Source organism: uncultured Paracoccus sp. (assembly GCF_947487305.1).
Classification (GTDB): domain Bacteria; phylum Pseudomonadota; class Alphaproteobacteria; order Rhodobacterales; family Rhodobacteraceae; genus Paracoccus.
Genome location: NZ_CANKWH010000011.1, coordinates 56,351 through 111,542, shown reverse-complemented (window position 1 = coordinate 111,542; position 55,192 = coordinate 56,351). Strand labels below are relative to the sequence as shown.

The 55,192-nt window shown below is 67.0% G+C and carries 55 protein-coding genes and 1 tRNA gene (2 of these 56 cut by a window edge); 26 read left to right on the top strand and 30 right to left on the bottom strand.

Annotated elements, in window-relative coordinates:
* The 6 genes from Q1A36_RS14190 to Q1A36_RS14165 form a co-directional block, all read left to right on the top strand.
* A protein-coding gene (locus Q1A36_RS14190; RefSeq protein ID WP_299845314.1) for a sarcosine oxidase subunit beta family protein crosses the window boundary here: on the top strand, positions 1–1,135 show its 3' portion. The gene continues 131 nt to the left of window position 1, outside the view; the window shows 1,135 of its 1,266 coding nt (coding positions 132–1,266); its start codon lies beyond the left edge, outside the window; the stop codon is at positions 1,133–1,135.
* Between the two features lie 96 nt (positions 1,136–1,231).
* The gene (locus Q1A36_RS14185) at positions 1,232–1,630 is read left to right on the top strand and encodes a hypothetical protein (protein WP_299845312.1); all 399 of its coding nucleotides are present in this window, start codon (positions 1,232–1,234) and stop codon (positions 1,628–1,630) included.
* A gap of 104 nt (positions 1,631–1,734) precedes the next feature.
* Entirely contained in the window at positions 1,735–2,070 is a 336-nt protein-coding gene (locus Q1A36_RS14180; protein WP_299845309.1) for a TfoX/Sxy family protein, read from the top strand.
* Positions 2,071–2,074: 4 nt separating this feature from the next.
* Positions 2,075–2,398, top strand: a complete 324-nt coding sequence (locus Q1A36_RS14175; RefSeq protein ID WP_299845305.1) for a sarcosine oxidase subunit delta — start codon at positions 2,075–2,077, stop codon at positions 2,396–2,398.
* A complete protein-coding gene (locus Q1A36_RS14170) occupies positions 2,395–5,325 on the top strand; it encodes a sarcosine oxidase subunit alpha family protein (protein ID WP_299845302.1) in 2,931 nt (976 codons plus the stop codon). Before Q1A36_RS14175 ends, Q1A36_RS14170 begins: the two co-directional genes overlap by 4 nt.
* On the top strand, positions 5,318–5,836 hold the full coding sequence (locus Q1A36_RS14165; RefSeq protein WP_299845299.1) for a sarcosine oxidase subunit gamma family protein: 519 nt from the start codon (positions 5,318–5,320) through the stop codon (positions 5,834–5,836). Before Q1A36_RS14170 ends, Q1A36_RS14165 begins: the two co-directional genes overlap by 8 nt.
* Here Q1A36_RS14165 and Q1A36_RS14160 read toward each other — a convergent pair.
* Positions 5,833–6,216 (bottom strand): hypothetical protein, encoded by a 384-nt coding sequence (locus Q1A36_RS14160; RefSeq protein ID WP_299845296.1) that lies wholly within the window; start codon positions 6,214–6,216, stop codon positions 5,833–5,835. The genes Q1A36_RS14165 and Q1A36_RS14160 overlap by 4 nt on opposite strands.
* 75 nt (positions 6,217–6,291) lie before the next feature.
* On the opposite strand from Q1A36_RS14160, the gene Q1A36_RS14155 reads away from it, so the two are divergent.
* The 7 genes from Q1A36_RS14155 to der all read left to right on the top strand — a co-directional run bounded on the left by Q1A36_RS14155 (position 6,292) and on the right by der (position 13,655).
* Positions 6,292–6,843 carry a TetR/AcrR family transcriptional regulator gene (locus Q1A36_RS14155; RefSeq protein ID WP_299845293.1) on the top strand — a complete coding sequence of 184 codons (552 nt, stop codon included), beginning with the start codon at positions 6,292–6,294 and terminating at the stop codon, positions 6,841–6,843.
* Positions 6,844–6,895: 52 nt separating this feature from the next.
* Positions 6,896–8,050: an exo-alpha-sialidase gene (locus Q1A36_RS14150; RefSeq protein WP_299845290.1), complete on the top strand. Its 1,155-nt coding sequence runs from the start codon at positions 6,896–6,898 to the stop codon at positions 8,048–8,050.
* Between the two features lie 111 nt (positions 8,051–8,161).
* Positions 8,162–8,761: a superoxide dismutase gene (locus tag Q1A36_RS14145; RefSeq protein ID WP_299845287.1), complete on the top strand. Its 600-nt coding sequence runs from the start codon at positions 8,162–8,164 to the stop codon at positions 8,759–8,761.
* Positions 8,762–8,923: 162 nt separating this feature from the next.
* A complete protein-coding gene (locus tag Q1A36_RS14140) occupies positions 8,924–9,946 on the top strand; it encodes a metallophosphoesterase (protein WP_299845284.1) in 1,023 nt (340 codons plus the stop codon).
* 121 nt (positions 9,947–10,067) lie between these two features.
* Positions 10,068–10,745 carry a tetratricopeptide repeat protein gene (locus Q1A36_RS14135; RefSeq protein ID WP_299845281.1) on the top strand — a complete coding sequence of 226 codons (678 nt, stop codon included), beginning with the start codon at positions 10,068–10,070 and terminating at the stop codon, positions 10,743–10,745.
* A 91-nt stretch (positions 10,746–10,836) separates the two neighbouring features.
* Entirely contained in the window at positions 10,837–12,174 is a 1,338-nt protein-coding gene (locus tag Q1A36_RS14130) for a PQQ-binding-like beta-propeller repeat protein (RefSeq protein ID WP_299845278.1), read from the top strand.
* Positions 12,171–13,655: a ribosome biogenesis GTPase Der gene (gene der / locus Q1A36_RS14125; RefSeq protein ID WP_299845275.1), complete on the top strand. Its 1,485-nt coding sequence runs from the start codon at positions 12,171–12,173 to the stop codon at positions 13,653–13,655. The genes Q1A36_RS14130 and der overlap by 4 nt, the downstream gene beginning before the upstream one ends.
* Positions 13,656–13,661: 6 nt before the next feature.
* Here der and Q1A36_RS14120 read toward each other — a convergent pair whose 3' ends face one another.
* From Q1A36_RS14120 to Q1A36_RS14110, 3 genes are all read right to left on the bottom strand, one after another.
* Complete coding sequence (locus tag Q1A36_RS14120) at positions 13,662–14,570, bottom strand: hypothetical protein (RefSeq protein ID WP_299845272.1); 909 nt, start codon at positions 14,568–14,570, stop codon at positions 13,662–13,664.
* A 72-nt stretch (positions 14,571–14,642) separates the two neighbouring features.
* Positions 14,643–15,935, bottom strand: coding sequence for a serine--tRNA ligase (gene serS / locus Q1A36_RS14115; protein ID WP_299845269.1), 1,293 nt, complete (start codon positions 15,933–15,935; stop codon positions 14,643–14,645).
* Between the two features lie 94 nt (positions 15,936–16,029).
* Entirely contained in the window at positions 16,030–16,434 is a 405-nt protein-coding gene (locus Q1A36_RS14110) for a SoxS protein (protein WP_299845266.1), read from the bottom strand.
* A gap of 109 nt (positions 16,435–16,543) precedes the next feature.
* Here Q1A36_RS14110 and Q1A36_RS14105 point away from each other — a divergent pair, with 109 nt between their 5' ends.
* The 8 genes from Q1A36_RS14105 to Q1A36_RS14070 all read left to right on the top strand — a co-directional run bounded on the left by Q1A36_RS14105 (position 16,544) and on the right by Q1A36_RS14070 (position 21,662).
* A complete protein-coding gene (locus tag Q1A36_RS14105; protein ID WP_299845263.1) occupies positions 16,544–16,966 on the top strand; it encodes a thiosulfate oxidation carrier protein SoxY in 423 nt (140 codons plus the stop codon).
* Positions 16,967–16,969: 3 nt separating this feature from the next.
* Positions 16,970–17,299: a thiosulfate oxidation carrier complex protein SoxZ gene (soxZ, locus tag Q1A36_RS14100; protein ID WP_299845260.1), complete on the top strand. Its 330-nt coding sequence runs from the start codon at positions 16,970–16,972 to the stop codon at positions 17,297–17,299.
* Between the two features lie 99 nt (positions 17,300–17,398).
* Complete coding sequence (gene meaB / locus Q1A36_RS14095; RefSeq protein ID WP_299845257.1) at positions 17,399–18,361, top strand: methylmalonyl Co-A mutase-associated GTPase MeaB; 963 nt, start codon at positions 17,399–17,401, stop codon at positions 18,359–18,361.
* 78 nt (positions 18,362–18,439) lie between these two features.
* Positions 18,440–19,513: a trifunctional transcriptional activator/DNA repair protein Ada/methylated-DNA--[protein]-cysteine S-methyltransferase gene (locus tag Q1A36_RS14090; RefSeq protein WP_299845255.1), complete on the top strand. Its 1,074-nt coding sequence runs from the start codon at positions 18,440–18,442 to the stop codon at positions 19,511–19,513.
* Positions 19,510–20,244, top strand: a complete 735-nt coding sequence (locus Q1A36_RS14085; protein WP_299845252.1) for an isocitrate lyase/phosphoenolpyruvate mutase family protein — start codon at positions 19,510–19,512, stop codon at positions 20,242–20,244. The genes Q1A36_RS14090 and Q1A36_RS14085 overlap by 4 nt, the downstream gene beginning before the upstream one ends.
* A gap of 122 nt (positions 20,245–20,366) precedes the next feature.
* Positions 20,367–20,663 (top strand): 50S ribosomal protein L28, encoded by a 297-nt coding sequence (rpmB, locus tag Q1A36_RS14080; RefSeq protein ID WP_299845249.1) that lies wholly within the window; start codon positions 20,367–20,369, stop codon positions 20,661–20,663.
* A gap of 127 nt (positions 20,664–20,790) precedes the next feature.
* Positions 20,791–21,120, top strand: coding sequence for a hypothetical protein (locus tag Q1A36_RS14075; RefSeq protein WP_299845246.1), 330 nt, complete (start codon positions 20,791–20,793; stop codon positions 21,118–21,120).
* Positions 21,121–21,161: 41 nt separating this feature from the next.
* Complete coding sequence (locus Q1A36_RS14070) at positions 21,162–21,662, top strand: copper chaperone PCu(A)C (RefSeq protein WP_299845243.1); 501 nt, start codon at positions 21,162–21,164, stop codon at positions 21,660–21,662.
* Here Q1A36_RS14070 and Q1A36_RS14065 read toward each other — a convergent pair.
* Both Q1A36_RS14065 and Q1A36_RS14060 read right to left on the bottom strand, forming a co-directional pair.
* On the bottom strand, positions 21,659–22,312 hold the full coding sequence (locus Q1A36_RS14065; RefSeq protein WP_299845241.1) for an arylesterase: 654 nt from the start codon (positions 22,310–22,312) through the stop codon (positions 21,659–21,661). The genes Q1A36_RS14070 and Q1A36_RS14065 overlap by 4 nt on opposite strands.
* On the bottom strand, positions 22,309–24,588 hold the full coding sequence (locus Q1A36_RS14060; protein WP_299845236.1) for a heavy metal translocating P-type ATPase: 2,280 nt from the start codon (positions 24,586–24,588) through the stop codon (positions 22,309–22,311). The genes Q1A36_RS14065 and Q1A36_RS14060 overlap by 4 nt, the downstream gene beginning before the upstream one ends.
* 413 nt (positions 24,589–25,001) lie before the next feature.
* Between Q1A36_RS14060 and Q1A36_RS14055 the strand changes: the two genes are divergently transcribed.
* The 3 genes from Q1A36_RS14055 (at position 25,002) to yghX (ending at position 27,644) form a co-directional block, all read left to right on the top strand.
* Entirely contained in the window at positions 25,002–25,580 is a 579-nt protein-coding gene (locus Q1A36_RS14055) for a L,D-transpeptidase (RefSeq protein WP_299845233.1), read from the top strand.
* A gap of 1 nt (position 25,581) precedes the next feature.
* Positions 25,582–26,634, top strand: a complete 1,053-nt coding sequence (mnmH, locus tag Q1A36_RS14050) for a tRNA 2-selenouridine(34) synthase MnmH (protein WP_299845230.1) — start codon at positions 25,582–25,584, stop codon at positions 26,632–26,634.
* A 119-nt stretch (positions 26,635–26,753) separates the two neighbouring features.
* Positions 26,754–27,644, top strand: a complete 891-nt coding sequence (gene yghX / locus Q1A36_RS14045) for a YghX family hydrolase (RefSeq protein ID WP_299845227.1) — start codon at positions 26,754–26,756, stop codon at positions 27,642–27,644.
* Here yghX and Q1A36_RS14040 read toward each other — a convergent pair.
* From Q1A36_RS14040 to Q1A36_RS13995, 10 genes are all read right to left on the bottom strand, one after another.
* Positions 27,641–28,441: a purine-nucleoside phosphorylase gene (locus Q1A36_RS14040; RefSeq protein WP_299845224.1), complete on the bottom strand. Its 801-nt coding sequence runs from the start codon at positions 28,439–28,441 to the stop codon at positions 27,641–27,643. The two genes, yghX and Q1A36_RS14040, sit on opposite strands and share 4 nt — an antisense overlap.
* Positions 28,425–29,390: an ABC transporter permease gene (locus tag Q1A36_RS14035; protein WP_299845221.1), complete on the bottom strand. Its 966-nt coding sequence runs from the start codon at positions 29,388–29,390 to the stop codon at positions 28,425–28,427. Before Q1A36_RS14035 ends, Q1A36_RS14040 begins: the two co-directional genes overlap by 17 nt.
* Entirely contained in the window at positions 29,390–30,487 is a 1,098-nt protein-coding gene (locus Q1A36_RS14030; RefSeq protein ID WP_101753899.1) for an ABC transporter permease, read from the bottom strand. The genes Q1A36_RS14035 and Q1A36_RS14030 overlap by 1 nt, the downstream gene beginning before the upstream one ends.
* Entirely contained in the window at positions 30,487–30,987 is a 501-nt protein-coding gene (locus Q1A36_RS14025) for a hypothetical protein (RefSeq protein WP_299845216.1), read from the bottom strand. Before Q1A36_RS14025 ends, Q1A36_RS14030 begins: the two co-directional genes overlap by 1 nt.
* Positions 30,984–32,633 (bottom strand): ABC transporter ATP-binding protein, encoded by a 1,650-nt coding sequence (locus tag Q1A36_RS14020; protein ID WP_299845214.1) that lies wholly within the window; start codon positions 32,631–32,633, stop codon positions 30,984–30,986. Before Q1A36_RS14020 ends, Q1A36_RS14025 begins: the two co-directional genes overlap by 4 nt.
* Positions 32,634–33,623 (bottom strand): BMP family ABC transporter substrate-binding protein, encoded by a 990-nt coding sequence (locus Q1A36_RS14015; RefSeq protein ID WP_299845212.1) that lies wholly within the window; start codon positions 33,621–33,623, stop codon positions 32,634–32,636.
* Positions 33,624–33,727: 104 nt separating this feature from the next.
* A complete protein-coding gene (locus Q1A36_RS14010; RefSeq protein ID WP_299845210.1) occupies positions 33,728–34,111 on the bottom strand; it encodes a GNAT family N-acetyltransferase in 384 nt (127 codons plus the stop codon).
* 11 nt (positions 34,112–34,122) lie between these two features.
* Positions 34,123–34,719 carry a tRNA (adenosine(37)-N6)-threonylcarbamoyltransferase complex dimerization subunit type 1 TsaB gene (tsaB, locus tag Q1A36_RS14005; protein WP_299845411.1) on the bottom strand — a complete coding sequence of 199 codons (597 nt, stop codon included), beginning with the start codon at positions 34,717–34,719 and terminating at the stop codon, positions 34,123–34,125.
* Between the two features lie 4 nt (positions 34,720–34,723).
* Positions 34,724–35,284, bottom strand: a complete 561-nt coding sequence (locus Q1A36_RS14000; RefSeq protein ID WP_101753905.1) for a NifU family protein — start codon at positions 35,282–35,284, stop codon at positions 34,724–34,726.
* Positions 35,285–35,405: 121 nt separating this feature from the next.
* Positions 35,406–35,861, bottom strand: a complete 456-nt coding sequence (locus Q1A36_RS13995; protein WP_299845205.1) for a universal stress protein — start codon at positions 35,859–35,861, stop codon at positions 35,406–35,408.
* A gap of 282 nt (positions 35,862–36,143) precedes the next feature.
* Here Q1A36_RS13995 and Q1A36_RS13990 point away from each other — a divergent pair, with 282 nt between their 5' ends.
* On the top strand, positions 36,144–36,785 hold the full coding sequence (locus Q1A36_RS13990; protein ID WP_299845203.1) for a sugar transferase: 642 nt from the start codon (positions 36,144–36,146) through the stop codon (positions 36,783–36,785).
* Positions 36,786–36,788: 3 nt separating this feature from the next.
* Here the strand turns inward: Q1A36_RS13990 and truA are convergent, their stop codons facing one another.
* The 4 genes from truA to Q1A36_RS13970 form a co-directional block, all read right to left on the bottom strand.
* On the bottom strand, positions 36,789–37,571 hold the full coding sequence (gene truA / locus Q1A36_RS13985) for a tRNA pseudouridine(38-40) synthase TruA (protein ID WP_299845200.1): 783 nt from the start codon (positions 37,569–37,571) through the stop codon (positions 36,789–36,791).
* Between the two features lies 1 nt (position 37,572).
* Positions 37,573–38,553: a 5-bromo-4-chloroindolyl phosphate hydrolysis family protein gene (locus Q1A36_RS13980; protein WP_299845197.1), complete on the bottom strand. Its 981-nt coding sequence runs from the start codon at positions 38,551–38,553 to the stop codon at positions 37,573–37,575.
* Positions 38,554–38,741: 188 nt separating this feature from the next.
* Positions 38,742–38,815 (bottom strand) — tRNA-Gly (locus Q1A36_RS13975).
* 40 nt (positions 38,816–38,855) lie between these two features.
* On the bottom strand, positions 38,856–39,473 hold the full coding sequence (locus Q1A36_RS13970) for an HAD family phosphatase (protein ID WP_299845194.1): 618 nt from the start codon (positions 39,471–39,473) through the stop codon (positions 38,856–38,858).
* Positions 39,474–39,605: 132 nt separating this feature from the next.
* Between Q1A36_RS13970 and Q1A36_RS13965 the strand changes: the two genes are divergently transcribed.
* The gene (locus Q1A36_RS13965; protein WP_299845191.1) at positions 39,606–40,571 is read left to right on the top strand and encodes an XdhC family protein; all 966 of its coding nucleotides are present in this window, start codon (positions 39,606–39,608) and stop codon (positions 40,569–40,571) included.
* On the opposite strand, the gene Q1A36_RS13960 is transcribed toward Q1A36_RS13965, so the two are convergent.
* The 10 genes from Q1A36_RS13960 to Q1A36_RS13915 all read right to left on the bottom strand — a co-directional run.
* Entirely contained in the window at positions 40,572–43,175 is a 2,604-nt protein-coding gene (locus Q1A36_RS13960) for a nitrate reductase (RefSeq protein ID WP_299845188.1), read from the bottom strand.
* Between the two features lie 26 nt (positions 43,176–43,201).
* Entirely contained in the window at positions 43,202–43,546 is a 345-nt protein-coding gene (nirD, locus tag Q1A36_RS13955) for a nitrite reductase small subunit NirD (RefSeq protein WP_299845185.1), read from the bottom strand.
* Positions 43,546–45,978 (bottom strand): nitrite reductase large subunit NirB, encoded by a 2,433-nt coding sequence (gene nirB, locus Q1A36_RS13950; RefSeq protein WP_299845182.1) that lies wholly within the window; start codon positions 45,976–45,978, stop codon positions 43,546–43,548. Before nirB ends, nirD begins: the two co-directional genes overlap by 1 nt.
* Positions 45,975–47,618 carry a nitrate ABC transporter ATP-binding protein gene (locus Q1A36_RS13945; protein WP_299845179.1) on the bottom strand — a complete coding sequence of 548 codons (1,644 nt, stop codon included), beginning with the start codon at positions 47,616–47,618 and terminating at the stop codon, positions 45,975–45,977. The genes nirB and Q1A36_RS13945 overlap by 4 nt, the downstream gene beginning before the upstream one ends.
* Before the next feature lie 3 nt (positions 47,619–47,621).
* A complete protein-coding gene (locus Q1A36_RS13940) occupies positions 47,622–48,692 on the bottom strand; it encodes an ABC transporter permease (RefSeq protein ID WP_299845176.1) in 1,071 nt (356 codons plus the stop codon).
* 10 nt (positions 48,693–48,702) lie between these two features.
* On the bottom strand, positions 48,703–50,064 hold the full coding sequence (locus tag Q1A36_RS13935) for a CmpA/NrtA family ABC transporter substrate-binding protein (RefSeq protein WP_299845173.1): 1,362 nt from the start codon (positions 50,062–50,064) through the stop codon (positions 48,703–48,705).
* Between the two features lie 227 nt (positions 50,065–50,291).
* Positions 50,292–51,443 (bottom strand): CmpA/NrtA family ABC transporter substrate-binding protein, encoded by a 1,152-nt coding sequence (locus tag Q1A36_RS13930; RefSeq protein ID WP_299845170.1) that lies wholly within the window; start codon positions 51,441–51,443, stop codon positions 50,292–50,294.
* A complete protein-coding gene (locus tag Q1A36_RS13925) occupies positions 51,440–52,024 on the bottom strand; it encodes an ANTAR domain-containing protein (protein WP_299845167.1) in 585 nt (194 codons plus the stop codon). Before Q1A36_RS13925 ends, Q1A36_RS13930 begins: the two co-directional genes overlap by 4 nt.
* 150 nt (positions 52,025–52,174) lie before the next feature.
* Positions 52,175–55,006 carry a formate dehydrogenase subunit alpha gene (gene fdhF / locus Q1A36_RS13920; protein WP_299845164.1) on the bottom strand — a complete coding sequence of 944 codons (2,832 nt, stop codon included), beginning with the start codon at positions 55,004–55,006 and terminating at the stop codon, positions 52,175–52,177.
* Position 55,007: 1 nt separating this feature from the next.
* Positions 55,008–55,192 carry the 3' end of an NAD(P)H-dependent oxidoreductase subunit E gene (locus Q1A36_RS13915; protein ID WP_299845161.1) on the bottom strand. 1,501 nt of this gene lie beyond the right edge of the window, so 185 of the gene's 1,686 nt are visible here — the last part of the coding sequence; its start codon lies off the right edge, out of view; the stop codon is at positions 55,008–55,010.

Sequence of the window (55,192 nt, the reverse complement as noted above, 5' to 3'; positions counted from 1 at the left end):
CGGTGCCGGCGGGCATGGCCTCGCCACCGCCTATTACCTCGGCAAGAATTTCGGCATCACCGATGTGGCGGTGATCGAGAAGGGCTGGCTGGGCGGCGGCAATACCGGTCGCAACACCACCATCATCCGCTCGAACTACCTGCAGGATCCCTCGGCGGCGATCTATGACAAGGCGCTGAAGCTTTACGAGAACCTGTCGCAAGACCTGAACTATAACGTCATGTTCAGCCCGCGCGGCCTGATCATGCTGGCCCAGACCGAACATGAGGCCCGCGGCTACAAGCGCACCGTCCATGCCAACCTGCTGCAAGGGGTCTCGACCGAGTGGATCGACGCCAAGCGGGTGAAGGAACTGGTGCCGATCATGAACATCGACGGGCCGCGCTACCCGGTGCTGGGCGGGCTTTACCAGGCGCGTGGCGGCACGGCGCGGCATGACGCGGTGGCCTGGGGCTATGCCCGGGCCTGCAGCGACATGGGCATGGACATCATCCAGAATTGCGAGGTCACGGGCGTCGAGACCGAGGGCGGGCAGGTCCGCGCGGTGAATACCTCGAAGGGCCGGATCGGCTGCGACAAATTGGCGCTGGTCGTCGCCGGCCATTCCAGCCAGCTGGCCGAGATGGCCGGCTTCCGCCTGCCCATTGAAAGCATCGCTTTGCAGGCGCTGGTCAGCGAGCCGATCAAGCCCTGCATGGATGTCGTGGTCATGGCCAACACCGTTCACGGCTACCTGTCGCAATCCGACAAGGGCGAGATGGTGATCGGCGGCGGCACCGACGGATTCAACAATTACACGCAGCGTGGCAGCTGGCACCATGTCGAGGAAACCGTGCGTGCGCTGGTCGAAACCTTCCCGATGCTGTCGCGGCTGAAGATGCTGCGGCAATGGGGCGGCATCGTCGACATGACCGGGGACCGCTCGCCGATTCTCTCGACCACGCCGGTCGGCGGGGTCTTCGTCAACTGCGGCTGGGGCACCGGCGGGTTCAAGGCGATTCCGGGGTCGGGCTGGGCCATGGCCGAGCTGATCGCCAAGGGCCAACCCGGCCCGCTGTCGGCGGAATTCGGCCTGAACCGCTTCCGCGAGGGGCGGTTTATCGACGAATCCGTCGCCGCCGGCGTGGCGCATTGAGCGGGGACGGTTGATGATTGTCAGTTTTCAGGGAACCTTTGTGCCACCGCGCGAATTGAGCGGCCACAGACCTGCCAAAGCCACAAAGGGATTATCATGGCTGAACAAAAGAATAACTCGCTCTGGTTCATCGTTGGCGGCATCCTCGTCGCGGTGCTGGTCATCTTCTGGCTCATGGGTGGTGGCGAGGAAACCGCAGCGACCGACGCTGGCGACACCACGGTCACCGTTGAAACCACTGAAGCCCCGGCCGCTGACGCTGCTGCCGATGCGGCTGCCGGCGCTGCCGATGCCGCCGCTGGCGCGGCTGATGCCGCTGCCGACGCTGCCGGTGAAGCTGCCGATGCCGCGACCGACGCTGCGGCCGATGCTGCCGACGCGACCGCTGATGCGGCTGCCGATGCTGCCGATGCCAGCGCTGACGCTGCTGCCGACGCCGCGGATGCCGCTTCCGACGCTGCTGCGGAAACCACCGCTCCGGCTCCGTCGAACTGATCGGGCACTGAGCGCGAAAGCCTTCTTGCTTTCGCCTTGGTCCAACTATCCACGGGGGTCCGGGGGCAGTCAGCCCCCGGCCTTCGCGTGTCAGGGGGGCGGCGATGGCCATTGACCCCGGCGCCGCCGAGATGATGCGCGACGATCTTTCCGCGCTGGACGGCATTTCCGAAAAGAAGATGTTCGGCGGCCTCGGCTTCATGCGCGGCGGCCATATGCTGACCGGCGTCATGTCGACCGGGGCGCTGCTCTATCGCGTGGGCAAGACGCACGAGGCAGCGGCGCTGGCCCTGCCGGGCGTTGCCGTGATGGCGATGGCGGACCGGGTGATGGGCGGCTTCGTCATGTTGACCGGCGAGGCGCAGGCCGATGAGGAAAGCCGCGCCCGGCTGCTTGCCCTCGCCCTTGAAAACGCCTCAGAACTTCCGCCGAAGGAGTGACCGCATGTTGACGCTGACCTGCCCCTATTGCGGCATCCGCGCCGAGGAAACCGAACTGGCCCCCGGCGGCGAGGCGCATCTGAAGCGCATCGGTCCCGCCGGATCGGATGAGGATTTCGAGGCCTACATGTTCGCCCGCGCCAATCCCAAGGGCGTGCATTTCGAACGCTGGCGCCATGCCTATGGCTGCGGCAAGTGGTTCCTCGCCGCCCGCGACACCGCCACGCTGCAGGTCTATGCGACCTACAAGGCCCAGACCCCCGCGCCGACCGACGAGGTCATCGCCGCCATCACCGCTGCCCGCCCTGACTGGACGTTCCGCCCATGAGCCAATCCCGCCCCTTCCGGCTGCCAAAGGGCGGCCGCCTGATCGATCGCGCCTATCAACTGCCCTTCCGTTTTGACGGCCGCCATCTGCGCGGGCTCGAGGGCGATACGCTGGCCTCGGCGCTGCTGGCCAATGGCCAGCTGATGATGGGCCGCTCGTTCAAGTACCACCGCCCGCGCGGCCCGGTCGCCTCGGGCGCCGAGGAACCCAATGCCCTTTTCGGGTTGGGGCAGGGCGGCCGGTTCGAGCCGAACCAGCGCGCCACCACCACGGCCTTGGTGCAGGGCATGATCCTGCGCAGCCAGAATTGCTGGCCATCGCTGGATGCCGATGTGGGCGAGATCAACAACTGGCTGTCGCCGATGCTGCCGGCCGGGTTCTATTACAAGACCTTCATCCATCCGCGCCCGTTCTGGAAACATCTCTTCGAGCCGATCATCCGTCGCAGCGCCGGCCTTGGCCGCGCGCCGACCGATCCCGACCCGGATCGTTACGAACAGGCCTATGACTTCGCCGATGTCGTGGTGGTGGGCGGCGGCATCGCCGGCCTCAAGGCGGCGTTGGCGGCGGCCAAGGGGCGCAGGCGCGTTCTGGTGCTGGAACAGTCGCCGAACTGGGGCGGCCGCACGCCGGTCGATCACAAGGGCGGCGAGGCCGAGATCGAGGCGCTGCTCGCAGAGTTGCGGGCCAAGAAGACCGTGACCCTACGCCGCAACACCATGGCGACCGGGCTCTACGATCACGGCTATCTCTTGGCGCGTGAGGCGCTGGCCGATCACGACCCGAACGCCGGTATCCCGCGCCAGCGTCTGTGGCGCATCCGCGCCGGGCAGGTCATCACCGCGACCGGCGCGCTGGAACGCCCGCTGGCCTTCTCTGGCAATGACGTTCCCGGCGTCATGCTGGCATCGGCTGTGCGCGATTTCATCGTGGATTACGGGGTTGCGCTCGGCCAGCGCGTCGTCGTCGTCACCAACAACGACGACGCCTATCGCACCGCACTGGTCGCCGCCGATGCGGGACTCGAGGTCGCCGCCGTGCTGGATGCAAGGGTGCAGGCCGAGGGCGAGCTGGTGCAGGCCGTCCGCGCCCGGAATATTCCGGTCCTGACCAATACCGCCATCGCCAAGGTCAAGGGCAGCCGTCAGGTCGAGGGCGTGTCGATCTGCGACCAGTCGGGTGATGGCCATGTCACCGGCGGCATCGATTGCGACGTGGTCGCCATGTCGGGCGGCTGGTCCCCGGTCGTGCATCTGTGGAGCCATTGCGGCGGCAAGCTGATCTGGGACGAGGCGCAGGCCATGTTTCGCCCCGACCCCGACCGCCCGCCTCTGGGTGCCGATGGCAAGGGCAATGTCACCGCCGTCGGCGCGGCTGCGGGCGATCTGCGCGCGGCCGGCGATCTGGAGCGTGACGAGGGCCAGACCCAGCCCGTCTGGGTCATGCCGGCGCAGGCGCCCTACAAGCTGCGCGCGAAGATGTGGCTCGACTATCAGAACGACGTGAAGGTCACTGATGTCGAACTGGCCGCGCGCGAGGGCTATGCCTCGGTCGAGCATACCAAGCGCTACACCACGCTTGGCATGGCGACGGACCAGGGCAAGGTCAGCAATATCAACGGCCTCGCCATTCTGTCCAAGGCGCTGGACCAGCCGATCCCGGCCACCGGCACCACCACCTTCCGCCCGCCCTATACGCCGCTGACCCTTGGCACCATCGCCGCCGATGCGCGGGGCGATGCCTTCCAGCCGCTGCGCAAGACGCCGATGCATGACTGGCACGCGCGCAATGGTGCGCATTGGGAGCCAGTGGGCCTCTGGCGCCGTGCCTATGCCTATCCCAAGGGCGGCGAGGATGTTCATGCCGCCGTCGCCCGCGAGGTTCTGGCGGTCAGGAACTCGGTCGGGCTGCTCGATGCCTCAACCCTCGGCAAGATTCTGGTCAAGGGTCCCGATGCCGGGCGCTTCCTCGACATGATCTATACCGGGATGATGTCGTCCCTGCCGGTCGGCAAGTGCCGCTATGGTCTCGTCTGCAGCGAAAACGGCTTCCTCAGCGATGATGGCGTGGTCGCAAGGCTTTCGGATGACACCTGGCTGTGCCACACCACCACCGGCGGCGCGGATCGCATCCACGCCCATATGGAGGACTGGCTGCAATGCGAATGGTGGGACTGGCAGGTCTATACCGCCAATGCCACCGAGCAATATGCACAGGTCGCCGTTGCCGGTCCCAAGGCGCGCGAGCTCTTGCAACGCCTGCCCGGCACCATCGACGTGTCGCCCGAAGCCCTGCCCTTCATGGCCTGGGCCGAGGGCGAACTGGCCGGCATCCCGGCCCGCATCTATCGCATCAGCTTTTCGGGCGAGCTCAGCTTCGAACTCGCCGTTCCCGCCGGGCGCGGGCTGGAACTGTGGGAGGCACTGCATCAGGCCGGGCGCGACCTGGGCGTGACCGCCTATGGCACCGAGGCGATGCATATCCTGCGCGCCGAGAAGGGCTATATCATGATCGGGGACGAATCCGACGGCACCGTGATCCCGCAGGATCTGGGGCTGGGCTGGGCGATCTCGAAGAAGAAGCCTGATTATATCGGCAAGCGCGCGCAGGCCCGCAGCCATATGATCGATGGCAATCGCTGGCGGCTGGTCGGGCTGGAAAGCCTCGACGGGCGGATGATCCCCGATGGCGCCTATGCCGTCGATGCGGGCGAGAACGCCAATGGCCAGAAGAAGATGCAGGGCCGCGTGACCTCGACCTATCATTCGCCGACGCTGAACCGCCCCATCGCCATGGGACTGGTGCGGCACGGGCCGGAACGCATGGGGCAAGTGATCGATTTCCCCACGCCCTCGGGCGAAACCATCCGGGCGCGCATCGTCGATCCGGTCTTCTATGACAAGGAAGGGGGGCGTCTGAATGGCTGAGGCGCTGGCAACCGTCGCCCGTGTGGACGGGCTTGGCATGATCCTGATCCGCGCCGATCTGGCGCGGGCCGGGGATGCCATCGCCGAGGCCGCAGGGCTGGCGATCCCCGAACCGACCCGCATCGTCTCCGATGGCAGCCGCAGCCTTGGCTGGATGTCGCCGGATGAACTGCTGCTGATCCTGCCCGCCGGCGAGGTTGCCGCCGCGCTGGCCGATCTGCAGCAGGCGCTGGTGGGAGAGCACGCGCTGGTGGCCGATGTCTCGGACCTGCGCGCGGTCTTTGACCTGACCGGCGCCAAACCCGATCAGGTTCTGTCAAAGCTCTGCCCGGTCGATTTCGGGGCCTTCCCCAAGGACGGGCTGCGCCGCACCCGCGCTGCCCAGACCGCCGTTGCCTTCTGGCGGCAGGGCAAGGGGTTCCGCGTCATCGGCATGCGTTCGACGGCGGATTACCTTGGCCTGATCCTGCAGAACGCGGCGATTCCGGGCAGCGATCTCGACCCGCGTTAGGCGGGGCGGGCGCTGCGTCGCTGCTCGGCCCAGAAGGCCAGCAGCGGGAAGGCCAGAAACAGCACCCATTGCCACAGGGTCCAGATCTCGCCGAGATTGGTCAGCCCATAGAACAGGAACAGCGCCACCCAGCCCAGCTGGATCAGCGATGTCATCCACAAGAGTGCCGGGTTCGGCCCGCGCGCCAGCAGCAGATAGCAGGCCGCGAAAGCGATCAACGCGACGGTCGCCGCGTGCCACAGCGCCAGTGCCATGGCGCGCAGCCGGTCCGACTCCAGCACCGCGCTGAACTGCTCGGGATAATCCGGCCCGCCCAGAACCACATGCCCGACCGCGGTGCCTGCCATCAGCAGCGCGAGTCCGATGAATTCCTTGTTCATGATGCCCTCCATACGGCTGCGTATGGCTAGACCTCTCGGCTTGCGTGAGTCAATACGCTACCGTATGGTTTAGCGATGACAAAACGCGCACTCTCACCCGAGGATTGGATCAAGGCGGGGCTCGATGCCCTTGCGCAGGGCGGCCCGGCTGCGCTCAGGGCCGAGGCGATCGCACGCGACATCGGCGCGACCAAGGGCTCGTTCTACTGGCATTTCAGGGATCTGCCGGCCTACAAGGCGGCGATCCTTGCCTGCTGGCAGCGTCATTGCACCGACGAGATCATCGCTTTGGCCGAGACCCATCCCGATCCGCCATCGCGGCTGGCCGCGCTGATCGCGCTGGCCACCGCGCTGCCCGACCCGGCCGATCCCGCGCCCGACCACGCCGCCGAGCAGGCCATCCGCGGCTGGTCGCGCCATGATCCGCTGGCCGCCGAGGCTGTCGCGCGGGTCGATCAGCAGCGGCTGGCCTATCTGCGCGATCAACTGGCCGGGATGGGCGGTGACGCCACGCGCAATGCGCGCCTCATCTATGCCGCGCATCTGGGGCTGGAACTGCTGGCGCCGGCCGACAGTGACAGCCGCGGCGCTGATCTCAGGGACCTGCTGGCCCTGCTGACCCGCTAGGTTGTCGCCCGACGCCGTGCTAGGGTTTCGGCGGCAAGACCGGAGCACGCAGATGGCCGACCTGACGATCCTCGTGGGCACCACCAAGGGCGCCTTTCTCATCAGCGGCGGTACGAACCGCGACGGCTGGACCGTCAGCGGTCCCTTCTGCGACGGCTGGCCGATCAACCATCTCGCCGGCGATCCGGCCAGCGGGACCATCTGGGCGGGCGGTGGCGGTGACTGGCATGGCGCCGGCGTCTGGCGGTCCGAGGATGGCGGAGAAAGCTGGAGCCTCACGCGCCTGACCAAGGGCCAGATGGATGACTGGGCGGCGAATGACCCCGATTTCGCCCAGATGATCGGCTGGACCGATGAGCCGCTGCCCTTCGCCGACCAGTTCCAGCAGATCTGGTCTTTGGGCTTTGCGGACGGCAAGCTCTATGCCGGCACCAAGCCCGCGAGCCTTTTGGTCAGCGAGGATAATGGAAAAACTTTCCAGCTACTCGACGGGCTCAGCGATCACCCCTCGGCGGAAAGCTGGAACGGTGGGGCGGCCGGGCTGGTCCTGAATTCCATCGTCGCCGATCCGACCGATCCCAAGCGCCTCTGGGTCGGCATATCGGCGGCGGGCGTGTTCCAGACCGAGGATGGCGGCTTCAGCTGGGAGCGGCGCAACCTCCTGTCCAACGCCGAAGCCTGCGGCCAGCACCACCACCCCGCCGCGCCGCGCGATGGCGAGGTCGGGCACTGCGTCCATAACCTCGTGCGCGCGCCGGGCGAGGGGCAGCTGCTTTATCAGCAGAACCATCACGGCGTCTGGCGATCCCCGGATGGCGGGCGCAGCTGGGAGGATATCACCGAGGGCCTGCCCTCGACCTTCGGCTTTCCGATCCATGTCCATCCGCGCGATGCCGCGACCCTCTGGACCCTGCCGCTGAACGGCGACAGCATCGGCCGCTTTCCCCCGGATGCCGCCGCCGCCGTCTGGCGCTCGCGCGATGGCGGGCAAAGCTGGCAGGCGCTGCGCGACGGGCTGCCGCAGACCGCCTGCTTCTTCACCGTGCTGCGTCAGGCGATGGCCGGCGATCGTCGCGAGCCGGCGGGGGTCTATTTCGGCACGAACAGCGGCTCGGTCTTTGCCAGCACCGATGAGGGCGACCACTGGCAGGAAATCGCCCGCCACCTGCCCACCATCCTTGCTGTCGAGGTGCTGGACCGCGCCTGATCCCCCGCTTGCAGCATCTGCAGCGGAACTGGTTTTCCGCCCTTGCGTTGACCTGCGTAATGCGGGACGTTGCGTCCCGAATCCGCGCCACCCCTCAGAAAGGACTGGAAAATGGCTTTCACGCTTCCCGATCTTCCCTACGCTCACGACGCCTTGGCTGGGGCCGGCATGTCCAAGGAGACGCTGGAATACCACCACGACATCCACCACAAGGCCTATGTCGACAACCTCAACAAGCTGATCGACGGCACCGAATGGGCCGGCAAGTCGCTTGAGGATATCGTCTCCGGCACATTCAAGGATGGTGCGGTCGCGCAGAACGGCATCTTCAACAATGCCAGCCAGCATTGGAACCACAGCCAGTTCTGGGAAATGATGGGTCCGAAATCGGGTGCCATTCCGGGCGCGCTGGAAAAGGCAATCACCGAAAGCTTCGGCTCGGTCGACAAGTTCAAGGAAGAATTCAGCGCTGCCGGTGCCGGCCAGTTCGGCTCTGGCTGGGCCTGGCTGGTGAAGGACAAGGATGGCAGCCTGAAGATCACCAAGACCGAGAACGGCGTGAACCCGCTCTGCTATGGCCAGACTGCGCTTCTGGGCTGCGACGTGTGGGAGCATTCCTACTACATCGACTTCCGCAACAAGCGCCCGGCCTATCTGACCAACTTCCTCGACAAGCTGGTGAACTGGGAAAACGTCGCCTCGCGCCTCTGATCGACGCGAGACCCGATGTCAGATCATCACGGCCCGCCCCGAAAGGCGGGCCGTTTTGATGTCGGAAGGACCGGAACCGGGACCCTCTCTCGCTGGTTGAGCGGCTGAACCCGGCTGGCCAAGCGGCACCGGACCGACCGCCGCAGTCGAAGGAGAGAAGGCATGTCCCAGCCCATAGTCCGCAAACGCCCGTCCGCCCTGCGCCGCAGCGGCATCGGCCTCGGTTCGGTCGCCCTGGCGGGGCTGGCAGGTCTTGCCGCCTATGCGCTCTGGTGGGAGCCGGCGATGATGCTGCGCGTGGTGCGCTGGCGGGTCGAACTGCCGGAATGGCGCGGTCGCAAGCCGGCCCGGTTGGTCATCATCAGCGACCTTCACGCCGGCCGGCCGCATATCGGCCTGAACCGCGTCAGCCGCATCGTCGCCCGCGCCAATGCGCTGCAGCCCGATGTGGCGATTCTGCTGGGCGATTTCAGCGCCGCCCATCCCTTCACCCTCGGCGGCACCGGCAAGCGCGAGATCATCGCCCGGCTCAAGGATTTCACCGCACCCGGCGGCACCTATTCCGTGGTCGGCAACCATGACTGGTGGCAGGACCCCGAGGCGCAGGAGCGCCGCTCGGGCCCGATCGAGGCCGAGCGGGAGCTCGAGCGTGCCGGCATCCCGGTTCTCGACAACAAGCATGTGCGCATCGGTGGCGCCGACGGCTTCTGGCTGGCCGGGGTGGGCGAGCAGCGGCCCTTTGATGAGGGGCCCGACGGTGTTGGCATGGATGATCTCGATGCCGCGCTGAAGGGCATCAGGGATAATGCGCCGATCGTGCTGATGGCGCATGAGCCCGACCTTTTCGATCATCTGGGCAAGGCCCGCAAACGCGTCTCCCTGACTCTGTCGGGCCATACCCATGGCGGGCAGATCCGGGTGGCCGGCAGCGCGCCGCTGATCATGGCCTCGGATAACGAGAAATGGTCCTGGGGGCGCTATGACGATGACGAGGGCCGGGTGCTGGTCGTCTCGGGCGGGATCGGCTGTTCGGTCCTGCCGATGCGCCTTGGCGTCCCGCCCGAGATCACCGTTGTCGATCTTGGTCCGCCGACCCCGGGGCGCGACGAAGAGGCCGAGGCGGCGCATGAGCGCTTTGACGATCTGCGCGACCAGGGCAAGATGGAGACCGGCCCCGAGAGCTGAGCGGGAGGCCGGGCGTGTGGGCCGGACGCGGGGCGACACCCCTCACGACAGCTTGCCATTGGCAATTCCGCCCCGCTGCGTGTAAGAGCGAAGCCGTCAAGAGAATGATGGAAGACGGCCCATGGCGAACCAGAATGACAGCTTCATCGACGAAGTGACCGAGGATCTTCGCCGTGACCGGCTGTTCGGCATGTTCCGCCGCTATGGCTGGATCGGTCTCGCGCTGATCCTGGCCGTCGTCGCCGGCGCCGCTTGGCGCGAATACAGCATCGCCAGCGCGCAGAAATCGGCCGAGGCTTTCGGTGACGCCATCCTTGCGGCGGAGAGCGCCGAGGACCCGGCCACAGCGCTGGCCGCGCTTGACGTCGCTCAGGACAGCGAACAGGCCGCGCTGGCCGGGATGATGCAAGGCAATGCGCTGATCGCCAAGGGTGATGCCGCCGCCGCTGGCGAGCGGTTCGAGGCGGTTGCGGGCTTTGCCGGCGAGGAAAACCGCGCCATGCGCGACCTTGCCCGGCTGAAGATGGTGCTGGCCGAGGGCGAGGCCATGGACCCGGCCGAACGCGACCAGATCCTGTCGCAACTGGCCCAGCCCGGCGCGCCCTTCGAGCTTCTGGCACTGGAACAGCAGGTTGTGGCGCTGATGGGCGCAGGCCGGAACGAGGATGCGGTGACGCTGATCCGGCAGATCCAGCAGAAGGACGGGCTCAGCGAAGGCTTGCGTCGCCGCCTTTCCGAGATGATGATCGCCATGGGCGTCGAGCCCGAGCCGACCGATATTACCCCGGCCGTCGAGTGATCCCAAGGGGTTGCCGGGCCTGCCGGGCCGGACCATGACAAACGCCGGACCGGCATCAACCCGGCCGAACAGGGAACGAGGGAAGTCCAGGATGAGCATCACGCCGCGCAAACATGCCGCCGCTTGGGCCCTGCCGCTTGCAGCGGTTCTGCTGCTGAGCGCCTGCAACCGCGAAACGATCCTGCCGGGTGAGCGGCTGGACCCGATGGCGGTGAACTCGCCCGACGGCCCGGCGGTGCTCGGCCCTACGGCGGTTGCGCCGACGGCTGTCGGCCTGCCCGCCGCGCGCAGCAATGCCGACTGGACCCACCGCGCCGGCAATGCCGCGCATATGCCCGGTCATGTTGCGCTGGCCGCCGGCACCAACCGCGTCTTCAGCGCGCCGATCGGGCAGGGCGATGACCGCCGTCACCGCATCACCGCCGATCCGATCGTGGCCGCCGGGATGATCTTCACGCTGGACAGCCGCGCTCGCGTCACCGCGACCGCAACCAGCGGTGGGCGGGTCTGGTCCACCGACATCACGCCCCCAAGCGAGAATGGCGACAGCGCCTCGGGCGGCGGCATCGCCTATGAGGGCGGGCGGATTTTCGTTACCACCGGCTATGGCGAACTGGTCGCCATGGACGCGGCTTCGGGCGGCGTCCTGTGGCGCCAGCGGGTCAATGTCGCGGTCAGCGGCGCCCCAGCGGTGCAGAACGGCGTGGTCTATGTCGCCGCGCGCGATTCGACCGGTTGGGCAGTCAGGGCCGAGGATGGCAAGGTGCTGTGGCAGACCTCGGGCAATACCTCGTCCTCGGGTGTCATGGGCGTCTCGGCCCCCGCCGTTTCGGGCAATACCGTCATTTTCCCCTTCCCTTCGGGCCAGCTGATGGCCGTCGATACCGCCAGCGGGCTGACCAACTGGTCGGCGCAGGTCGCCGGCATCCGCGTCGGCCGCGCCATCGCCTCGATCCGCGATGTGACCGGCGATCCGGTGATCGCGGGCAGCACGGTCTATTCCGGCACCTCCTCGGGCCGCATCGACGCCTTCGACATGGCAACCGGCGGGCAGTTGTGGTCGGCGCGAGAGGGCGCGAATTCGCCCGTGGTGCCGGCTGGCGGTTCGATCTTTGCCGTCAATGACGAAGCCAAGCTGGTGCGCCTCGATGCCGCCAGCGGTGGCGAGGTCTGGCAGGTGGCGCTGCCCTATTACACCGACAGCAAGGTGAAGAAGCAGGACAGCATCCACGCCCATTACGGCCCGGTTCTGGCCGGCGGGCGGCTGTTCGTCGCCTCCTCGGACGGGGTGCTTCGGGCCTTCGATCCCTCAACCGGGGCGCTGGTCGGTCAGGGCCAGATCCCGGGTGGCGCAGCTGCCGCGCCGGTCGTGGCCGGGCAAACCCTTTACGTCGTGTCCCGTTCGGGCCAACTGCACGCGTTCCGATGAGCTTTACCCTCGCCATCGTCGGCCGTCCGAATGTCGGCAAATCGACCCTGTTCAACCGTCTGGTTGGCAAGAAGCTGGCGCTGGTCGATGACCAGCCCGGCGTCACCCGCGACCTGCGCGAAGGGCAGGGGCGTTTGGGCGACCTGCGCTTCATCGTCATCGACAGCGCCGGTCTGGAGATTGCCGAGGATGACAGCCTGCAGGGCCGGATGCGCCGCCTGACCGAGCGGGCCGTGGACGAGGCCGATATCTGCCTTTTCGTCGTGGATGCCCGCGTGGGCGTGACCGCGGCGGATGAGTATTTCGCCGAGATCCTGCGCCGACGCGCCCGGCATGTCATCGTCGCCGCGAACAAGGCCGAAGGCCGGGCTGGCGAGAGCGGTGCGATGGAGGCCTATGCCCTTGGTCTGGGCGAGCCGCTTCGCATCTCGGCCGAGCATGGCGAGGGGATGGATGACCTCTATCGCGCGCTTCTGCCGCTGGCCGACCAGGTCGAGGCCGAGCGCCCGGCACCCATCGAACCCGAGTTCGACGTGGACCTGTCCGAGGAAGACGCCGAGTCGGGCGAGGGCGCCGAGGATTGGCGCCCCTCCGAGGCGCGTCCGCTGCAACTCGCGGTCATCGGTCGTCCGAATGCCGGGAAATCGACACTGATCAACAAGATCATCGGCGAGGACCGGCTGCTGACCGGACCCGAGGCCGGCATCACCCGCGATTCGATCTCGGTCACGACCGAGTTCATGGGCACGCCCATGCGCATCTTCGACACGGCGGGGATGCGCAAACGCGCCAAGGTCAATGACAAGCTGGAAAAGCTGTCGGTGGCCGATGGCTTGCGCGCCGTGCGCTTTGCCGAAGTGGTGGTGGTGCTTCTCGACGTGGCCATCCCCTTCGAACAGCAGGACCTGCGCATCGCGGACTATGCCGAGACCGAGGGTCGGGCGGTCGTGGTGGCGGCGAACAAGTGGGATCTCGAGGAGGACAAGCCCGAGAAGCTGAAAGAGCTGCGCGAAAGCTTCGAGCGCCTGTTGCCGCAGCTGAAGGGCGCGCCCTTGGTGACCGTCTCGGCCAAGACCGGAAAGGGGCTCGATCGGCTGCACAATGCCATCCTGATGGCGCACGAGGTGTGGAACCGCCGGGTCTCGACCGCCAAGCTGAACCAGTGGCTGGGCGCGATGACCGAGGCGCATCCGCCCCCCGCGCCGGGTGGCCGCCGCATCCGCCTGCGCTACATGACACAGGTGCGGACACGGCCACCTGCCTTCATCGTCAAGGCCACCCATACCGACAAGCTGCCTGACAGCTATCAGCGTTACCTGATCAACGGACTCAGGGCCGATTTCGACATGCCCGGTACGCCGATCCGGCTGATGTTCCGCGATCAGGGGGACAAGAACCCCTATCGGTTCAAGGCGACGAAGATCAATCAGTCCGGCGCGCTGTCGAAGCACAAGAACCGGCAGAAACCCAAGGGCACCTGACCCGGGCTAGCTGGCGGCCCGCACCAGCACGATGGCCATCGCGGCAATGCCGAGGATGGCCACCGTGGCAATCGTCGGGTCGCTGCTCATAGTGGCCATCGCCATCCCGACCAGCGACCAGATGATGGCGATGGAATAGCTGACGCTGCCGCCAAGCCGCAGTTGCACCACGATCCCGGCACCGGCGCAGAGCAGCATGGCGATGGCGGTGGCGGCGACCGGCGGAATGCCCAGATGGCCGTTCACCAGCGTCGCGAAGGCGGCATAGGTCACGGCCGTCGCCCAGCCCGCGAAGAGGCCGACGGTCGGCAGTCGCCGGATCGCCCCGCCCACCTGCTGACCGCGTAGCGCGGCGGTCAGCGACAGCGCGAACATGGCTGCGGCCAGCATGAAGCCGGTTACCGGATAGTCACGGCTGACCCAGGGCCAGGCCGCGCCGAGGATCAGCGCCAGCGTCAGCGCCGCGTGCTCGGCGGGCTTGTTCTCGCGCTCGACCTGCCGGGCGAACTCGCCCGGGGTCGGCGGTCCCTCGACCACGCTGGGGCGCGCGACCGGAGTTTGGGCAGGGGAAACCCCACTCGCCGCCGCCGCAGCCCGCCGCGCCCGCAATTCGCTGCCCAGAACCTGCCAGGCATGGATCATAAGCGCCCCCCAGACGCAGAGCAGCAGCAGCCACAGCATCCCGTGCTCTGGCCTGAGGAACAGCGAGGCCAGATCGACGCCGTAATCGGCAGGGCCGGGCACCGTCGGAAGGCCCGGCGCCGACAGGCTGGTCAGCGCCGCCATCTCTGCCGCTGCGGCGGTCTCGGGATAGCCCGCGACCGCCAGCGGCTCCGGCGTCAGCGCAAAGCCCAGCCCGCTGGCGATGAAGATCGCCACCGCCAGGATCACGGAAAAGGCAGTACCTCTGGACATGACCCGGAACGCCCGAGACAGGGCGCGGGTTTCGCCCCTCGCCTCGGGGTTGTGACGATTGTCCCGATCGGTTCAGACCAGCTTGCCATCCGCGCCAAGACGCGTCCGCCCGCCCAGATAGGGATGCAGCGCCGCAGGCAGGTCGACCGAGCCGTCGGCCTGCTGGCCGTTCTCCAGCACCGCGATCAGCGCCCGGCCCACGGCAAGGCCCGAGCCGTTCAGCGTATGGACGAATTCCGGCTTGCCACCGCCGGCAGGACGATAGCGGGCGTTCATCCGCCTTGCCTGAAAATCGCCGCAATAGCTGACCGAGGAGATCTCGCGATACTTGTCCTGGCCGGGCAGCCAGACCTCGAGGTCATGGGTGATGCGCGCGCCGAAGCCCATGTCGCCGGTCGACAGGACGACGGTGCGATAGGGCAGGTTCAGCGCCTCCAGTACCGCCTCGGCACAATGGGTCATGCGGGCATGTTCCGCCAGACCGGTCTCGGCATCGGTGATCGAGACCATCTCGACCTTCTCGAACTGGTGCTGGCGCAGCATCCCCGAGGTGTCACGCCCGGCACTGCCCGCTTCCGAGCGGAAGCACTGGCTGTGCGCGGTCATCCGGCGCGGCAGCTCGGACTGGTCCAGAAGATCGCCATGCACGGTATTGGTCAGCGTCACTTCCGAGGTCGGGATCAGCCAATAGCCCTCGCGGGTCTGATAGCTGTCTTCACCGAATTTCGGCAGCTGGTTGGTGCCATACATCATTTCTTCGGTGACCAGAACCGGGGTCCAGGTCTCTTCCAGCCCATGCGCGTTCACATGCAGGTCGATCATGAACTGCGCGAGCGCCCGGTGCAGGCGCGCCACGCCGCCCTTCAGCACGACGAAGCGGCTGCCCGACAGTTTGGCGGCGGTCTCGAAATCCATGCCGGGCTTCACGCCGGCAATGTCGAAATGCTCGACCGGGGTGAAGTCGAAATTGCGCGGGCTGCCCCAGCGGCGGATCTCGACATTGTCGTTCTCATCCTTGCCATCCGGCACGCCGTCCAGCGGCGCATTGGGAATGCCCATCAACAGGTCGCGCAGTTCCACGTCCAGCGCCGCGGCCTCAGCCTGCATCCGTGCCACATCGGCCTTCTTGTCGGCAACCAGAGCGCGCAACCGTTCGAACTCGGCCTCGTCGCCACGGCCCTTGGCGGCGCCGACTTCCTTGCTGGCCTTGTTCTGCTCGGCCTGCGCCGCCTCGGCCTCCGAGATCCGGGCGCGGCGGTCGGCATCCAGCTTCAGGATCGCGGGCGACAGCGCCGCCAGCCCACGCCGCGAGAGCGCCGCGTCAAAGGCTTCGGGATTGTCACGGATCGCGCGAATGTCATGCATGGGCTTGCCCTCGTCCTGAGAATGGCCCCGGACATAGCCCAAGCCCGCCCCCGGCAAAAGCCCGGGCCTTCTCTGTCCGGCGAAAAATCTCGGCCTACTGGCCTTGTCGGACCGGAACCCCGGCTTCCTGCATCATCTCGGCGAGCACCGGATAGAAATAGGTATCGCCGACATAGCCCTCGACTCGGCCCAGTTCGACGCCGCGCTTCAGCAGGATGAAGGTCGGCGTCATCGACGGACTGCGGTCAAGCACGATTCCGTCAGGCCATGGCCCGTCGATATCCACGCGTAGCAGCGGGGCAGTGCGGCCCTCGGCACTTTTACCGAAACCCGGCCCGATCTCGGCATCCCAGGCCGCGCAATAGACGCAGCCCTGCTGTTCAACCATCATCAGCCGGACCGGCGCGGCCTGCCAGTCGGGTGCGGTCTCGGCCAGCGCCGCCCCGCCCAAAAACGACAGCATCAGCGCCGCCAGCCATGATCCGATCCTGCCCGCCATTGCCGTCCGTCCCCCGCGCTTCATCGATGCCTTACTCCTATAGCAGAAATCCGGTTCCGTTTGCCTTGACGAGCCCCTTGGCCGTAACCTTCGCGTGAGAGGGGGAAGGATGATCGACAGACGCGATATCCTCGCTGCGGGCCTGACCGGGTTCGCGCTGACCGCGTTGCCCCGACCAGCGCGATCGGCAGAGCCGACGGCGGAGCAACTGATCGCCACCTTCACCGGCGGCGTGACGCCCGCCGGGAGCGGCGTGACCCTCGATCTGCCCGAGGTCGCCGAGAACGGCTTCAGTGTCCCGGTGAGTATCGATGCCCCCGGCGCGACCGAGATCCTTCTATTGGCCCCCGAGAACCCTTGGCCGCAGGTTGCGCGCTTCCGCCTTGGCCCGCTGTCGGGGCAGCAAGCCGTCTCGACCCGCATTCGCCTTGCGCGCACGCAAGAGGTCATCGCCCTCGCCCGGCTGGCGGATGGCAGCCTTGCCCGTGCCTCGGTCCGGGTCGAGGTGATCGTCGGCGGTTGCGGGGCCTGAGCCATGGCCCGCGACGTCACGCCCCGTCTGCGCCTTCCGAAAACCGCCGCCAAGGGCGAGGTGATCGAGGTCAGGACGCTGATCTCGCATCCGATGGAATCGGGGCTGCGCAAGGATGCCGAGGGCCGGACCATTCCGCGCGGCATCATCAACCGGCTCACTGTGACCTTCAACGACCAGCCGGTGATCGATGTCGATCTTGGACCGGGGATCAGCGCCAATCCCTATTTCGCCTTCCACGCCACGGTGCCGGAAGCGGGCGAGTTCCTGTTCCGCTGGCATGATGACGATGGCTCGATCTACGAGGAACGGCGGCAGATCGACGTCACCTGAACGCGTGACGCCACGGCACCCGCCCCCTTGGCATTTCACCTTGGTCCAAATATCCACGGGGGTGTGGGGGCGGTCAGCCCCCGCCTGACACGGGGCCGCATGACTGATCTGCTGACACCCTTGCTGAACGGCGACCGCCGGGCCCTGTCCCGCGCGATCACGCTGATCGAATCGACCCGCGCCGATCACCGTGCAGAGGCCATCGCGCTCTTGTCGCAACTGCCCGACCGGCAGGCGCTGCGGATCGGGCTGTCGGGAACGCCGGGAGTCGGCAAATCGACCTTCATCGAGGCCTTCGGCACGCTTCTGACCGAAAAGGGCCTCAAGGTCGCGGTGCTGGCGGTCGACCCCTCCTCGGCACGCTCGGGCGGCTCGATCCTCGGCGACAAGACCCGGATGGAGCAGCTGTCGCGCAACCCCAATGCCTTCATCCGACCCTCGCCGTCGCGCGCCGAACTGGGCGGCGTCGCCCGCCGCACCCGCGAGGCGATCCGGCTTTGCGAGGCGGCAGGCTTCGACGTGGTGCTGATCGAGACGGTGGGGGTGGGCCAGTCGGAAACGCTGGTGGCGGAAATGTCGGACCTCTTCATCCTGCTGCTCGCCCCCGCCGGCGGTGACGAATTGCAGGGGGTCAAGCGCGGCATCATGGAAATGGCCGACCTGATCCTGGTGAACAAGGCCGATGGCGACCTCTTGCCCACCGCCCGCCGCACGGTTGCGGACTATGCCGGCGCGCTGCGGCTTTTGCGCAAGCGCCTGCAGGACCCCGAGAATTTCCCGCTGGCCCACGCCGTTTCCGCCGCGACCGGGGACGGGCTGGAACAGGCTTGGGACGAGATGCGCCACCTGACCGGCTGGCGCCGCGCCCATGGCCATTTCGACGCCACCCGCGCGCGTCAGGCGCGCTACTGGTTCCAGGCCGAGGTGCGCGCCGGGCTGCTGTCGCGGCTCGACACGCCCGAGGCCCGCGCCCGTCTGGCGGAACTCGGCGAGGCCGTCGCCCATGGCAAGGCCGCGCCGGGCGTGGCGGCTGCCGAGATGCTGGATTGGCTGAACGGTTGAAGCTCCGGCTGCCTCTGGCAGAATAGACGCCCGATTTCGCGGCCCGCCGGCGGGCCGAATCACCTAGGGTGGAGGCAGATGAACAAGGACCGCACCATGTTTGACCTGCCCGAACCCGACGCGCTTTACGCTGCACTGTCCGCCCGCGACCCCGCCTTCGAGGGCCGCGCCTATGTCGGCGTCACCACCACCGGCATCTTCTGTCGCCTGACCTGCCCGGCGCGAAAGCCGCGCCTGGAGAACTGCCGCTGGTTCGCCAGCCCATCCGAAGCCGCATCCGCCGGCTTCCGCCCCTGCCTGCGCTGCCATCCGACCGGTCCCGAGGCCGAGGGTCATGCCGCCATCACCAGCCTGATCGCGGCGCTGAAGGCTGACCCGGAGCGCCGGTGGAGCGAGGCCGATCTGGTGGCGCTGGGGCATGACCCCTCGACCATCCGCCGTGCCTTCAAGCGCCATTTCGGCGAGACCTTCCTTGACCTCGCCCGCGCGGCGCGGCTGCGCAACGGGCTGAAAACCATGACGAAAGGCCATGCCATGATCGATGCGCAGCTGGATGCCGGCTTTGACTCGGCCAGCGGCTTCCGCGCCGCCTTTACCCGCCTCTTCGGCCATCCCCCGCACGAGATGCGCCAGCCCTCGGACCTGCGCGCCGACTGGATCGAAACGCCCTTGGGGGGGATGATCGCCATTGCCGATGATGACGCCCTGCATCTGCTGGAATTCACCGATCGCAAGGCGCTGCCGCAAGGATTGAAGCGCCTCTCGGCCCATGTCGGCGGTCGCATCGGCCTTGGCCGAACGGCAGTCACCGACCGGACCGAGGCGCAGCTGACCGAGTTCTTTGCCGGCAATCGCCCGCTTTTCGGGCTGGACCTGCAACTGCACGGGACCGACTTCCAGCAGCGCGTCTGGCAGGGCCTGCGCCGCATTCCGGCGGGCGAGACCCGCAGCTATGCCGAATTGGCCCATGCGATCGGCCAGCCCACAGCCACCCGCGCGGTTGCGAATGCCAATGCCAATAACCGCATCGCCATCGTCATCCCCTGCCACCGCGTCATCGGTGCCGATGGCACGCTGACCGGCTATGCCGGCGGGCTGTGGCGCAAGCAGCGGCTGATCGAGATCGAGCGCAGCTATGGGGTGGCGGCATGAGCTTTGCGTCCCTGCACCAGCCCGGCAAGCCGCTGATCCTGTTCAACATCTGGGATGCCGGATCGGCCCGTGCCGTCGAGGGGGCCGGGGCGGTGGCGCTGGCCACCGGCAGCGCCTCGGTCGCGGGGGCGAACGGTTATGCCGATGGCCAGCAGATGCCCTTTGGCGAGTTGCTGGCTGTGGCCGCCCGGATTCGCGCCGCCAGCGACCTGCCGCTGACCGTCGATTTCGAGGCCGGCTATGCCGATCATCCTGAGGATGTCGCCCGCAACGCCCTCCGGCTTCACGGGCTTGGGGTGGCGGGCATCAACCTGGAGGACGGGATGCCGCCCGAATCGGGGATTCGCCCGGCGGTCGAGATGGCGGGTCTGATCGTCGCCATCCGGCGGGCGACGGACCTGTTCATCAACGCCCGCACCGATCTGTTCCTGCAGAACCCGGCCACGGCCCATGCCGGGCTGATGGATCAGGCGCTTGACCGCGCAAGGCTTTATGCCGATGCCGGGGCGAGCGGCTTCTTCGCACCGGGGCTGGTTGATCCGGGCCTGATCGAGGCGCTGTGCAAGGCCAGCCCCTTGCCGGTAAACATCATGAAATCGCCCGCCGCGCCCGCGATTGCCGAACTGGCGGCCCTGGGCGTCGCGCGCATCAGCTTTGGCCCCTTCCCTTGGCGCGAGGCGATGGCGGCGCTGGCGGCCTCCTACCGGGATCAGGTGCTGAACGGGGGTTGACGCCCGCCGCGCAAGGGACTAATCACCCGCGAACGGAATTTCGGGCGCTGCCTAGCGGCGCCCTTTCACATTGGGGCGGCGCGCCGACCGGGCCGCCCGAGCTGCAACGAAGGAATACGACCATGTCGCGCGTCTGCGAACTGACCGGCAAAGGCCCGATGACCGGCAACAATGTCAGCCACGCCAACAACAAGACCCGGCGTCGGTTTCTGCCCAACCTGAACGATGTCTCGCTGACATCGGAGAAGATGGGCAAGACCTATTCTCTGCGGATCTCGGCTGCAGCCCTGCGCTCGGTTGACCACCGTGGCGGTCTGGACGCCTTCCTGGCGAAAGCCAAGGATATCGAGCTGTCGGATCGTGCGCGCAAGATCAAGCGCGAGATCGCCAAGAAAGAGGGTCCGGCCGAACTGGCCTGATCCCCGGTCAATGCCGCGCATTGCGCCCCGCCCGTGACGGCGGGGCTTTTGCGTTTGTGATCTCGGCATCGCCGCTGCGACAGGAAGCCTGCTGTAGCCTCGGTGCGAGGGCGCTAGGGTCCCGGCCATGCGCCTGATTTGCCTGATCCTGATCCTTTCGGTCCTGCTGACCGGCCATGCGCTGGCTGCGGCGCGGGGGCAGGCGCAGATCGGCGAGCGGCTGGTCCTCTGCACCGGTCATGCAGTGGTCGTGGTCTACGGTCCCGATGGCGCGCCGGTCGAAAGTCCCTATTTCTGCCCCGACATGGCGCTTGCGCTTCTGGCCGCGCTTTCCGATTCCGACCCCGCCGCCGATCCTGCGCCGCGCAACCTGTCGGCGCGTTTTGATCCTTTTGTCCTCCACGGCCAACCGGTCGCGCCAGTCTTGGCACAGGCGCGCGATCCGCCTTCGGTCTGATCTTCGCGACCAGAGACGAACTCACGACAAGGACTGATTGAATGAAGATCGCACTTCTCGCCGCTGCTGCGGCGCTGCTGCCGCTGGCGGCCATGGCGCAGGACGGGTTGATGGCCCATGACGCCTATGCCCGGGCCTCGAACCCGAAATCCGGCGCCGCCTTCATGGTGATCGAGAACCATGGCACCACCGCCTGCACTCTGCAGGGGGTCAGCTCGGATGCCGCCGCCAAGGTAGAGCTGCACAGTCATCAAGAGGCCGATGGTGTCATGAAGATGGGCCCGATCGAGGGCGGGATCGAGATCGCGCCGGGGGCCAGCCATGCGCTGGCGCGGGGCGGCGATCATGTCATGCTGATGGGGCTGACCGAGCCGCTGGAGAACGGCGCGGGTGTCAAACTGGCGCTGGATCTCGGGATTTGCGGCAGCCTCGATGTCGAGGTTCCGGTGGACAATGACCGCCAGCCCGAAGCGGCGGGTGGCATGGATCACAGCCAGATGGACCATGGTAAAATGGATCACGGCGCCCCTGCCGGCAACTAACTCGCGCTGACCCGCGCGATCAGGGCCTGCACCTGCGGGCCCAGATGGCCGACCAGCAACTCCACCCCTTTGGCCGATGGGTGGATGCCATCGTCCAGCAGGAAAGGCTTGCGCTCGCCTGCCGGGATCGCCGCCAGCGGGGCATAGAGATCGGGCAGCAGCAGGGCGTCATGGCGCGCAGCCAGTCGCGGCCAGATCCCGGCCCAGCCCCGGCGCCAGTCCTGCCGCCTGCCCGGCGCATGGATGCCGACCAGCAGCAGCGGGCGGTCCTTGGCCCCTGCGGTGGTCAGGATCGCGTCCAGATTGGCCTCGGCCTGCGCCGGGGACCAGCCCAGCAGCATGTCATTGCCGCCCAGTTGTACGATCACCGCATCGGCCCCGCCCCGCAGCGCCCAGTGGATGCGGACGCGACCGCCATAGGTGGTGTCACCCGACAGGCCGCGATTGACGATGCGGGCGGGCGTGCTGCGGGCGACCAGCCAGTCCTGCAGCATCGGCACCAGCCCCTTGCTGGCCGGCAGGCCATAGCCCGCCGTCAGGCTGTCCCCGAATGCGAGGATGCGCGGCCCGGTCTCGGCCCGTGCTGCTTGGGTCCATGCGGCAAGGGGCCAGAGAGCGGCCCCCGCCAGAAGTGCCCTTCGCCCGATCACGGCGCCCGCTTCAGCCGCAGGGCATTGCTGACCACGAAGACCGAGGACAGCGCCATCGCCCCCGCGCCCAGCATCGGAGACAGTTGCGGCCCGCCAAGGGGCACCAGCGCCCCCATCGCCACCGGGATCAGCGCGGCGTTATAGGCGAAGGCCCAGAACAGGTTCTGGCGGATATTGCGCATCACCGACCGGCTGAGCCGGATGGCGGTGACGACGCCCGCCGGATCGCCGCCGATCAGCACCGCATCGGCCGATTCGATGGCGACATCGGTGCCGGTGCCGATGGCAATGCCGGTATCGGCCGCCGCGAGCGCCGGCGCATCATTGATGCCGTCGCCGACGAAGACCGAGCCCTTGCCCATCTCGCGCACCGCCTTGAGCTTGCCATCTGGCAGCACGCCGCCGATCACCCGGTCGATCCCCAGCTGACGTCCCACCGCATCCGCCGTGGCCTGCGTATCGCCCGAGATCATCACCGTCTGGGTCCCCAGACCATGCAGCGCCGCGATGGTCGATACCGAGCCCTCACGGATCGGATCGGCCAGCGCGAAGGCCGCGACGTGACGGCCATCGACGGCCAGATGCACCGGGGTTGCACCGTTCGCGGACCATTCAGCGGCGCGGTCGATCAGCGCGGGGGCCAGATCGATCCCGGTCTCCTCGAGAGCGCGGCGATTGCCGATCAAAAGGCGCTTGCCCTCGACCTCTGCGGAAAGCCCGCGCCCGGCATTGGCGGTGACGCCATTGGCTTCTGGCAGGGTCAGGCCGCGCTCGCGCGCCGCATTGACCAGCGCCGCCGCCAGCGGATGTTCCGACCGCGACTCGGCAGCTGCGGTCAGGCGCAGCGCCTCGTCCTCGGTGATACCCTCGGTCGCCATCGTGGTCAGCGCCGGGGTGCCCTTGGTCAGCGTGCCGGTCTTGTCGAAGGCGACGATTCGGGCCTCGGCCAGCCGTTGCAGCGCATCGCCGCGACGGAAGAGCACGCCCAGTTCCGCGCCCCGCCCGGTGCCCACCATGATCGAGACCGGCACGGCCAGCCCCATCGCACAGGGACAGGCGATGATCAGGACGGCGACGGCGGCGACGAAGGCCGGGGCAAGTCCGGGGCCGAAGATCAGCCACAGGGCGAAAGTCAGGATCGCGAGGCCGATGACCACCGGGACAAAGACCCGGGTGATCTGGTCCACCAGCGCCTGCACCGGCAGCTTCGCCGCCTGCGCATCCTCGACCATACGGACGATCCGCGCCAGCGCGGTATCGGCCCCGGTCGCGGTGACGCGGTAGGTCAGCGCCGATGTGACATTGACCGTGCCGCCCGTCACCGGATCGCCAGTGGTCTTCGCCACCGGCACCGGCTCGCCGGTCAGCATGGATTCGTCGATCAGCCCGTGGCCCTCGGTGATCTGGCCATCCACTGCCACCCGCTCACCCGGTGCCAGCCGCACCAGATCGCCGGGGTGAAGATCGGACACGGCCACCCGCGCTTCGACCCCATCGCGCAAGACGATGGCATGATCGGGCGCCAGCTCCACCAGCCGCCGGATCGCCGCGCCGGCCTGACCCTTGGCCCGCGCCTCGAGCCAGCGGCCCAAGAGGATCAGCGTGACGATGACCGCTGCCGCCTCGAAATAGACATGACGGGCGCTTTCCGGCAGCAGGGCAGGGGCCAGCGTCACGACCGAGGAATAAAGGAACGCCGCCCCGGCCCCCAGCGCCACGAGGCTGTTCATCTCGGGCGCGGCCCGCAAAAGCGCGGGGATGCCGATGCGGAAGAACACCCGGCCCGGAAAGGCGAGCACGAGGGTGGTCAGCGCCATCTCGGCCAGCCATAGGGGCTGGGTGCCGATGGTCATGTAAAGCCAGTGATGCAGCGCCGGAACGATATGGCCGCCCATCTCGAGGATGAACACGGGCAGGGTCAGCGCCAGCGCGATGAGGAAGTTGCGGCGCAGCGTCGCCGCATCCTCGTCATGATGCAGGTGATCGGCATGGGGATCGGCATCGGCGGTGCGGGGCTGGGCTGGATAGCCCTTGGCGGTTACGGTCTGCGCCAAGGCCTCGGCCGAGACGGCGGCGCTGTGCGTCACCTCGGCGCGGCCGGTGGCAAGGTTCACCGAGGCCGCCTCGACGCCGGGCAGGGCGGTCAGGGCGCGCTCGACCCGGCCGGTGCAGGACGCACAGCTCATGCCTTCGATCTTCAGCGTGGTGTGGTTCGCGGTCAGGGACCGCTGCGGGTGGGTGCCGTGGTGACGGTGGGCGTCAGTTGCGGATGACATGGGGTTGTCCTGTTCTGAATCCGTTGAAAGGGGGTTCAGCGAACAGGATCGGGGGCGCCTGCGGGCGGCGCGGTGTCAGGACGGCGGCAGTCTCCAGGGGCTGCGGCAGGGACAGCCGCAGGGGCGGCAGGTCCGGATGCGCAGGCGCCGCGCGGAACAGCCGAGGCCGCGCCGCCATGTGACAACGACAACCCCGCCCGCCCCGGCCCCGGCAGAGATGCGCGGGGCGGGTTCTGGCTTTGCGCGGCGCGGGGCCGCGATGAGGGGCGAAGGCGCTGTCCATGACCAAGAGATGTGGCCTAGAGGTCGCTGCGTCAAGGTGATGCAAATGCCTCGCGTCGGATTGAATTGCCATTCTGGCCATGGAACATATAGAGAAAGGCCAAACCGAGCAGTTACAGGATTCCCATCTCATGAACCGCCGACAGATGATTTCGCTGGCCCTGCCGCTGATCGCCGCGCCCTCGCTGGTGCTGGCGCAGGCTGCGCCCGCTGCCCCGCAAGTGACCCAGACCGCCACCCGCGACCCCTATGCCCCGACCGAGGTCGCCATCCGCGACGGGTTCGAGGTGGGCAGTATCGTCGTGGTCAGCAAGGATTTCTTCCTCTATCACGTCATCGCCCCGGGCCGGGCGGTCCGTTATGGCGTGGCCGTCGGCAAGGACGAACTGGTCTGGAAGGGCCGCGCGACCGTCGGCCGGAAGACCGAATGGCCCAGCTGGAAGCCCACGCCCGACATGATCAAGCGCAACCCGGCCGCATACAAGAAATACGAGAACGGCATGCCCGGCGGCCCCAGCAACCCGCTGGGGGCCCGCGCGCTCTATCTCTACAACGCCAATGGTCAGGACACTGCGATCCGCATCCACGGCACGACCGAGCCCGGCTCGATCGGCCGCGCGGTCAGCAATGGCTGCCTCAGGATGCGCAACGAGGCGGTGATGAGCCTCTACGACCAGATCCCGATCGGCACCCCCGTCTACGTCTACTGACTTGGCCCTCCGGCTCAGCGATGTGTCGCACCCCGCCCGCGCGGGGTTCGACGACATCATCGACGTGCGATCCCCCGCCGAATTCGCCGAGGATCACCTGCCCGGCGCGATCAACCTGCCGGTGCTGGATGATGCCGAGCGGGCGCGGGTCGGCACCATCTACAAGCAGGTTTCTCCCTTCGACGCCCGCAAGCTGGGCGCCGCTCTGGTCGCCGCGAATGCCGCGCGCCATATTTCCGGACCACTGGCGGATCGTCCCGGCAGCTGGCGACCGCTGGTCTATTGCTGGCGGGGCGGGCAGCGGTCGGGGTCCTTCGCCTCGATCCTGTCGCAGATCGGCTGGCGGGTGGAACTGGTGGAGGGCGGCTATAAAAGCTGGCGGCGGCTGGTGGTCGAGCGGGTTCAGGAGAAGCTCGTGCCATCGCCGGTCATCGTGATCGACGGCAATACCGGCAGCGCCAAGACCGCCATTCTGGGCCGGCTGGCCGCGCTTGGCCATCAGGTGATCGATCTCGAGGGGCTGGCCCGGCATCGCGGCAGCCTGTTCGGCGCGATGGAAGGTGGCCAGCCCAGCCAGAAGGCTTTCGAGGGGCGGCTGGCCTTGGCGCTCGAGGCGCTGGACCCGGCCCGCCCGGTGCTGGTCGAGGCCGAAAGCAGCCGCATCGGCGAGATCACCGTGCCCAAGATGATGTGGCAGGCGCTTTGCGCTGCCCCGCGCATCCGGCTTGATGTGCCGGTGACTGCCCGCGCCGCCTATTCGGCCCGCGACTATGCCGATGTGGTGGCCGATCCGGCGCGTCTCGAAGCCATCCTTGCCGCGCTGGCACCGCTGCACCCGGCGGAACGGATCGAGTCGTGGCTGGCTCAGGCGCAGGCCGGAGCTTGGGCGGCGCTGGCCGAGGGGCTGATGCGCGACCATTACGACCCGCGCTACCTGAAGCATCGCAGCCGCTATGCCGAGCGGGAGAAGGCCGTGGTGGCGCTGGACAGCCTCGACGATCTGGAGGCGGCCGCCAGCCGCGTCGAGGCGGCGCTGGCCGGGACCGTGAGCTGACCTATTCGCCCTGGGTGGGTCATTTGTGAATATCCAAGGCCGAGGTCGCCCGATTGTGAACGGGTGCGGCGCGAAGCCGACATACACTTTCCACGGGAAAAGCGATGGAGGGTGCGGATATGAACCGGATGACGGCGAAGGATTTCGATCAGGAACTGCTCGAGCTTTACGACTATTACGCCCATGGGATGATTACCAAGCGCGAGTTTCTGGACCGGGCGGCGAAATTCGCCGTGGGTGGCGTGACGGCGGTGGGGCTGTTGCAGATGATGAGCCCGAACTACGCCATGGCCCAGCAGGTGAATTTCAACGACGAGACCATCCTGCCCGAATACATCACCTATGACAGCCCCAACGGAAATGGCACGGTGCGCGGCTACCTGGTGCGGCCTGCGGGGGCCGAGGGGCCGCTGCCGGCGGTGCTGGTGGTGCACGAGAATCGCGGACTGAACCCCTATATCGAGGATGTGGCGCGGCGGCTGGCCAAGGCCGGGTTCATGGCGCTGGCCCCGGACGGGCTGACCTCGGTCGGGGGCTATCCTGGCAATGATGCCGAGGGGCGCGAGTTGCAGCAGACGGTCGATCCGACGAAACTGATGAACGATTTCTTCGCCGGGGCCGAGCATCTGATGGGGCGCGAGGATTCGACCGGCAAGGTCGGCGCGGTGGGCTTTTGCTATGGCGGCGGCGTCTGCAACGCGCTGGCCGTCGCCTATCCCGAGCTTGCCGCCTCGGTCCCCTATTACGGGCGGCAGGCGGCCATCGAGGATGTGGCGAAGATCGAAGCGCCGTTGCTCCTGCACTATGCGGAACTCGACGAGCGCATCAACGAGGGCTGGCCGGCCTATGAGGAGGCGCTGAAGGCCGCCGGCAAGACCTATGAGGGCCATATCTATCCGGGGGTGAATCACGGTTTCCACAATGATTCGACGCCGCGTTTCGATCAGGCAGCGGCCGACCTGTCCTGGCAGCGGACGGTGGATTGGTTCAACAAATACCTGACCGCCTAGCCGTCCCTCAGAAACCGGCGCAGCACCTTTTCCAGCTTGGCGGCGCCGAAGGGGGCCATGGCCTTGGTATGTTCGTGGCTCAGCGATTCATCCGACATGCCGGCGCCCATATTGGTGATGACCGAGATGGCGGCGCAGCGAAGGCCGAAGAAGCGGCCAAGGATGATCTCGGGCACGGTCGACATGCCGACCGCGTCGCCGCCGATGATCCGGGTCATGCGGATCTCGGCCGGGGTCTCGAAGCTCGGCCCCGAGAACCAGCAATAGACCCCTTCGGGCAGGTCGATCCCCTCGGCCAAGGCGGCGGCCGCGAGGCGCTGGCGCAGGCCCTCATCATGCGCATCCGTCATCGGCTGGAACCGCGCATCTGTCCTTTCGCCGATCAGCGGGTTGGCCCCGGACAGATTGATATGGTCCGAGAGCATCATCAGCGAACCGGGCGGCATCTCATCGCGCACCGAACCGGCGGCATTGGTCAGCAGCAGGTTCTTGGTCCCCAGCCCGGCCAGCACCTCGAGCGGCAGGCGCATTGCGGCGGGGTTGCCGGATTCGTAGTAATGCGAGCGGCCGCCGAAGACGGCGACGCGCCGGCCCTCCAACTGGCCGATGACCAGTTGCGGCACATGGCCCGAGACCCCGGCATGGGGAAAGCCCGGCAGCTCGTCATAGGGGATGGCGACGCCGTCCACCGTGCCCGAGATATGACCAAGGCCCGAGCCGAGGATCAGACCGTATTCGGGGGCGTCCTCACCCGCGCGCTCGCGGATGAGGGCAACAAGTTCAGCGCTCTTTGACATAGGGTTCTCCGCCCGCGCGCGGCGGGATGGCGCGGCCGACAAAGCCCGCCAGAATGATGACGGTCAGGATATAGGGCAGCGCGTTCATGAACATGGACGGGATGGTGATGATCCCGAGATCCAGATTGGGATAGCGGTTGGCGATCGCCTCCAGGAGACCGAAGAGGAAGGTCGCGCCAAGCGCGCTCCACGGCCGCCACTTGGCAAAGATCAGCGCGGCAAGGGCGATGAAGCCGCGACCGGCGGTCATTTCCTTGACGAAACCGGCGGACAGCGCGGTGGCCAGATAGGCCCCGGCAATGCCGCAGAGGATGCCGCAAATGGCGATGGCGGCATAGCGCAGCCGCGTGACCGAGACGCCCGCCGTATCGACCGAGGCCGGGTTCTCGCCCACCGCGCGCAGGCGGAGGCCAAAGCGGGTGCGGTTCAGCACCCACCAGGTCAGCGGCACCATGGCGAAGGCGAGGTAGACCAGGATCGTATGGCCCGAGATCAACTCGGCATAGATCGGCCCGATGACCGGCACGTCGCGCAGCGCATCGGCGAAGGGCAGGGTGATCTCGCCGAAGCGGGCATTGCCTTCCAGCGCGGGTGTGCGACCCCCGAGGCCGAAGATCTTCTGGCCCAGCAGCACCGTCAGCCCCGAGGCGAGGAAGTTGATCGCCACGCCGGAGATCAACTGGTTGCCGCGGAAGGTGATCGAGGCGAGGCCGTGGATCAGCGACAGCGCCAACGACCCCGCGATCCCCGCCATCAGCCCCAGCCAGGCGCTGCCGGTCACATAGGCGACCGAGGCGGCGGTAAAGGCCGCCATCAGCATCTTGCCCTCCAGCCCGATGTCGAAGACGCCCGAGCGTTCGGAATAAAGCCCCGCCAGACAGGCCAGCAGCAAGGGCGTCATCAGCCGCACGGCCGAATCGAGGATCTGGATGATGGTCGCGAAATCCATCACGCACCTCCCCGCTTGCGCATCGACAGGAACAGCCGTTCCAGCGGCATCCGCACCATGTTGTCCAGCGCCCCGGTGAACAGGATCACCAACGCCTGGATGACCACGATCAGCTCGCGCGGGATCGAGGTCCACAGCGCCAGTTCACCGCCGCCCTGGTAGAGGAAACCGAAGAGAAGCGCGGCGAGGAACACGCCCAGGGGATGGTTGCGGCCCATCAGCGCCACCGCGATGCCGATGAAGCCCGCGCCTTCCACGGCGTTCAGCACCAGCCGCTCGGCCTCGCCCATGACGTTGTTGATGGCCATCAGCCCGGCCAGCCCGCCCGAGATCAGCATGGCGATGATGGTGATCCGCACGGGCGAGATGCCGGCATAGAGCGCGCCGGGCTCGGACTTGCCGAAGGCGCGGATCTCGTACCCCAGGCGGGTGCGCCAGATCAGCAGCCAGACCAGCAGGCAGGCGCCGATAGCGACGAAGAAGGTGACATTGACCGGGGTGTTCTTGCCCCATTCCATGCCAAAGGCCAGCGCCATGTCACTGAGCGAGGGCAAATGCGTGCTTTCGGGAAAGCGCGCCGAGGCCGGGTCCATGCTGCCCACCGGGCGCAGCACGTTCACCAGCACGTAGTTCAGAGCCGCCGCGGCGATGAAGTTGAACATGATGGTGGTGATGACGATATGGCTGCCGCGTTTCGCCTGCAGCCAGGCCGGGATGAAGGCCCAGGCCGCGCCAAAGGCCGCCGCGCCGATCATCGCCACCGGCAGGGCGATCAGCCAATGCGGCAGCGGCAGGTACAAAAGCACCAGCGCCACGCCAAGGCCACCCATGGCCGCCTGCCCCTCGCCGCCGATGTTGAACAGGCTGGCGTGATAGGCGACCATGACCGCGAGGCCGGTGAAGATGAAATTCGTGGTGTAATAAAGGGTGAAACCCCAACCATAGCTGGAGCCGAGCGAGCCCTCGATCATGGTCTTCAGCGCCAGCCAGGGGCTCTCCCCGATGGCGAGGATCACAAGCGCAGAGATCGCCGCGGCCAGCAGCAGCGAGATCAGCGGCGTCAGGATGACATCCGCCCATTTCGGCATCTTTTCCATCAGTCATATACCCATGTGGTCAGCGGGTCGCGCCGCAACAGCTGCTCGCAGAGCCGGGTGAAACCCGCCGGATCGGTCAACCGCGAGGTCACGTCAAGCGGGCTGCCGCTGTTCAGCAGGTAATAGAGGCGCTCGAACAGCGGCGCGCGCTGGCTGGGGAAGGCATTGCGATGCAGCGTGACTGTCGCGGCACTGGTGCCCGGGCCGCCGGACCAGCGGGCGAGGCAGCGCCCCTCGCGCGCGGTGGCGAGGTTGCGATTTGGCTGTGTCGCGTCGCCTTGCAGCAGGCAGGCCGAGCCCTTGTCGGTGGTGGCGCAAGCGGCGCCAGCGCCCTGCAACCCGGCCAGCGGCGCGGCGTCAGCCCAGGCTCCGCCGGGGTTGCGTGCCAGAAGCTGGTTCTCCGGGGCGGAGAGCGGCGGCATCGGCAGCAGCCCCCCCGGTTCGGATGAGGTGCAGGCCGACAGGCCGAGGGCGGCGATCAGGATGGCAAGAGGCTTCATGGCTGGCCTCCCGGCAAATCCTCGACATGCTTCAGATCCGGCGGAATGCCGGCGCTGTCGGGGGTGTTCTCGGTATCGGTGATCCCGGCCATCAGCAGGCCCAGTTCGCCGGTCGTCGTCTCGCCCGGCAGGCGTTCGCCCATGATGCGGCCGTCGAACATCACCGCGATGCGGTCCGACAGCGACAGGATCTCGTCCAACTCGACGCTGACCAGCAGAACCGCCTTGCCGGCATCGCGCAGCTCCACGATACGCTTGTGGATGAACTCGATGGCGCCGATATCCACCCCGCGCGTCGGCTGGCCGATCAGCAGCAGATCGGGGTTCCGCTCGATCTCGCGGGCGACAACGATCTTCTGCTGGTTGCCACCGGAAAAGTTGCGGGCGGCGAGATTGGCATTGGGCGGGCGCACGTCGAAACGCTTGATCTTGGCCTCGGCATCCTCGCGGATGGCGGCATTGTCCATCAGCCAGCCCTTGTTGAATTCTGGCGCATGGTGATAGCCAAAGGCGACGTTCTCCCAAGCGGTGAAATCCATGATCAGCCCCTCGACCTGCCGGTCCTCGGGAACATGGCCGATGCCCCGCGCGCGGCGGATGGCGGCGTCGGATCTGGTGCCGGTCAGATCCAGTTCCTCGCCATTCATGCGGACCGAGCCGCTGACCTTCGAGCCTTTCTCGGGATAGCCGCCCAGAAGCTCCAGAAGCTGCGTCTGGCCATTGCCGCTGACGCCGGCGATGCCGAGGATCTCCCCGGCGCGAATGTCAAAGCTGATGCCGCGCAGGCGCTCCACGCCCTCGTCATCGACCAGTTTCAGGTCACGCACTTCCAGAATGGCCGCGCCGGGCTGGGCCGGGGTCTTTTCCACGTTCAGCAGCACCTTGCGGCCGACCATCAGCTCGGCCAGCTCCTCGGGGCTGGTCTCGGCGGTCTTCACCGAGGCGACCATCTCGCCGCGCCGCATGACCGACACATTGTCGGTGATCTCCATGATCTCGCGCAGCTTGTGGGTGATCAGGATGATCGTCTTGCCCTCGGCCCTGAGGCCCTCGAGGATGCGGAACAGGTGATCGGCCTCGGCCGGGGTCAGCACGCCGGTCGGCTCGTCGAGGATCAGAATATCGGCCTGCCGGTAGAGCGCCTTGAGGATTTCCACGCGCTGCTGGTGGCCGACCGACAATTCCTCGATCGTCTCGTCGGGATCGACGTTCAGCTGGTATTCCTCGGCCAGTTGCTTCAGCACGCCGCGCGCCTTGGCGAGCGAGGGGCGCAGCAGCCGGCCATCCTCGACGCCGAGGATGATGTTCTCGAGCACGGTGAAATTCTGCACCAGCTTGAAATGCTGGAAGACCATGCCGATGCCGGCCTTGATGGCGGTCTGGCTGTCGGTGATGGTCAGTGGCAGGCCATTGACCAGGATCTCGCCGCTATCGGGCTTGTAGAAGCCGTAGAGGATCGACATCAGCGTCGATTTCCCGGCCCCGTTCTCGCCGATGATGCCGTGGATCGTGCCCTTCTCCACCCGCAGGTTGATGTTCTTGTTCGCCTGCACCGGGCCGAAGGCCTTCGAGATGCCGCGCAGTTCGATGGCAGCGGGGGCGGCCGTGCCGGACCGCCCCCCTGATTGTTGCGCTTGGGCGCTCATTTACATGACCGGGCAGGTATTGTCGGTCGCGTAGTCATGGACCGTGATCTCGCCCGAGGCGATCTTGGCCGTGGCATCGTCGATGGCGGCCTGCATCTCGGGCGTGACCAGCGCCTTATTGTTGTCGTCGATGGCGACGCCCACGCCGCCCGCCTTCAGGTCCATGACCTTCACGCCGGGTTCGAGATCGGTGCCGGCGGTGAAGGCGTCATAGACGGCATTGTCGACGCGCTTGACCATCGAGGTCAGCATGTTCGAGGGGTGAAGGTGATTCTGGTTGCTGTCGACGCCGACGCCCAGCTTGCCCGCATCGGCCACGGCCTGCAGCACACCGATGCCGGTGCCGCCCGCCGCCGCATAGACCACATCAGCGCCCTGGCTGATCTGCGCCTTGGCCAGCTCGCCGCCCTTCACCGGGTCGTTCCACGCGGCAGGGGTTGTGCCGGTATAATTGATCAGCACCTTGCCATCGGGTTTCGCCGCCTTGAAGCCCTGCGCGAAGCCGCATTCGAACTTGTGGATCAGCGGGATGTCCATGCCGCCGATGAAGCCCACCGTGCCCGACTGGCTGGCCATGGCCGCCATGACGCCGGCAAGATAGCTGCCCTGTTCCTCGGTGAAGACCACCGATTGCACGTTCGGCTGCTCCACGACCATGTCGATGATGCCGAACTTGGTGTCGGGATAGTCGCCGGCGACCTTGCCCAGCACGTCGCCGAAGGCAAAGCCGGTCATGATGATCGGGTTGGCGCCGGTTTCGGCCAGGCGACGCAGGGCCTGTTCGCGCTGCGCCTCGGACTGCATTTCCAGTTCCTTGTAGGTGCCGCCGGTCTCGTCGGCCCACCGCTTGGCGCCGTTATAGGCCGCCTCGTTGAAGGATTTGTCGAACTTGCCGCCGAGATCGAAGATCAGCGCCGGCTCGGCCGATGCGATCCCCGCGGTTAGCGCCAGCGTGGCCGCACCCGCGCAGAGGGTTTTCATCAGGGTCATTCTTCTACCTCATCCTGTTGTTTTCTTGCGCGGACGATTCTGCCCGCCAGATGCCCGATTAGGGCGCAAACACCCCGCGAGGGTCAACCGGATTCTTGGTGAATTCAAAGCCCAAGCCGCAAGGTCAGGCCATCGATGCCGGGCGCGTAATAGTTGCGCCGGCGCCCGGCCTCGACCCATCCCTGCCGCCGATAGAGCGCCTGCGCCGGGGCATTGTCCGAGGCAACCTCGAGGAAGGCCGTGACCGCGCCAAGCCGCTGTGCCTCTGCGGCGAAACCGGCCGTCAGCGCCGCGCCAAGCCCCTGCCTTCGGGCCTCGCGGGCGACGGCCAGCGTCAGCAATTCGGCCTCGTCGAGGATCACCCGCCCCAGAAGGAAGCCCTGCGGGCGGGACAGGGCAAAGACGCCCCGGCTGTCCAGCAGATCGCGGAACTCGGTCTCGGACCAGGGGCGCGGATGGGCAAAGCAGCGCGCGTGCAACGCCGCCATCTCGGCTGGCGTCACGGCAGCAGGACCGGCGGCTTGTCGCGTGCCGGCGCGGCATCGGCGGGGCGCATGTAAAGCGGTGCCGGGCGGGGGCCGGGATCGTTGCAGCGCGACAGCGCGATGCGGGCAATGGCGACGGCAAGCGGCATCAAGGGCGCGGAGGGCGCAGGGCCGGGTGGCAGCGACGCGGCCTCGGCCTGACGGGGCTGGCCGTCCCCGGCCTCGGCGCTGAAATCCTGCCAGATGACCAGATCGTTCCGCGCAGGGATGACCACCCGGCAGGGGCGGGGCAGGTCCAGCGCGGCGGCCTCGGTGACGCTGATGCCGACCGCCGGGATCTTGAGCGACAGGGCGAGGCCGCGCGCCGCCGCGACGGCGATGCGGATGCCGGTGAAATTGCCGGGGCCGATGCCGACGCCGATCACCGACAGGTCGCGCCACTCGATCCCGGCCTCGTTCAGCAGCTCTTCCAGCAGCGGGAACAGGCGTTCGGCCTGTCCCTTGGTCATCGGTTCGGCACGCTCGGCCAGAACCCGGTCGCCCGACAGCAAAGCGGCCGCGCAATGCGCGGCCGATGTGTCGAAGGCCAAAGCAACGGGGGCCAAGGCAATCGGGTCAGGCAACGGGCCGGACCTCGATTACCTCGGGGATGTAATGGCGCAGCAGGTTCTCGATCCCCATCTTCAGCGTCAGCGTGGATGACGGGCAGCCGGCGCAGGCACCCTGCATGTGCAGGTAGACGATCCCCCGATCAAAGCCGTGGAAGGTGATGTCGCCGCCATCCTGGGCCACGGCAGGGCGCACGCGCGTGTCCAGCAGTTCCTTGATCTGGCTGACGATTTCGCCATCCGGGCCGTCATGGCTCGCGTGGCCGCTGGCGGCGGGCTTGTCACCCTCCAGCGCCGGGGCGCCGGACTGGAAATGCTCCATGATCGCGCCGAGGACCGAGGGTTTCAGATGGTCCCACAGCGTCTCGTCGGATTTGGTGACGGTGACGAAGTCATTGCCCAAGAACACCCCGGTAACGCCGGGAACGGCAAAAACGCGGGACGCCAAGGGCGAGGTGCCCGCGGTGTCGCGGTCGGGGAAGTCAGCCGTGCCGCTGGCCAGCACGGTTTCGCCGGGCAGAAATTTCAGCGTGGCGGGGTTCGGCGTGGTTTCGGTCTGGATGAACATGGGGCGGCTCCTTTGTCGTGAGTGATATGGGCGCGGGACCGCCTTTGGTCAAGCGAAAGCCGGGGAATTCACGGGGGGATCGAGGCCGGAGCCAGGCCCTTTGTGGCGGCGCCTGGCGAGATCAGGTGATGGCTTCGAGCCGTTCCTTTGACATGTCGCCGGGAACCAGTGTGATCGGGCAACCAAGCGCGCCGGCATCCCGCATCAGCCGGGTAATGACAGGGTTCTTCGCGCCTTTCTCGGCCGAGATGCCCAAAACAATGACGCCGATAAGCGGATCCTCGCCGATCTGTGCCAAAAGTTCATCCGCCGGGTCGCCCTCGCGGATCACCAACTCGGGTTCGACCTTCGGACGGTCGCGCATCCATTTGGCAAAAACTTCGAAATGCGCCTCGATCCGTTCACGCAGTTCCGCGCGCATGACATCGGCAACCCCTAGACCATGCTGAATTTCTCCTGCGGGAATGACCGCAAGTACCACCACCGCCCCGCCCGTGTTGGCGGCCCGCATGGCGGCAAACCGCATCGCGTTCAGACATTCGCGGCTGTCGTCCAGGAGAACGAGAAATTTGCGCATTCCACAGGCTCCTGTGCGGTTCGTCGCGCATAGAGTGACCTATGCGACACCATGGCGCAAGTTCGAGCGGTCTGAACCGGTCTCGGCTGTTTCCTTAGCTCTTCCGGTGTGTTACGGCCAGAAAAAAGGTAAATGGCATCTGAAGGCAGTCGCCAAGTGACGATTCACCAGGATTGGGACAAGACCGAGGTGACGCATCTCACCGGTCTTAGCATGCCGAAAATGGCATGGTTTACGGCGGATTCTGCCCGTGGCATCAATCCGATGCCTCTGTCCAAGCGTATGTTCGACATTGCATTTGCCATTGCGCTGCTGATTCCCGTGCTTTTGCTTATGCTGCTGGTTGCTGGCGCGCTGCTGGTGATTCAGGGTCGGCCCATCATTTACAGCGCGCGACGCATGTCGGGACTGAACCAGTCCTTCACGCTGTGGAAGTTCCGCACCATGAGCATCCAGAACGGTGACTATGGCGTGACTGGGGCGCATAAGAACGGGCGCATCACGCCCTTCGGTCATTTCCTGCGCCGGACCCGCATCGACGAGTTGCCGCAGTTGTTCAACATCCTGCGCGGCGACATGAGCTTTGTCGGTCCGCGCCCGCCCAACCGCGAGCATGTCGAGCAGTTCCCGACGGTTTATGCACAAGTGCTGAAAAGCCGTCCCGGCGTGACCGGCATGGCCACGCTGATCTATCACCAGCACGAGGGTAAGATCCTCTCGGCCTGCACCAGTCCCGAGGCGACGGAAACCGTCTATCGCCGCCGTTGCCTGCCGGCCAAGCTGCGCCTGGACCTGATCTACCAGCGCCATCGCTCGATCCTGATGGATCTCTGGATCATGTGGCAGACGGTGCGAATCGTGACCGTCGGCATCGACCGTCGCAAGGGTCGCGCGCGCCGACCGAAGATCGGCGTTCAGGGCTGAGTTTCAGTCCACCGCGAAGGGATCGCGGGGATAACCCACACCTGTCAGATACAGACCCTGCGGCGGACAGACCGGCCCGCAGGCCGCGCGGTTTCGCGCCTCCAGAACCTCGGCCACCCGATCCGGCGTCCATGCGCCCGCGCCCACCCGCTCCAGCGTACCGACGATCGAGCGCACCTGGTTGTGGAGGAAGGACCGGGCGCGCAGGTGAAAGCGGTATTCCGCGCCCTGCGGCAGGGGGATTTCCTCGATGGTGATCTCGTCCAGCGTCTTCACCGGGCTCTGCGCCTGGCAGATGGACGAGCGGAAGGTGGTAAAGTCATGCCGCCCGATGAGATGGGCGGCGCCCGCGCGCATCGCCTCCGCATCCAGCGGGTTCAGCACCTGCCAGACCCGCCCGCGATCATGCGTCACCGGCGCACGCCGGGCGATCAGCCGGAAGGTATAACGCCGTTCCAGCGCCGAGAAGCGGGCATGGAAATCGTCATCGACCGGCACGGCGGCCAGCACCGCGACGGGCGCGGGCTTCAGGTGAAAATTCAGCGCCTCGGACAGGCGGAACGGGTCCCAGTGCTTTTCCAGGTCGGCATGGGCGACCTGTCCGGTGGCATGGACGCCGGCATCGGTGCGCCCCGCCGCCGCGATCCGCGCCCCTGCGGCAAAGCCCGCATCCAGCCGCGCCAGCGCAGCCTCGACCGCGCCCTGAACCGAGGGCTGGTCGGCCTGTGCCTGCCAGCCGGCGAAGGGCGTGCCGTCATAGTCGATCTTCAGCGCGTAACGGGGCAATTCAGCGTTTGGCCCTGGTCTGATCCGGCATCCGCAGCAGCTCGTCCATGCTGACCGCGTCCTGGCTTTCCAGCGCGGCAGTTGCGCGTTCGGGGCTGGCCACGCCCTCGCGCGCGAGCCGTTCGCGCAGGACCTGGATCTCGATGTCGAGATCCGAGCGCCCGCCCTCGATCAGCGCCTTGGTGCGGGCGGTGAAATTGCTTTCCAGATCGGTCAGCAGCGCCTCGTAATCGCCTCGCGCACGCGGGTCATGGGTCTGCGCATAAAGATCGGCAAAGCGCAGCGTCGCATCGCGCGCGCCCATCAGGTAGACGCCCAGATAGCGCCGCGCCGCCGACAGGTCGTTCGGGTTCTGCTCGACCTGGCGGAAAAGATCGTGGACGGTGGCCTCGAACATCGCCACCCGCGCCTCGAGCCGGCGTTCACCGGTCCGCAGGATCGCCGATTTCATCGCATCGAGATAGCGCTGCGCCTCGTCGACCATCTTCGCCACGCGGTCCTGCTGGAAGGTATCGATGCCCTCCATGCCCTTGTCGCGCATGGGATCGGGACCGAAGGCCAGCCAATGCAGCACCGCGCCCGCGACGCCGATCAGTCCCCCCCCGGCAAGGGCCGAGGGTTCGGCCGCGCCGACTGCAAGCCCCAGCCCGGTCAGGATGCCGCCGAAAAGCTTGCGCGGGAAAGCCGGGCGTTTGGCGACGCGGCGGGCGTCATAGGCGGCTTCGGCCTGCAACCCCTCGCGCGTCAGCCAGCCCGCCGCCGCCATCATGCCAAAGGCGGCAAGATCGGTGACCATGCCGGTCGGCGCCTGAAAGAAGGCGCCCAGCAGAAAGGGGGTCGCGGCGATGGTGATCCATTTCGGCCGCCCTTCCAGCGCGTGCCGCATCGGGCCGGTGCTTAGTGGCGCTTGCCTTGGGTCAGCGGCGCGATGATCGCGCCGGGTGCCATCCGGCGAAAACCGGCCGCCGAAACGCTGTGCCATGCCTTGCCCTCAAGCCGCGCCGGCCAGCGACGCGTAGAGCGTCAGCAGCACCAGCAAAGTGAAGGACAGCCGTTGCGTGGCCTTGCGGGACATCTAAACCCTTTCGCGGTTGCATTTTCACCCCGGAACATAGGCAATGCCACGCCCCGGTGAAAGGGCAAGGGGCGAGAAAGGCCGGGGAGGGAGGTTGGAGCGGGTGATGGGAATCGAACCCACGTATTCAGCTTGGAAGGCTGCTGCTCTACCATTGAGCTACACCCGCGTTCCGAGGGGTATATGCGGCCCCGCGCGGCAGTTCAAGCTTATCCGGGCAGCGTGATTCCGCGACTGGCAAGCTCGGCGGCCAGCGCCGGGGCGTCGGTGAAATGGATCGCGTCCATGCCGACCGCCCGCGCGCCCTCAACATTGGCCCGGCTGTCGTCGATGAAGAGGCAGTCTTCCGGCGCGATGCCATTGCGGTCGGTCAGGGCCAGGTAGATCTCGGCATCGGGCTTCAGCATCTTCTCGATTCCCGAGACGACGATATCCTCGAAGAGCGTGGTCAGCTGCGGATAGGTCGTGAGCGCGGCGGGCCAGTTGTCGGCGGACCAGTTGGTGATGGCGAACATCCGGTGCCCCGACGCTTTAAGCCCCTCGGCGATCTGCCATGTGCCGGGGATCGGCTCGCGGATGGTGACCGGAAAGCCTGCCGTGTACCCTTCCAGCGGTGCCGCAGCCGCATCGCCATGCGCGTCGCGGATCACAGCGAGCCCGTCGGCAATCGAGCGGCCGCCGTCCTGCGTCCGGTTCCAGTCGTGGAAATCGATCCGCTCCAGCCAGTCGCGAGCCTGTTGCAAATCGTCGAAATGCGCGGCGAAGGCCAATTCCGGCTGCCAGCCGATCAGCACATTGCCGAGGTCAAAGACGATATGCGGTGTCATGCGGGGGCCTCCGTCCGGTCGCTCGGGTCTTTCTGTCATGCGCGTCGGGCGGGGGGAAGGGGTTCGACCAAAGGTGCATTGCCCTTGAGCGGCCGGCATCCTACCTCAAGGGGAAGGGAGAAGGTGACGCGCATGGATATCCTGAACCAATCGGCCGCCGTCTCGCGGGACCCACTGGCCGAGGCCGCAGCCGCAACCGGCGATGTGGCGCTGGCGATCATCACCGGGGTGGAGGGGCCGTCCTATCGCCCGGTCGGCGCGGTCATGGCGGTGATCCCCGAGGGCGAGGATCACGGGCTTGTTGGCACGCTGTCCTCGGGCTGCGTCGAGGCCGACATTGCCCATCACGCAAGGCAGGCGCTGGCCGAGGGGCGGCCGCGATCCATCCGCTATGGCCGGGGTTCGCCCTTCATCGACATTCAACTTCCCTGCGGCGGCGGCTTGCAAATCCTTTTGCTGCCGCGCCCGGATCGCGAATTGCTGCACGAGATCACCCTCCGCCGGTCAGCGCGGCAGGTCTGCGTGTTGCGGATCGACACCGAAACCGGAGCGATCACCCTGCAGGACGACGGCCAGACCGGGTTCGACGGCGGCGATTTCATCCTGCGCATCGAGCCGGAACTGCGCTTTCTGGTCTTCGGCAAGGGGCCGGAGGCCTTTACCTTCGCCGCGCTGACGCAATCGGTCGGCTATCCCAGCCTGCTCTTGTCGCCCGATCCCGAAACGCTGGACAGCGCGGCGTCAGCAGGTTGCCCCACGCGGCAACTGGTGCGCCCCGGCTGGCCCGTCGATCTGGAGGTCGACGGCTGGACCGCGATCCTGCTGTTCTTCCACGACCATGACTGGGAGCCGCTGATCCTGAAAGGCGCGCTGGAGACGTCCGCCTTCTATATCGGCTCGCAGGGCAGCCAGCGCGCGGCGGCGACGCGGCGACTGGCGTTGGCGGAACTGGGCGTGTCCGAGGCGGCGATGGACCGGCTGCACGGCCCCGTGGGGCTGATCCGCTCGGCCCGGGATGCGCGGACGCTGGCGGTCTCGGTTCTGGCCGAGGTGCTGGACATGGCGCGTGCCGCCACGCCCTTGCGCGAGTTTGCCTGACTATTCCGCCGCGATGGCCGTTGGCCGTTCCTGCGCGATGATCCCGGCGATCTGCCCCCGGCAGGAGCCGCAATTTGTCCCCGCCCTGAGCGCCTGACCGATCTCGGCCACGGTCTGCGCCTTTCCCTCGCGGATGGCGGCGGTGATGGTGTTCACGCCCACATCGAAACAGGCACAGACCAGCGCGCCGGGATCGGGCATGTCGTCGCCGGGGCGTCCGGCCACCAGCGATGGCGCGTCGCTGCCGATGCGCCGGGCGACGAAATCGCGCGACAGGGCGACGGGTTCGGGCGCGATGAACAGGGCGGCGCGGGTGATGCCATCGACGACCAACGCAATGTGATGCCGACCCCGTGCCGGATCGCTGACCATCTGCACCTGCGCATCGGGCAGTCCGAACAGCGCGCGGGCATAGGCTTCCGGGTCGCCCAGTGCGGCGGCCCCGGCCAGTTCGGCGCGCAGCCCGGTCTCGGTTCGCGCCAGCGCCCAATAGTCGCAATCGGGGCAGAAGTCGTGGGCGGCGACGGCAAAGCCGAACCAGGCTGCGTGGAAAGGCGCGACATGGACCTGAGCCTCCTTCAGCGCGGGCTGGCCGGACAGGGGATCGGTTGGCCCGGTCACCAAGGCGTCGATGCGCCCGGCGGCGGCGTTGCGACCTGACCAGTGGATCGGCGCGAAGACCTGCCCCGGCGTGACCCGGTCGGTGACGAGCACGCGCAGGATGGCGCTGCCATGACCGTTCGAAAGTTGCGCCAGACCGGCGGGGTGCAACTCGATCCGCGCGGCGTCATCGGGATGCACCTCGAGGAACGGCTCGGCGATATGAGCCGAGAGGCGCGGCGACAAGCCGGTGCGGGTCATCGAATGCCAATGGTCGCGGATGCGCCCGGTATTCAGGCGCAGGGTGCCGGGGCGGTGATGGGCGGGGCCGGCGGGCGTCACCGGAATCATCCGCGCCTTGCCGTCCGGGGTGTGGAAGCGGCCATCGGCAAAGAAACGTCCGCCCCGCCGCTTGGGCGATTGCGGCCAAAGGGTCGGCTCCATCGTCTCGTAATCACCGGGACCGTCCGAGATGTCGAAATCCGAACCGAGCTGCCCTGCAACGCCCGACAGCGCCGCGTATTCGGCATGGATCTCGCCGGGGCTGCCCCAAGTGAAGCCCGCGCCCCAGCCCATGCGTTCGGCAACTTGTGAAATGATTTTCCAATCTGACCGCGCCTCGCCCGGCGGTGCCCGGAAGGCCCGCTGCCGGCTGATCCGGCGCTCGGAGTTGGTGACAGTTCCGTCCTTCTCGCCCCAGGCAGCAGCGGGCAGCAGCACATCGGCCAGAAGCGTGGTGTCGGTCTCGGCCATCACATCGCTGACCACAGTGAACTCGCAACAGGCAATGGCTCGGGCCACGCGTTCGGCCTGCGGCATCGACATGGCGGGATTGGTGGACATGATCCACAGCGCCTTGATCTTTCCGGCCTCCACCGCCTCGAACATCTCGACGGCCTTGAGGCCGGGGGCATCGGCCATGCGCGGGCTTTGCCAGAAGCCTTGGACGGCGTCCCGGTGGGCCGGGTTCTCCAGCGCCAGATGGCAGGCCAGCATGTTCGCCAGCCCGCCGACCTCGCGCCCGCCCATGGCATTGGGCTGGCCGGTGACGCTGAACGGCCCCATCCCGGGGCGACCGATGCGGCCCGTCGCCAGATGGCAGTTGATGATCGCGTTCACCTTGTCGGTGCCGGTGGCCGACTGGTTGATGCCCTGCGAATAGACCGTCACCACCTTCTCGGTCCGGCACCACAGATCAATGAACCGCGCCAGAAGCGCTGGGTCGAGTACGGTCAGCGCCGGGTCGCTTGCCGCCGCCGTGGCGATGGCGGTAGCTGCGCCGGTGACCTGCTGCAGGAAGCCCGCATCGGTCAGCCCGCGCTTGGCCAGCGCGGCCAGCACGAGGTTGAACAGCGCCGCGTCTGATCCCGGCGCGAGGGGCAGATGCAGGTCGGCGATCTCGCAGGTGGCGGTGCGGCGGGGGTCGATGACCACCACGCGCATCTCGGGACGCGCAGACCGGGCCGCCAGCAGGCGCTGGTAGAGGACCGGGTGACACCAGGCGAGATTGCTGCCGGTCAGCACCACCAGATCGGCCAGTTCCAGATCCTCGTAGAGGCCCGGCACGGTGTCGCTGCCAAAGGCGCGACGATGGCCGGCAACCGAGGAAGCCATGCAGAGCCGCGAATTGGTGTCGATATTGGCGCTGCCGATGAAACCCTTCATCAGCTTGTTGGCAGCATAGTAATCCTCGGTCAGCAGTTGCCCCGAGACATAGAAGGCCACGCTGTCCGGGCCGTGAAGGGCGATGGTTTCGGCAAAGCGGCGGGCGACGAGGTCCAGCGCTTCGTCCCATCCGGCCTCTTGCCCGGCGATGCGCGGGGCCAACAAGCGGCCCTCGAGCCCGATGGTTTCGGCCAGCGCCAAGCCCTTTGAGCAGAGCCGCCCGAAATTCGCCGGATGATCGGGGTCGCCGCTGACGGTAATCCCCTGATCGGTGCGGTTGACCAGCACCCCGCAGCCGACGCCGCAGTAGGGACAGGTGGTGCGGATGGTGCTGGTCATGGGGTTACTCCTTTTCAGCCGAGATTTCAGGCGGCACTGCGGCGGGTCAGCATCTCGGTGCTGACCAGCACGCGCCCGCCCTCGACCCTTGCGGCATAGCTGCGCACGGCGCCTTCGTCGGCGCCCTGCGCCTGACCGCTGTTCAGATCAAAGACCCAGTTGTGCAGCGGGCAGGTGATGGTGTGGCCGGCAACGATGCCCTCGGACAGCGGCCCGCCCTTGTGCGGGCAGCGGTCGTCCAGCGCGAAGACCCGGTCGTCATGGGTGCGAAAGATCGCCACGCAGCCCGCGCCGGTGCGCAAGAGACGCGCGCCCTGTTGGGGAATGTCACTCAGCGCGGCGATGTCCAGCCATTCGGTTGCTTGCGCCATCATTCGGCAGCCTCCAGTCGCAGATCGGTCAGCGGCGAAAATTCGTCGCGCGCGCCGGGTTTGGCATGTTCGGCCCAGGGGTCCTTGCGATAGACCGACTGGCTGAGGTCAAATCGCGCGACCAGCGCGCGGCGCTGATCGGGATCATCGACGACCTGCGCCTTGACCCAGTCGAGGCCGACCCTTGCGGTCCATTTCCACGCCCGGTCCAGATAGCGGGCGTTTTCGCGGTAAAGCTGGATGAAGGCGGTGATGACCTCGACGGCCTCGTCCTCGGTCGGGACCGTGACGAGAAGTTCGGTCTCTTTCACCTCCATCCCGGCCGCGCCCGAAACGCTGACCTGGTAGCCGCTGTCGACGCAGACGACGCCCACATCTTTGCAGGTCGCCTCGGCGCAGTTGCGCGGGCAGCCCGAGACGCCCAGCTTGACCTTGTGCGGGGTCCAACTGCCCCAGAGCAGCTTTTCCAGCCGGATGCCGAGGCCCGTCGAATCCTGCGTGCCGAAGCGGCAGAACTCGCTGCCAACGCAGGTCTTCACCGTGCGCAGCCCCTTGGCATAGGCGTGGCCCGAAACCATGCCCGCGTCATTGAGATCGGCCCACATGGCGGGCAGATCCTCTTTCTTCACGCCCAACAGGTCGATGCGCTGACCGCCCGTGACCTTGACCATCGGCACGTTGTATTTCTCGGCGGCATCGGCGATGGCGCGCAGCTCGGCGGGCGTGGTGACGCCGCCCCACATGCGCGGCACCACCGAATAGGTGCCGTCCTTCTGGATATTGGCGTGGTTGCGTTCATTGACGAAACGTGACTGGCGGTCGTCGTGATAGTCCAGCGGCCAGTCGGCCAGCAGGTAGAAATTCAGCGCCGGGCGGCACTTGGCGCAGCCATCGGGGGTGGTCCAGCCGCAGTCCTGCATGACGGCGGGCATGGATTTCAGCCCCTTGGCCTTGATCAGTCTGCGCACATCCTCATGCGCCAGATCGGTGCAGCCACACATGCCGACAGCGGCCTCGGCCACGTCGCCGCCAAGGGTCAGCGCCATGACCTGTTGCACCAGCCCGGTGCAGGTGCCGCAGGAGGCGCTGGCCTTGGTGGTGGCGCGCAGCTTGTCCAGCGTATCGGCACCGCCCAGCACGGCATCCACGATCCTGCCCTTGCAGACGCCGTTGCAGCCGCAGATCTCTGCGTCAGGCGGCAATGCTGCAACGGCCGCCATAGGGTCCACGGAGCCCCCGCCCTGAAAGGCCGGGCCGAAGATCAGCGTCTCGCGCATCTGGGAAATGTCGGTCTGGTCCTTGATGAGACCGAAGAACCAGCTGCCATCCGCCGTGTCGCCATACATGACCGCGCCGACCAGCCGGTCGCCCTCGATCACCAGCCGCTTGTAGATGCCGCGTCCGGGGTCGCGGAAGACGATATCCTCGCGCGTCGGACCATCGGCGAAATCACCGGCGCTGAACAGGTCGCATCCGGTCACTTTCAGCTTGGTCGCGGTCTGCACCGGCTGGAAGGCCGAAGCCTCGCCCATCAGTGTCGACGCCAGCACCTTCGCCTGATCGTAAAGCGGTGCGACGAGACCGAAAAGCTGCTGACGATGCTCGACGCATTCGCCAAGGGCAAAGACCGAGGGGTCCGAGGTCCGCAACTGGTCATCGACGGTAATCCCGCGCTCGACCTCGAGATGGGCATCGACGGCCAGCCGGGTTTCCGGGCGGATGCCCACGGCCATCACCACCAGATCGGCGCCATAGACGGTGCCATCTTCCAGCAGCACCGCCTCGGCATGGGTCTCGCCGAGAATGGCCTTGGTGGCGCCCTTGCAATGGACCCTGATGCCGCGTGCCTCCAGCGCCTTCTGCAGCAGGTAGCCGGCGGAAGGATCAAGCTGGCGTTCCATCAGGTGGCCCATCAGGTGAATGACGGTCACTTTCATGCCGCGCATCTGCAACCCGGCAGCGGCCTCGAGCCCCAAGAGCCCGCCACCGATCACCACGGCTTCCGCACCGGGCTGGGCGGCGGCGATCATGGCATTGGTGTCATCGAGATCGCGATAGGCGATGACGCCGGGCAAGTCGCGGCCCACCACCGGGATCATGAAGGGCGCCGAGCCCGTTGCGATGACCAGCTTGTCATAGGGCACCGCGCCGTTCTGGCCGTGGACGATCTTGCGCTTGCAGTCGATGCCGGTGACATGCTCGCCAAAGCGGGTGGTGATGCCGCGCGACTGGTACCAGTCCGCGTCATGGGTAACGATGTCCTCGTAGGTCTTTTCGCCCGACAGCACCGGCGACAGCATGATGCGGTTATAGTTGCCGCGTGGCTCGGCATTGAAGAGGGTGATCTGATAGGGCGCATTCGCATCGGTCAGATGCTCCAGCATCCGGCCCGAGGCCATGCCCGCGCCGATGACGACCAGCTTTTCCATCATGCGGCCTCCTTCTTGTGACCGTGTTCGTATTCCTCGAGGAAACCGATGATCTCCTCGCGATAGGCGTAGTAATCGGGGTGTTTCAGCAGCTCCTTGCGGCTGCGCGGGCGGGGCAGGCTCACCTCGGTGATCTTGCCGATGGTGGCCTCTGGCCCGTTGGTCATCATCACCACCCGGTCCGCCAGCAGGATCGCCTCGTCCACGTCATGGGTGACGCAGACGGCAGTGACCTTGGTCCGGTCCCAGACCTCCATCAGCACCTCCTGCAATTCCCAACGGGTCAGGCTGTCGAGCATGCCGAAGGGTTCATCGAGCAGCAGAAGCTTGGGCGAGAGGGCGAAGGCGCGGGCGATGCCGACGCGCTGGCGCATGCCGTTCGACATGTCCGATGCGGGCCGGTGCATCGCATCGCCCAGACCCACGCGCTCGAGGTAATACTCCACGACCTCCTGCCGCTCGGCGCGGCTGGCTGTCGGATAGACGCGATCGACGCCGATGGCGACGTTTTCCCGCGCGGTCAACCAGGGGAAGAGGCTGGGCGACTGGAAGACCACCGCACGCTCGGGGTCGGCGCCCTCGACATGGGTGCCGTCGAGGATGATCGCGCCCTTGCTGATCGGGTTCAGCCCCGCCGCCATGGTCAGCACGGTGGACTTGCCGCAGCCGGAATGACCGATCAGCGACACGAACTCGCCCTTTTTCAGCGTCAGGTTCACGTCCTCGACCACGGTCAGCTGGCCTTTGGGCGTCGGATAGATCTTGTGCAGTTTCGAGAATTGCAGATAACGCTCGTCCGCCCGCGCGGCGGCGGACTTGGCATAGGCGCGGGGCAGGGCGTGCAGCGGGGTGACATTGGGCAGGCTGCGGCGCTGCTCGGCGCTGACCTGCGCGCCGGCGCGGATCAGGTGGCTGGTGATCTCGGCGCGCAGGCTCTTGAAGGCCGGATCATGGTTCATCGCCGCCCGGTCGCGGGGACGGGGCAGGCTGGTGCGGAACTCGGCGCCGATGCGGCCATCGGGATCAAGGCAGAGGATGCGATCGGCCAGCACGATGGCCTCGTCCACGTCATTGGTGATCAGCACCACGGTCTTGCGGTCGGCCTGCCAGATCGCCTCGATCTCGTCGGCCAGATTGGCGCGGGTCAGCGCGTCCAGCGCCGAGAGGGGCTCATCGAGCAGCAGGATATCCGGGTCCATGGCCAGCGCGCGGGCGATGCCGACCCGCTGGCGCATCCCGCCCGACAGTTCCGCCGGGCGGCGGCTGGCGGCGTGGGACAGGCCAACCATGCCGATGTATTTCGCCACGCGTGCGTCGATCTCGGCCCTGGTCAGCCGGGGCAGGGCGGCGCGGGCGGCCAGCGCGATATTGCCGGCGACGGTCAGCCAGGGCATCAGCGAATAGCTTTGGAACACCACGCCGCGTTCCGGCCCCGGCCCGGTGACCGGCTTGCCGCGAAAGCTGACGCTGCCACTCGTGGGCAGTTCCAGCCCGGCCATCAGGCTGATCAGCGTGGTCTTGCCGGTGCCCGAGAAGCCGAGGATGGCGACGAATTCGCCCTCTGTCACGCTGAGGTTGATGTCGCTCAGCACCGGCTGCTCGCCATAGCTTTTGCCAAGGGCTTTGAGGTCAAGGACGGCCATGGCTTACCTCTTGTCCGAGAAGGTGATGAGTTGCTGGATGGCGAACATCATCCGGTCTAGCAGGAAGCCGATCAGGCCGATGGTCAGCACCGCGACCATGATCCGGGCGAGGCTGTCGGATGAGCCGTTCTGGAACTCGTCCCAGACAAACTTCCCAAGGCCGGGGTTCTGCGCCAGCATCTCGGCTGCGATCAACACCATCCAGCCCACGCCGAGCGACAGGCGCAGCCCGGTGAAGATCAGCGGCAGGGCCGAGGGCAGGACCAGCCGGCGCACCTTGGTCAGCGGCGACAGCTTCAGCACCCGCCCCACATTCACCAGATCGCGGTCGATCGAGGCCACGCCAAGCGAGGTATTGATCAGCGTCGGCCAGAGCGAGCAGAGCGTGACGGTGATGGCCGAGACGATGAAGCTTTTGGCGAACAGCCCGTCCGAGCCTGCTGACAGCGCGCTGACCACCATGGTCACGATCGGCAGCCAGGCCAGCGGGCTGACCGGCTTGAAGATCTGCACCAGCGGGTTGATCGCGGCATTGACCGTGGGCGAGAGACCGGCGGCGATGCCTAGCGGAACCGCGATCATCGTGCCGATCAGGAAGCCCATGAACACGGTTTTGATCGAGGTGCCGATCTGCTGGTAATAGGTCGGCTTGCCGGTATAGGCGCGTTCCTTGACCTTGGCGGCCTGCCCCTCAGCGACCAGCCGGGCATTGCGTTCGTCCTGCCGGTCGTAGAACGCGGCTTCCTTTTCGCCCTCGCGAAGGGCGTCCTGATGCAGGGTCACGGCCTGTTGCCAGACCTGAACCGGGCCGGGCACCGCGCCAAGCGAGGTCTGCACCTGCGGCGCCAGCGTTGCCCAGAGGATCAGGAAGGCGAGGATCGACAGGAACGGCACGAAGAGCGTGATCCAGAGCTGTTTCATCTGGGCGCGCGGGCTGTCGCCCATGATCGCGCGCAGAAGCGGCGTCATGAAGGGCAGGCCAAGCACCTTGAACCAGCCATCGGCCTTGCTGATGCGGCTCAGCGTGCGGGCGCGGCGGGGGCTGTCGAGGCGGGTGGGGTCGATGGCGGTCATGATATGCTCCTCAACCCTGAACGTCGCGGCCGATGACGCGCTGGTCGGCCTTCAGCCCGATGGGCAGGCTGTCCAGATAGGCGTTGGGCGTGCGGCCGTCATAGGGGATGCCGTCGATGAACTCGGCCGTGGCGGGCTTGTAGCCGTCGCTGTCCCAGGGGAAGTCGGCCGCGTCGGCCAGCCCCTCGTCGACCAGCATCCGCGCGGCTTCCAGGTAGATCGCGGGCTTGTAGACCGCTGCCGCCGTCTCGGCATACCAGCCATCGGGCTGGGCCGCCTCGATCTGCCCCCAGCGGCGCATCTGGGTCAGGGTCCAGATGGCGTCGGAATAGAAGGGATAGGTGGCGTTGTAGCGGAAGAAGACGTTGAAATCGGGCACCGCGCGCCTGTCGCCCGGCTCGTATTCAAAGCTGCCGGTCATCGAATTGGCGATGACCTCGGCATCGGCACCGACATATTCGGAGCGCGACAGGATCTCGACCGCTTCGGCGCGGTTGGCGTTGCCCTCGGCGTCCAGCCATTCGGCGGCGCGGATCAGCGCCTTGGTCAGCGCCAGCGTCGTGTTGGGGTTCGCCTCGACAAAGTCCGCCGTCAGACCGAAGACCTTCTCGGGATTGTTCTTCCAGATCTCGATATCGGTGATGACCGGGACGCCGATCCCCTTCAGCACCGCCTGCTGGTTCCACGGCTCGCCCACGGCATAGCCGTTGATCGTGCCGGCCTCGAGCGTGGCGGGCATCTGCGGCGGCGGTGTGACCGACAGGAAGGCATCGGCGCTGATCTGGCCCGAGACATCCTCGGGGCTGTAGAAACCCGGATTGATCCCGCCCGCCGCCAGCCAATAGCGCAGCTCGTAGTTATGGGTCGATACCGGGAAGACCATGCCCATGTTGAAGGTCTCTCCGCGCGCCCGGAACTCCTCGATCACCGGCTTCAGCGCGGCGGCTGAGACCGGATGTTCGGGCTTGCCGTCCGCGCCGACCGGGATCGCCGGCTTCATCGCCGCCCAGACCTCGTTGCTGACGGTGATGGCGTTGCCGTTCAGGTCCATCGAGAAGGGGGTGACGATATGTGCCTTGGTGCCATAGCCGATGGTCGCGGCTAGCGGCTGCCCGGCCAGCATATGCGCGCCGTCCAACTCGCCCGAGATCACCCGGTCCAGCAGCACCTTCCAGTTGGCCTGCGGCTCCAGCGTCACATAAAGCCCCTCGTCCTCGAAGAAATGCTTCTCATAGGCGATGGCGAGGGGGGCCATGTCGGTCAGCTTGATGAAGCCGAGGGTCAGTTCGTCCTTCTCGACATCCAGCATTTCGGCCAGCGCGGGGCTGGCAAGCGCGGTGCTGGCAAGAAGGATCGTGGCGAAGCGTGTCATGTCTGTTCCCATCCTGATGGGCCGAAAAAAAGAAGCCGCCGAACCTTTGGCCGCGCGAAAGGGGGAGGGACGCGGTCAGGGATCGGCGGCTTTGCCTATGGCCCCGGTCGATGGGGTCGGGCGGAACGGCGCTGTTCCGTTATCCTGACAGTGCGGGCGGCAGCGCGAATCGCCAAGCGGCGGGGAAGGGGTGAATGCTGCGGTGCAGCGATCTGCTCGAAATCTGGTCAGTTATCGGCGGAAGGATCAAAAATCAGGCCGTCGAAGAACCGGTTTTCCGACAGAATCAGCGAGGCGCGGGTGGCGCCGACGGCCTGCGGCATCGGGCAGGCGCCTTCCAGCTTGGACGAGGCGGCGGGCAGAATCGCCAGATCGGCGAGGTGCTGGCGGTAGAGATCGCTGCGCCAGATCGCCTGTGCCGCATGGGCCGCACGGCGCCGATCGAGGCCAAAGCGTCGGGCCATGCGTCCCGCGATCCATGCGGCCTGAGAGCGCCAGGGGAAATTTGCCGCGCCGTGATGAAACTCGAGCAGCGCGGGCGAGCGGATCAACTCGCCGCCGCGCCGGGTCAGCAATTGCCCGGTCAGCGCCCGGTCGATGATTTCGGGATCAACGCCGAGGCAATCGGGCGCGGACAGCAGTTCCGAGGCGAGATCGGTATTCTGCGGCAGCGACAGCCATTGCCCGGCCCGCCAGACTGCACGCATCAGTCGGCCCGCCAGATCGGCATTTTCCTCGGCCCAGCCCGCCCGGACGGCCAGCACCTTCTCGGGTGCCTGCGACCAGATGGCGGCGCCCGGCAAGATCAGTTCCGCCTCGCCCAACTCCACCGCCTGCGAACCCCAGGGCTCGCCCACGCAAAAGGCCTCGATATCGCCCGCGCCGATGGCGGCGGCCATGTCGGGGGGCGGAACGGTTGCCAGCGTCACCTGCCGGCCGAGCCAATAGTCCAGTAATTCGGCATGCATCGAGAAGGGGAAGGGCACCCCAAGGCGCAGACCGTCCGGCCGGGCAGCGCGCAGGGCCTGACGGGTCGTCCCCGCATCGCCGAAGCCGGCACCCGGCAGCACCGCCCGCATGTCGCGGGCGAGGTCGGGCGAGACGCCCACCACCTGCCCGTTCATGGACAGCACCATCAGTGTCTCGACTGCGGGTCCGGCCCCGCCAAGCCCCAATGAGCGGGCGACCGGCATCGGCGAGAGCATATGCGCCGCCTGCACCCGGCCCAAATCCAAGAGATCGCGCAGCATCGACCAGTTGCCGGCGCGGTGCAGCACCAGATCCAGCCGCTCCTGCGCGGCAAAGCCCATGTCGCGGGCGATGATCAGCGGCGCGGCATCGACCAGCGGCATGAAGCCGATCTCCAGCGCCGGGGTCACTGCAACAGTTCCGAGGCGGTGACGATGGCGGCGGCCACGTCGGCGATCTTGCGGCCCCGCTCCATCGCGGCGCGGCGCATCAGCGCATAGGCTTCGTCCTCGGAAATGCCGCGTGCCCGCATCAGCACGCCCTTGGCGCGGTCGATGATCTTGCGCTGCTCCAGCGCGGCGCGGGTGGCGTCAAGCTCGGTCCGCAGCTTCTGGAACATGTGGAACCGCGCCAGCGCGGCGTCCAGCACGGCGCGGATGCGGTCGGGCCGGATGCCGTCGACGACATAGGCCGAGACCCCGGCCTCGACCGCGGCGCGGGTCAGGGCCGGGTCGCTGCGATCAACGAACATGGCTACGGGTCGGTCGGCGGGCGAGGAGGCCAGCGTCAGTTCTTCCAGCGCATCGCGCGACGGGTTCGCCAGATCGATCAGCACCAGGTCCGGCCCAAGCTCCTTGATCCGGCTGGCGAGGCGGGAATCCGAGGGCAGGATCATCACCTCGGTCTCGCCGGCTTGGCGCAGGGCATCGGTCAGCATGTCGGCCCGGGCGGGGTCGTGCTGGATGACAAGAATGCGCAGCGGCTGGGTCATGGCGCCAGAACGGTCCCTTGCCGGGACGAGGTCAAGCATCACCACGGGGCAGGATGCGGCGGTGCAGCAAAATTATCCGCCTCCGGCTGCGTTTGCCGGGAAAACGGGCAGAGGTGAAACGGGCCGCGCCAATCTGGCGCGGCCCCGGGGCTATTCTGCCGTCGCCGGGTGCAGCGGCTCGACCCTGACCGCCGAGAACTTGAACTCGGGGATCTTGCCATAGGGATCGACCGCCGGGTTGGTCAGGATGTTCGCCGCCGCCTCGACATAGGCGAAGGGCACGAACACCATGTTCTCGGCCACGGCGCGGTCGGCGCGGGCCATGATGGTGATGCTGCCCCGGCGCGTGGTCAGGCGGATCATCTCGCCCGCCTCGACCCCCAGCCGGCGCAGGGTCTTCGGGTGCAGCGAGGCATTGGCCTCGGGTTCTACCCCGTCCAGCACCTTGGAGCGCCGGGTCATCGAGCCGGTATGCCAATGCTCGAGTTGCCGGCCCGTGGTCATGATCATCGGGAACTCGGCATCCGGCACCTCGTCCGGCGGCAGCACGGCGGCGGGGGTGAACTTCGCCCGGCCACCGGCACGCGGGAAGCCGTCGCCGAAGACCACTGCCTGACCCGGATCCTCGGGCGAGAGCGAGGGATAAGTGACGGTCTGCGTCTTCAGCCGGTCCCAGGTGATGTTGTCGAGCGACGGCATGGTTTCGGCCATCTCGTCATAGACCTGCGAGACATCGGCATAGTCCCAGTTCAGCCCCAATCGCTGCGCCAGTTCGACCGTCACGCGCCAATCCTCGCGCGCCTCGCCGGGCGGTGGCAGAACCGGACGCACGCGCTGGACCTGCCGGTTGGTGTTGCTGACCGTGCCATTCTTTTCATAGAGCGCCGAGGCCGGCAGGATCACATCGGCATAGTTCGCCGTCTCAGTCAGGAAGATGTCTTGCACCACCAGATGCTCCAGCCGCGCCAGCGCCGCGCGGGCGTGGTCGAGGTCGGGATCGGACATGGCGGGGTTCTCGCCCTGGATATACATGCCCTTGATATTGCCGTCATAGGCCTCGTCGATGATCTCGGTCACGGTCAGGCCACGCTTGTCGGACCATTCCTTGGCCCAGTCATTGGGCACATCGGCCTGCTTGCCGCCATCGCGCGACGGGGCAGGGCTGCGGTCCCAGATGCCGATGACATGGTCGCGAAAGGCGACATCCTCGACCGAACGGTAATCGGGCAGGAACATCGGGATCAGCCCTGCATCCGAGGCGCCCTGAACGTTGTTCTGGCCGCGCAGCGGGTGCAGCCCGGTCCCCGGCCGCCCGACCTGGCCGCACATCAGCGCAAGGCTGATGAGGCAGCGGGAATTGTCGGTGCCGTGGATATGCTGCGAAACCCCCATGCCCCAGAAGATCATCGCCGCCTTGGCGCCGGCGAAGGTGCGGGCCACGTCGCGCAGCACCTCGGGTTCGATGCCGCAGATCTCGGCCATGGCCTCGGGAGGGAAGTCCTTCAGGTGTTCCTTCTCGGCCTCCCAGTTCTCGGTATAGGCTTGGATATACTGCTCGTCATAAAGCCCCTCCTCGACGATCACATGCATGATCGCGTTCAGCATCGACACGTCGGCGCCCGGACGGAATTGCAGCATGTGGCTGGCATGGCGGCGCAGCCCGACACCGCGCGGGTCCATGACGATCAGCTTGCCGCCGCGCTTGGTGAACTGCTTGAAGAAGGTCGCGGCGACGGGATGGTTCTCGACCGGGTTGGCGCCGATGACGATGGCAACATCGGCATTCTCGATCTCGTTGAAGGTCGCCGTGACCGCGCCCGAACCGACATTCTCGATCAGCGCCGCGACCGAGGAGGCGTGACACAGCCGGGTGCAGTGATCGACATTGTTGTGTCGGAAGGCCTGCCGGATCAGCTTCTGGAAAAGATAGGCTTCCTCGTTGGTGCATTTGGCGCTGCCAAAGCCCGCAACCGCCCGCCCGCCATGGGCCTGACGCAGCTTCGCCAGCCCGCCGGCGGCAAAGGCCATGGCCTCGTCCCAGTCTGCCTCGCGGAAATGCGTCTGCCAGTTCATCGGATCGACGTTCAGCCCCTTTTCCGGCGCATCCGCGCGGCGGATCAGCGGCTTGGTCAAACGGTGGCCGTGATGGATGTAGTCATAGCCGAAGCGGCCCTTGACGCAGAGCCGGTTCTCGTTGGCCGGACCGTTCAGGCCCTGCACATATTTCACCTCGCCATCCTTGACCTTCAGGCTCAGCTTGCAGCCGACCCCGCAGAAGGGGCAGACGGTTTCGGTCTCGCTGTCGAAATCGGCGCGGTCGCCAACCTGTTCGGCGTTCAGCACGCTCGCCGGCATCAGCGCGCCCGTGGGGCAGGCCTGCACGCATTCGCCGCAGGCAACGCAGGTGCTGTCGCCCATCGGGTCGTCCATGTCGAAGACCGGGTAGGAATGATGGCCCCGGAAGGCCATGCCGATCACGTCATTTACCTGCACCTCGCGGCAGGCGCGGACGCAAAGCCCGCACTGGATGCAGGCGTCAAGGTTCACCGTCATCGCGACGTGGCTGGCGTCGGTGGGCGGGACGGCCGCAGCGTTCATCTTGGGAAAGCGGCTGGTCTCGATGCCGTTCTCGGCCGCCATCTCCCAGAAGGGCGCGGCCTTGTCATGCGAGATGTGATGCGGCGGCTGGTCGGTCAGCAGAAGCTCCATCACCATCCGGCGCGAGGCTTGCGCCCGGTCGCTGGCGGTCTTGACCACCATGCCGGCGGTCGGCGTGCGGATGCAGGAGGCGGCAAGGGTGCGCTCGCCCTCGATCTCGACCATGCAGGCGCGGCAATTGCCGTCGGGGCGATAGCCGGGGGCGGGTTTCAGGCAGAGATGCGGGATTTTCAGTCCGCGGCCATGCGCGACCTCCCAGATGGTCTGGCCGGGTTCGGCACTGACTTCCTGCCCGTCGAGGGTGAAACGGATGGCTTCGGTCATGTCACACCTCGTCCGGGAAATGTTTCATCGTCAGCAGGAACGGGTTCGGCGCCGCCTGCCCAAGCCCGCAGATGCTGGCATCGATCATCACCGCCGCCAGTTCCTTCAGCAGCGGCTGGTCCCAGTGATCGGCCTGCATCAGCTTCACCGCCTTCTCGCAGCCGACCCGGCACGGGGTGCACTGGC

Excerpts from the sequence above, each read along its gene's own strand:
- Q1A36_RS14010 (WP_299845210.1), bottom strand. The coding sequence starts at position 34,111 with ATGGCGGCGTTGCACGCGCGCTGCTTTGCCCATCCGCGCCCCTGGTCC.
- Q1A36_RS14030 (WP_101753899.1), bottom strand. The coding sequence starts at position 30,487 with ATGGAAAAGATGCCGAAATGGGCGGATGTCATCCTGACGCCGCTGATC.
- Q1A36_RS14140 (WP_299845284.1), top strand. The coding sequence starts at position 8,924 with ATGTCCCAGCCCATAGTCCGCAAACGCCCGTCCGCCCTGCGCCGCAGC.
- Q1A36_RS13925 (WP_299845167.1), bottom strand. The coding sequence starts at position 52,024 with ATGACCCAGCCGCTGCGCATTCTTGTCATCCAGCACGACCCCGCCCGG.
- Q1A36_RS14145 (WP_299845287.1), top strand. The coding sequence starts at position 8,162 with ATGGCTTTCACGCTTCCCGATCTTCCCTACGCTCACGACGCCTTGGCT.
- Q1A36_RS13990 (WP_299845203.1), top strand. The coding sequence starts at position 36,144 with ATGTTCGACATTGCATTTGCCATTGCGCTGCTGATTCCCGTGCTTTTG.
- Q1A36_RS14015 (WP_299845212.1), bottom strand. The coding sequence starts at position 33,623 with ATGACCCTGATGAAAACCCTCTGCGCGGGTGCGGCCACGCTGGCGCTA.
- Q1A36_RS14130 (WP_299845278.1), top strand. The coding sequence starts at position 10,837 with ATGAGCATCACGCCGCGCAAACATGCCGCCGCTTGGGCCCTGCCGCTT.
- Q1A36_RS14070 (WP_299845243.1), top strand. The coding sequence starts at position 21,162 with ATGAAGATCGCACTTCTCGCCGCTGCTGCGGCGCTGCTGCCGCTGGCG.
- Q1A36_RS14120 (WP_299845272.1), bottom strand. The coding sequence starts at position 14,570 with ATGTCCAGAGGTACTGCCTTTTCCGTGATCCTGGCGGTGGCGATCTTC.
- Q1A36_RS14085 (WP_299845252.1), top strand. The coding sequence starts at position 19,510 with ATGAGCTTTGCGTCCCTGCACCAGCCCGGCAAGCCGCTGATCCTGTTC.
- Q1A36_RS14035 (WP_299845221.1), bottom strand. The coding sequence starts at position 29,390 with ATGGATTTCGCGACCATCATCCAGATCCTCGATTCGGCCGTGCGGCTG.
- Q1A36_RS14185 (WP_299845312.1), top strand. The coding sequence starts at position 1,232 with ATGGCTGAACAAAAGAATAACTCGCTCTGGTTCATCGTTGGCGGCATC.
- der (WP_299845275.1), top strand. The coding sequence starts at position 12,171 with ATGAGCTTTACCCTCGCCATCGTCGGCCGTCCGAATGTCGGCAAATCG.
- Q1A36_RS14135 (WP_299845281.1), top strand. The coding sequence starts at position 10,068 with ATGGCGAACCAGAATGACAGCTTCATCGACGAAGTGACCGAGGATCTT.
- Q1A36_RS14180 (WP_299845309.1), top strand. The coding sequence starts at position 1,735 with ATGGCCATTGACCCCGGCGCCGCCGAGATGATGCGCGACGATCTTTCC.
- Q1A36_RS14175 (WP_299845305.1), top strand. The coding sequence starts at position 2,075 with ATGTTGACGCTGACCTGCCCCTATTGCGGCATCCGCGCCGAGGAAACC.
- Q1A36_RS14165 (WP_299845299.1), top strand. The coding sequence starts at position 5,318 with ATGGCTGAGGCGCTGGCAACCGTCGCCCGTGTGGACGGGCTTGGCATG.
- Q1A36_RS14000 (WP_101753905.1), bottom strand. The coding sequence starts at position 35,284 with ATGTTCATCCAGACCGAAACCACGCCGAACCCCGCCACGCTGAAATTT.
- Q1A36_RS14025 (WP_299845216.1), bottom strand. The coding sequence starts at position 30,987 with ATGAAGCCTCTTGCCATCCTGATCGCCGCCCTCGGCCTGTCGGCCTGC.
- Q1A36_RS13940 (WP_299845176.1), bottom strand. The coding sequence starts at position 48,692 with ATGACCGCCATCGACCCCACCCGCCTCGACAGCCCCCGCCGCGCCCGC.
- Q1A36_RS14170 (WP_299845302.1), top strand. The coding sequence starts at position 2,395 with ATGAGCCAATCCCGCCCCTTCCGGCTGCCAAAGGGCGGCCGCCTGATC.
- Q1A36_RS14060 (WP_299845236.1), bottom strand. The coding sequence starts at position 24,588 with ATGTCATCCGCAACTGACGCCCACCGTCACCACGGCACCCACCCGCAG.
- Q1A36_RS13970 (WP_299845194.1), bottom strand. The coding sequence starts at position 39,473 with ATGACACCGCATATCGTCTTTGACCTCGGCAATGTGCTGATCGGCTGG.
- Q1A36_RS14075 (WP_299845246.1), top strand. The coding sequence starts at position 20,791 with ATGCGCCTGATTTGCCTGATCCTGATCCTTTCGGTCCTGCTGACCGGC.
- Q1A36_RS14155 (WP_299845293.1), top strand. The coding sequence starts at position 6,292 with ATGACAAAACGCGCACTCTCACCCGAGGATTGGATCAAGGCGGGGCTC.
- Q1A36_RS14055 (WP_299845233.1), top strand. The coding sequence starts at position 25,002 with ATGAACCGCCGACAGATGATTTCGCTGGCCCTGCCGCTGATCGCCGCG.
- meaB (WP_299845257.1), top strand. The coding sequence starts at position 17,399 with ATGACTGATCTGCTGACACCCTTGCTGAACGGCGACCGCCGGGCCCTG.
- Q1A36_RS13965 (WP_299845191.1), top strand. The coding sequence starts at position 39,606 with ATGGATATCCTGAACCAATCGGCCGCCGTCTCGCGGGACCCACTGGCC.
- Q1A36_RS14150 (WP_299845290.1), top strand. The coding sequence starts at position 6,896 with ATGGCCGACCTGACGATCCTCGTGGGCACCACCAAGGGCGCCTTTCTC.
- Q1A36_RS14020 (WP_299845214.1), bottom strand. The coding sequence starts at position 32,633 with ATGAGCGCCCAAGCGCAACAATCAGGGGGGCGGTCCGGCACGGCCGCC.
- Q1A36_RS14160 (WP_299845296.1), bottom strand. The coding sequence starts at position 6,216 with ATGAACAAGGAATTCATCGGACTCGCGCTGCTGATGGCAGGCACCGCG.
- Q1A36_RS13935 (WP_299845173.1), bottom strand. The coding sequence starts at position 50,064 with ATGACACGCTTCGCCACGATCCTTCTTGCCAGCACCGCGCTTGCCAGC.
- Q1A36_RS13980 (WP_299845197.1), bottom strand. The coding sequence starts at position 38,553 with ATGGCACAGCGTTTCGGCGGCCGGTTTTCGCCGGATGGCACCCGGCGC.
- Q1A36_RS14090 (WP_299845255.1), top strand. The coding sequence starts at position 18,440 with ATGAACAAGGACCGCACCATGTTTGACCTGCCCGAACCCGACGCGCTT.
- fdhF (WP_299845164.1), bottom strand. The coding sequence starts at position 55,006 with ATGACCGAAGCCATCCGTTTCACCCTCGACGGGCAGGAAGTCAGTGCC.
- Q1A36_RS13945 (WP_299845179.1), bottom strand. The coding sequence starts at position 47,618 with ATGGCCGTCCTTGACCTCAAAGCCCTTGGCAAAAGCTATGGCGAGCAG.
- nirB (WP_299845182.1), bottom strand. The coding sequence starts at position 45,978 with ATGATGGAAAAGCTGGTCGTCATCGGCGCGGGCATGGCCTCGGGCCGG.
- yghX (WP_299845227.1), top strand. The coding sequence starts at position 26,754 with ATGAACCGGATGACGGCGAAGGATTTCGATCAGGAACTGCTCGAGCTT.
- Q1A36_RS14105 (WP_299845263.1), top strand. The coding sequence starts at position 16,544 with ATGATCGACAGACGCGATATCCTCGCTGCGGGCCTGACCGGGTTCGCG.
- soxZ (WP_299845260.1), top strand. The coding sequence starts at position 16,970 with ATGGCCCGCGACGTCACGCCCCGTCTGCGCCTTCCGAAAACCGCCGCC.
- Q1A36_RS13960 (WP_299845188.1), bottom strand. The coding sequence starts at position 43,175 with ATGACCAGCACCATCCGCACCACCTGTCCCTACTGCGGCGTCGGCTGC.
- Q1A36_RS14110 (WP_299845266.1), bottom strand. The coding sequence starts at position 16,434 with ATGGCGGGCAGGATCGGATCATGGCTGGCGGCGCTGATGCTGTCGTTT.
- Q1A36_RS13995 (WP_299845205.1), bottom strand. The coding sequence starts at position 35,861 with ATGCGCAAATTTCTCGTTCTCCTGGACGACAGCCGCGAATGTCTGAAC.
- serS (WP_299845269.1), bottom strand. The coding sequence starts at position 15,935 with ATGCATGACATTCGCGCGATCCGTGACAATCCCGAAGCCTTTGACGCG.
- rpmB (WP_299845249.1), top strand. The coding sequence starts at position 20,367 with ATGTCGCGCGTCTGCGAACTGACCGGCAAAGGCCCGATGACCGGCAAC.
- nirD (WP_299845185.1), bottom strand. The coding sequence starts at position 43,546 with ATGGCGCAAGCAACCGAATGGCTGGACATCGCCGCGCTGAGTGACATT.
- Q1A36_RS14040 (WP_299845224.1), bottom strand. The coding sequence starts at position 28,441 with ATGTCAAAGAGCGCTGAACTTGTTGCCCTCATCCGCGAGCGCGCGGGT.